The following is a 57,671-nucleotide window of genomic DNA, read 5'->3' on the forward strand; positions in this document are numbered from 1 at the left end:
AACGCGGCGGAACCCGACGAGCAGCCGCACCAGGACCTCCTCGACCTGGGCGCTGACCTTCTTCGGTTCCGGCGAGCTGGCGATCTCGATCGCGGCGCTCGACAACGCGCCGAACAGCAGCCGCGCGGTGACGTCCACCGGGACGTCGTCGACCTCGCCGACCTCGATGAGCGACTGGATCCCGGTGCGGACCAGGCCGAAGCTGCACCGCTCCTCCGCCTCGCGCCAGCGTTCCCAGCCCATCACCACCGGCGCCTCGTGGATCGCGATGCGCTGGTACGCCGGGTCGAGGCAGCTCTGCAGGAAGCCGCGCAACCCGGAGAGCGCCCGCTCCCACGGCGAGGCCGGGCCGTTCATGATCTTTTCGAGCCGGTCGAAGACCTGGCTTTCGACCGTGTCGAAGGCAGCCTCGAACAGCGCCTGCTTCCCACTGAAATGGTGGTACAGCGCGCCTTTCGTCACCCTGGCCCGTTTGGCGATCTCGTCGAGAGACGTGCCGGCGTACCCGCGTTTGGTGAACAGCTCAACGGCACTCTCGACGAGCGCCGACCGGGTGGACTCGGAATAGTCCAGCCGCCTTGACCTCATTGTCGCCACCTTCACAACTTTACGCCGCCGGTCCCGCTCCATACCCATGGTATGTTGACTGCTGTCAGGTCCGTACCGGGAGTATGCCGCAAACCTGCGGTATGAACCGGGTCACGGAGGGGAGCCCACATCATGAGCTGGAACGACTTCTACCAGCGGCGCGACATCCTCGAAGCCGCACTGCGCCAGGCGGGTCACCACCCGTCCGACGCGATCTCACTCGAAGAAATCCCTGGCGCCACCAAGTACTTCGCGACCGAGGACGAGCTTCTGGTCGCCCTTCGGTACAAGTGGAACCAGGTGTTCGCCGGTCACCTCCGCGCCGAGATGACCGATCCGGACTACGCCGACCAGGACCTCGCGCTCGACAGGGTCGAAGCCGTCACCCGCGCCTGGAACAGCGCCATCACCGAACACGAGACCCTCCGCGCCGTTCTCGACGCGGCCCTCGAGCGGTGCCCCGCGCTGATCCCTGGCCACGAAGCCGAGCTGCGCACTCTCGCGCTGACGGCAGGGCTGGCCGACGGCAACGAACCGACCGAGGAGATCACCAAGGTCGGCGGCGCGTTCGCCACCCTGCTCCGGCACGGGCGGCACGCGAAGCCCGCCCGCCGCCGCAGCCCCATGGGTCACCTGCTCCGGTTGCTCGCGCCGAGCGCCTGACCTGGCGTAGCGGCACGGCCGACGATGTAGTTAGGTGACCCGCATGGCTGCTCACACGCGCTGGACCGAGGCCGACATCCCGGATCAGACCGGCCGGACGGTGTTCGTCACCGGCGCGAACTCGGGGCTCGGGTTGCGGATGTCCGAGGTGCTCGCGGGCAAGGGGGCCCGCGTGCTGCTCGGCTGCCGGTCGCCGGAGCGTGGCGCCAAGGCACTGGAGAAGGTGCGCGCGGCCGCGACCGGGGAAGCACCCGAGCTCGTCCGGCTGGACCTCGCCGACCTCGACTCGGTCCGCGAAGCCGCGAAGAAGGTCCAGGAGCTGACGGGCGGCAAGCTCGACATCCTGGTCAACAACGCGGGTGTGATGGCGACCCCGCGCGGCCACACCAAGGACGGTTTCGAAACCCAGTTCGGCACGAACCACCTCGGGCACGCGGTGCTGACCTGGCTGCTGATGCCGTCACTGCGCAACGGCTCGGGAGCGCGCGTCGTCACCTTGTCGAGCATCGCGGCGACGGGCGCGCGCATCGACGTCGCCGACCCGAACTTCGAACGCCGGATGTACAACCCCGGCTCGGCCTACGGCCAGTCGAAACTCGCCAATCAGGTGTTCGCGCTCGAACTCGACCGCAGGCTGCGCGCCGCGGGCGAGGACGTCGTCAGCGTGGCGGCGCACCCCGGCTACACCTGGACCGGGCTCGGCTCGGGGATGGCCCGCTCCTACCGCAACCGGGTGGTGCGCGCGCTCGTCGCCGGGGGCAACCGGATCGGCGAGATCTTCATCGCGCAGAACGCCCGCCAGGGCACGCTCCCGCAGCTGTTCGCGGCGACCTCCCCCGAGGCCGAAGGCGGCGATTACATCGGCCCTCGCGGGCTCGGCGGACTTCGCGGCGCCCCGGTCAAGGTGCGCCCGCTGGCCGCCGCGAGGAGCGAATCGCTCGGTGCCGCGTTGTGGGACCTGACCACCAAGTTGACGGGCGTCACCCCCGACCCCGCGTGAGCGGCGAGCACTGCTCCGGCGGGCGTAGGGTGACGGTGTGAGTGCTGCCCCAGATGGCCGCAAGCTGTTGCGGCTCGAGGTCCGGAATTCCCAGACTCCCATCGAAAAGAAGCCGTCGTGGATCAAGACGCGCGCCCGGATGGGTCCGGAGTTCACCGAACTCAAAGGCCTGGTGCGCCGCGAAGGCCTCCACACCGTGTGTGAAGAAGCCGGCTGTCCCAACATCTACGAATGCTGGGAAGACCGTGAAGCGACCTTCCTGATCGGTGGCGACCAGTGCACCCGGCGCTGTGACTTCTGCCAGATCGACACCGGCAAGCCCGCCGAGCTGGACCGCACCGAGCCCCGCAAGGTCGCCGAAAGCGTCCAGGCGATGGGCCTGCGCTACTCGACGGTCACCGGCGTCGCGCGCGACGACCTGGAAGACGGCGGCGCGTGGTTGTACGCCGAAACCGTCCGTCAGATCCACGCGCTGAATCCGGGCACCGGTGTCGAGCTGCTGATCCCGGACTTCAACGCGGATCCCGACCAGCTGGCCGAGGTCTTCGGCTCCCGCCCCGAGGTGCTCGCGCACAACGTCGAGACCGTCCCGCGGATCTTCAAGCGGATCCGGCCGGGTTTCCGGTACGCGCGGTCGCTGGAAGTCATCACGAAGGCCCGCGAGGCCGGTCTGGTGACCAAGTCGAACCTCATCCTGGGCATGGGCGAGACCCCCGAAGAGGTCGCGCCCGCGATGAAGGACCTGGTCGACGCGGGCTGCGAGATCCTCACCATCACCCAGTACCTGCGCCCTTCGCCCAGGCACCACCCCGTGGACCGCTGGGTCAAGCCCGAAGAGTTCGTCGAGCACTCGAACGCCGCCGAGGCCATGGGCTTCGCCGGCGTGATGGCGGGGCCGCTCGTACGTTCCTCGTACCGCGCCGGTCGCCTTTTCGCCCAGACGAAGGCCCACCGCGGCGAACCGCTGTCGGAGAACCTGGCCCACCTGGCCGCCGAAGGTCCCGCCGCGCAGGAAGCCAGCTCGCTGCTGGCACGGTGACTCCGGTCACCCTCTTCGCGACATCGCCACCCACCAGGTCACGAATCAGTAAAGTGACCTGGTGGCGTTGGTAACTGATCTTCTGAACTGGCTGCAGGGACTCCCCGAACCGGGACTGGTCGCGGCGACCGGCGGACTCGTGTTCGCCGAATGCACCATCGGGCTCGGCTTCATCGCCCCCGGTGAATCGGGGCTGCTGGTCGCGGCCACGACGGCGACGTCGGTCTCGCGGTTCCTGACCCTGTGGGCGGTCGTGACGGTCTGCGCCGCACTCGGCGACTCGCTCGGCTACGCGATCGGCAAACGCTTCGGCCCGCGTCTGCGCGAGACGAAGCTGATCCGCAAGTACGGCCTCGACGCCTGGGACAAGGCGACCGGAGTGCTCGAACGGCGAGGCGCGTGGGCGGTGTTCTTCGCTCGGTTCCTCCCGGTGATCCGCACGCTGACCCCGGCCGCGTCCGGGACCTCGGGCCTGCCCTTCCGGAAGTTCCTGCCCGCCGCCGCGGCGGGCGCGGCCTGCTGGTCGGCCATCCACATCGGTATCGGTGCCGCGCTCGGCGAGGCGGCCAAGAAGGTCGAAGGCGCGCTCAACACCGGCGGCCTGGTCATCGTCGGCGTGCTCGTCGGTGTCGCCGTGTTCTTCCTGCTGCGCTACAAGAAGAAGAAAGCGCTCGCGGTCACAGCCGAAGAAGCCGCCCCGGCGAAGATCGGCGCGGACGACTAGATTCCGGGCATGGCCGCCCTGAACCTGCCCCAGCCGATCGGTTTCGTCCTCGGTGGCGGCGGCAGTCTCGGGGCGATGCAGGTCGGGATGCTGCGGGCCCTCACGGAAGCGGGCGTCGCGCCCGATCTCGTCGTCGGCACCTCGGTGGGCTCGCTGAACGCCGCCGTCCTCGCCCTCGGGGCGAAGCGGGCGAGCGGCTCGACCGGATCTGGTCACGGATGACACGGCACGAGGCCTTCCCCGGCGGCGTGCTCAGCCAGGTGCGGACCCTGCGGCACAGCAAGACCAACCTGTTCCCCAACACCGGGCTCGCCGCGATCGTCGACGAGCACATCGGCGAGGGCGTCCGGTTCGAAGATCTCGCGCTGCCGCTGGGGGTCGTCGCGACGGACGTCGACACCGCGGAGCCACTGCTGATCCGTTCCGGGCCCGTGCTGGCGCCGCTGCTGGCCAGTTGCGCGATCCCGGGGATCTATCCGCCGGTGCCCTTCGGGGAGCGCATGCTCTATGACGGCGGCCTGGTCGCCAACGTGCCGATGCGGCAGGCGCTCGCCATGGGCGCGAAGTCGCTCGTCGTCCTCGACTGCGCCTTCCCCGGCAAGATGCCCGGCACTCCGCAGACCTTCGCCGAGGTGATGATGTACACCGCGATGGTCAGCATGCGGAACCAGGCGGTCCTGGAAGCGCCGATCGCCGCGGCCGAAGTGCCCGTGGTCTACGTGCCCGGGCCGAAGCCGGTGCGGGTCAGCCCGCTGGACTTCAGCCACACCGCGGCACTGACCGCCGAGGCCTACGAAGCCGCGAAGACCTATTTGGGCGAATTGAGTGTCGATGGCCCCGGTCTTTATGGTGCCCCCGGTCTCGTCGTGGCCTGACAGGCAACCATCCGGCAGCGATCACGTCTTCTTCGTCGCGTAGTTTTGAAAGAGAACTTTCCGCTGATGGCGCGACATAAAAAGAGAACCATATGTTTCCCAAGAAGACATTACTTTCGACGGCCGGAATACTCGCCGCGATACTGCTGATCTCGGCCTGCTCGTCCCCCGGCGGCTCCGGTGATTCCCATTCCGCCGGCCCGAGCGCGGGATCGGACGAAAGCCCGGTTTCGGTGACCATCGACCCGGCGGGCGGGACGAACGTCAATCCGGCGACCCCGGTGGTGGTCAAGGCGGAGCACGGCAAGCTGATCGACGTCACCGTCAGCAACGCCGACAAGGGCAACCAGGTCAAGGGCGAACTGGCCAGCGACGGGCTCAGCTGGAAGACCACCGAACCGCTCGGCTACGGCAGCACCTACAAGATCGTGGCGCACGCCCAGGGCACCGACGGAAAGCCTGTCGAGCAACAGAGCAGGGTCTCCACGCTGAGCCCGAAGCAGCAGGCGAACCCGAACCTGATCCCGGCGCCCTCGGCGGTCGCTTCCGGCGGTGTCGGCGTCGGGCAGCCGATCGTGTTCACCTTCGGTCAGCCGGTGAAGAACAAGGCCGAGGTGGAGAAGAAGCTGTCCGTGGAGTCCACGCCGAAGCAGGAAGGCTCCTGGTACTGGATCGACGACAAGAACGTCCATTACCGCCCCAAGGTCTATTGGCAGCCGGGGACGACGCTCAAGGTGTCGGCGATGATCTACGGCGTCGATTTCGGCAATGGCGTGTACGGCGCGACCGATCGCACCGAAACGTACAAAGTGCACGATTCCTGGGTCGCGAAGGCCGACGGCAACACCGAGCAGATGCAGATCTTCCACAACGGCCAGCTCGCGAAATCGATGCCCATTTCCATGGGCAAGGACGCCACGCCCACCCATTTGGGCGCACACGTCATTTCGGACAAACACGAGAATTACACGATGGACTCGTGCACGTACGGCGTCTGCCAAGGCCAGCCGGGGTACTACAAGTCGAACGAGAAATGGTCGCTGCGCATCTCCAACGACGGCGAGTTCGTCCACGAGAACCCGAACAGCGTCGGCGCGCAGGGCAGCTCGAACGTGTCGCACGGCTGCATCAACCTCAACGCCGCCAACGCGCAGTGGTTCTACCAGAACATGGGGCTCGGCGACGTCGTCGAGGTGACCAACTCCGGTGGCCCGCAGCTGCCGGTGTGGGACCTGTACGGCGACTGGTCGAAGTCGTGGGCGGACTGGCAGGCGGGCAGCGCGCTCAAGTAGAGGGATGATGGGCCGGTGACCAGCACCCTGAGCACCGCCCGCTCACTCGTGGCCGGCGCCGGCCGGATCGTCGCACTGACCGGCGCCGGGATCTCCACCGACTCCGGGATCCCCGACTTCCGCGGCCCACAGGGGCTGTGGACCCGCGACCCTGGGGCGGAGAAGATGTCGAACCTCAAGGCGTATCAGGGCAGCCGCGAGGTCCGGGAACGGACTTGGCAGGCGCGGCTGGTGCATCCCGGCTGGGACGCCGTACCGAACGCGGCGCACTACGCGCTCGAGCGCCTGTCGCCGGCGTGGATCGTCACCCAGAACATCGACCGGCTGCACCAGAAGGCGGGCTCTCCGCCCGAGCGGGTGCTGGAACTGCACGGGACGATGTTCGAGTCCGTCTGCCTGTCCTGTGACGACCACCGGGACATGCGCTCGACGCTGGACCGCGTCCGGGCGGGCGAGGCCGATCCGCCCTGCCTGGTATGCGGCGGCATCCTGAAGTCCGCCACCGTGTCGTTCGGCCAGCACTTGGACCAGAACCTGCTCCGGACCGCCCGCGCCGCCGTCTCCGACAGCGATCTCCTGCTGGTGGCCGGGTCCTCCCTGAGCGTGCAGCCGGCCGCCTCACTGGTGAGTGTCGCTTCCCGCGCCGGCGCCGCCGTGGTCATCTGCAACGGCTCCGAGACGCCTTACGACTCCATGGCCACCGCCGTCGTCCGCGGCCCGCTCGCCGACACCCTCCCCGCGCTCGCCCTCTCCCGCATTTAGTCCTCTGACTGCGGCCGGCCCTCCCGGTCCTTCGCGTGCCCGCGCCCCTCGCTCCCGCGCCCCTCGCTCCCGCGCCCAGCGCTCCCGTGCCCGGCCCCGTCGCTCCACGTGCCCAAGGCCGTATCTCGCGTGCCTGAACCCGTCACTCGTGTGCTTGAGCCCGTATCTCGCGTGCTCGGAGACGTATCTCGTGTGATCAGGTGGACGGTAGGTGTGTGTGGCGGGACGTCGCGTGTGATCAGACGGACGACACGCTGGCCTCTGGTCGTGTCGTCCGTCTGGTCACGGGTGTCGTCCCTGTAATCACGCGAGTGACGGCTTCAAGCACGCGTATGACGGGTTCAAGCACGTGTGTGACGTGCCCAGGCACGGGTGTGACGGGTTTCGGGCATGAAAAAAGAGGGCTCGGGCCCTGGGAGAACTCGTGGTTCTCAACCGGGGCCCGAGCCCTCTTTTTCTAATGTTAGTCCGGCGGTGTCCTACTCTCCCACAACCCTTCGGTTGCAGTACCATCGGCGCTGTCAGGCTTAGCTTCCGGGTTCGGAATGGGACCGGGCGTTTCCCTGACGCTATAACCACCGAAACACTATGAAACAACACTCCCCACCGATCTTGCTGGTGGTTGTGTGGTGTTTCAGAGCTGTAGAGTGGATGCGTAACATCTTTGTGGGCAAGTCCTCGGCCTATTAGTACCAGTCAACTCGACAACACATTACTGTGCTTCCATTTCTGGCCTATCAACCCAATGGTCTGTTGGGGGCCTTAACCCACAAAGGGGTGGGATACCTCATCTTGGAACAGGCTTCCCGCTTAGATGCCTTCAGCGGTTATCCCTTCCGAACGTGGCCAACCAGCCATGCCACTGGCGTGACAACTGGCATACCAGAGGTTCGTCCGTCCCGGTCCTCTCGTACTAGGGACAGCCTTCCTCAAGTATCCTACGCGCGCGGCGGATAGGGACCGAACTGTCTCACGACGTTCTAAACCCAGCTCGCGTGCCGCTTTAATGGGCGAACAGCCCAACCCTTGGGACCTACTCCGGCCCCAGGATGCGACGAGCCGACATCGAGGTGCCAAACCATGCCGTCGATATGGACTCTTGGGCAAGATCAGCCTGTTATCCCCGGGGTACCTTTTATCCGTTGAGCGACACCCCTTCCACCAGGTGGTGCCGGATCACTAGTCCCGACTTTCGTCCCTGCTCGACATGTCTGTCTCACAGTCAAGCTCCCTTGTGCACTTGCACTCAACACCTGATTGCCAACCAGGCTGAGGGAACCTTTGGGCGCCTCCGTTACTCTTTAGGAGGCAACCGCCCCAGTTAAACTACCCATCAGGCACTGTCCCTGAACCAGATCATGGTCCGAGGTTCAGATTCCCAATCCGACCAGAGTGGTATTTCAACAACGACTCCACCAACACTAGCGTGCCAGCTTCACAGTCTCCCACCTATCCTACACAAGCCGAACCGAAAACCAATACCAAACTATAGTAAAGGTCCCGGGGTCTTTCCGTCCTGCCGCGCGTAACGAGCATCTTTACTCGTAGTGCAATTTCGCCGGGCCTGTGGTTGAGACAGCCGGAAAGTCGTTACGCCATTCGTGCAGGTCGGAACTTACCCGACAAGGAATTTCGCTACCTTAGGATGGTTATAGTTACCACCGCCGTTTACTGGCGCTTAAATTCTCAGCTTCACCCCGAAGGGTTAACCGGTCCTCTTAACGTTCCAGCACCGGGCAGGCGTCAGTCCATATACATCGTCTTGCGACTTCGCATGGACCTGTGTTTTTAGTAAACAGTCGCTTTCCGCTGGTCTCTGCGGCCACCCACCCCTAGTCCGCAAGGGACTTCAGAGTGTTTGGCCCCCCTTCTCCCGAAGTTACGGGGGCATTTTGCCGAGTTCCTTAACCACAGTTCACCCGATCGCCTTAGTATTCTCTACCTGACCACCTGTGTTGGTTTGGGGTACGGGCCGTGCACGCACTCGCTAGAGGCTTTTCTCGGCAGCATAGGATCACTCTACTTCACCTCAATCGGCTACGCATCACGTCTCAACCTATATGAATGGCGGATTTGCCTACCATTCGGTCTACACGCTTACACCAGTACTACCACTCACTGGCGGAGCTACCTTCCTGCGTCACCCCATCACTCGACTACTACGGAATCAGATCCCACGCTCCACACAGAAACCTCCATCCGAAGACTTCGGTAACTGGCTTTGGGTGGTTAGTATCAACCGCCTCATCCTGGGCGCACGTGCTCGGGTACGGGAATATCAACCCGTTATCCATCGACTACGCCTGTCGGCCTCGCCTTAGGTCCCGACTTACCCTGGGCGGATTAGCCTGGCCCAGGAACCCTTGGTCATCCGGCGGCAGAGTTTCTCACTCTGCATTCGCTACTCATGCCTGCATTCTCACTCCCACACCCTCCACGACTGGCTTCCGCCGCCGCTTCCCTGGATGCAGGACGCTCCCCTACCCATCAACACGACTAGACGTCCCCTCAAGGAGAACGCCGATCTATATGTGTCAATGACACAGCTTCGGCGGTGTGCTTAAGCCCCGCTACATTGTCGGCGCAGGACCACTTGACCAGTGAGCTATTACGCACTCTTTCAAGGGTGGCTGCTTCTAAGCCAACCTCCTGGTTGTCTGGGCAATCCCACATCCTTTCCCACTGAGCACACACTTAGGGGCCTTAGCTGGTGTTCTGGGCTGTTTCCCTCTCGACGACGAAGCTTATCCCCCGCCGTCTCACTGCCACACTCTCACACCACGGTATTCGGAGTTTGGTTGATTTCGGTAACCCGGTAAGGCCCCTAGACCATCCAGTAGCTCTACCCCCGTGGAGAAACATGTGACGCTGCACCTAAATGCATTTCGGGGAGAACCAGCTATCACGGAGTTTGATTGGCCTTTCACCCCTACCCACAGCTCATCCCCTCAGTTTTCAACCTAAGTGGGTTCGGCCCTCCACGTCGTCTTACCGACGCTTCAGCCTGGCCATGGGTAGATCACTCCGCTTCGGGTCTAGACCACGCGACTCAATCGCCCTATTCAGACTCGCTTTCGCTACGGCTACCCCACACGGGTTAACCTCGCCACGCAGCACTAACTCGCAGGCTCATTCTTCAAAAGGCACGCCATCACCTCAACATCACAAGGATGTGCTCGGGCTCTGACGGCTTGTAGGCACACGGTTTCAGGTACTCTTTCACTCCCCTCCCGGGGTACTTTTCATCTTTCCCTCACGGTACTAGTCCGCTATCGGTCTTCAGGAAGTATTTAGGCTTACCGGGTGGTCCCGGCAGATTCACAGCAAATTCCACGAGCTCGCTGCTACTCGGGAACACCACCAAGGTCTCAGAAACTGGTTTTCGCGTACGGGACTCTCACCCACTCCGGTCGCCCATCCCAAGGCGTTCCACTAACCAGCACATCAACCCGAAGAAATGTCAGTCTCTTCAAGGCGGGTCCCACAACACCACACACACAACGCCTGACAGCTTGACATGTGCATGGTTTAGCCTCTTCCGCTTTCGCTCGCCACTACTCACGGAATCACGGTTGTTTTCTCTTCCTACGGGTACTGAGATGTTTCACTTCCCCGCGTTCCCTCCACACACCCTATATATTCAGATGCGGGTAACACCACATAACTGGTGCTGGGTTTCCCCATTCGGAAATCCTCGGATCACAGCTCGGTTGACAGCTCCCCGAGGCATATCGCAGCCTCCCACGTCCTTCATCGGCTCCTGAAGCCAAGACATCCACCATGTGCCCTTAACAACTTGACCACAAAGATGCTCGCATCCACTCTACAGTTCTCAAACACCACACCAGAAACAAACAACCTGGAGCTCGTGTAAGCCCCTTGGCGTGTTGCCTCAGGACCCAACAGCATGCCAGCGAACAATCCCTCCGACTTCCCAGGAGCACCCGTTCCACGCTTCCCGAAGGAAGCAGTACTAGAGCGTCCCGGCAAAAACCGGCGACACCATAACCAGTAGTTCCACAATTCCTTGAGCAAGCCCGGCAACACCACATTCGGATGTTGAGCCGTGCCCACTCCACCAACCGTTGGTCCGGGTATCCCGGCGGGGTGGATGTGTTGCTCCTTAGAAAGGAGGTGATCCAGCCGCACCTTCCGGTACGGCTACCTTGTTACGACTTCGTCCCAATCGCCAGTCCCACCTTCGACCACTCCCCCCCTTACGGGTTGGGCCATGGGCTTCGGGTGTTACCGACTTTCATGACGTGACGGGCGGTGTGTACAAGGCCCGGGAACGTATTCACCGCAGCGTTGCTGATCTGCGATTACTAGCGACTCCGACTTCACGCAGTCGAGTTGCAGACTGCGATCCGAACTGAGACCGGCTTTAAGGGATTCGCTCCACCTCGCGGTATCGCAGCCCTCTGTACCAGCCATTGTAGCATGTGTGAAGCCCTGGACATAAGGGGCATGATGACTTGACGTCATCCCCACCTTCCTCCGAGTTGACCCCGGCAGTCTCCCACGAGTCCCCGCCATAACGCGCTGGCAACGTAGGATAAGGGTTGCGCTCGTTGCGGGACTTAACCCAACATCTCACGACACGAGCTGACGACAGCCATGCACCACCTGTACACCAACCACAAGGGAAGCCCTATCTCTAGGGATGTCTGGCGCATGTCAAGCCCAGGTAAGGTTCTTCGCGTTGCATCGAATTAATCCACATGCTCCGCCGCTTGTGCGGGCCCCCGTCAATTCCTTTGAGTTTTAGCCTTGCGGCCGTACTCCCCAGGCGGGGCGCTTAATGCGTTAGCTACGGCACGGACAACGTGGATGTCGCCCACACCTAGCGCCCAACGTTTACAGCGTGGACTACCAGGGTATCTAATCCTGTTCGCTCCCCACGCTTTCGCTCCTCAGCGTCAGTATCGGCCCAGAGACCCGCCTTCGCCACCGGTGTTCCTCCTGATATCTGCGCATTTCACCGCTACACCAGGAATTCCAGTCTCCCCTACCGAACTCAAGTCTGCCCGTATCGCCCGCACGCTCCACGTTAAGCGTGGAGTTTTCACGAACGACGCGACAAACCGCCTACGAGCTCTTTACGCCCAATAATTCCGGACAACGCTCGCACCCTACGTATTACCGCGGCTGCTGGCACGTAGTTAGCCGGTGCTTCTTATCCAGGTACCGTCACTTGCGCTTCGTCCCTGGCGAAAGAGGTTTACAACCCGAAGGCCGTCATCCCTCACGCGGCGTCGCTGCATCAGGCTTGCGCCCATTGTGCAATATTCCCCACTGCTGCCTCCCGTAGGAGTCTGGGCCGTGTCTCAGTCCCAGTGTGGCCGGTCACCCTCTCAGGCCGGCTACCCGTCGTCGCCTTGGTAGGCCATTACCCCACCAACAAGCTGATAGGCCGCGGGCTCATCCCGTACCGCCGGAGCTTTCCACCACCAACCATGCGATCAGTAGTCATATCCAGTATTAGACCCAGTTTCCCAGGCTTATCCCAAAGTACAGGGCAGATTGCCCACGTGTTACTCACCCGTTCGCCACTAATCCACCCCGAAAGGCTTCATCGTTCGACTTGCATGTGTTAAGCACGCCGCCAGCGTTCGTCCTGAGCCAGGATCAAACTCTCCAACAATGTCAAATTTGATCGAGGCAATTTAATGCTCTCAAAGGAACCTCACACGAGGTTCAAATACATAAGCTCTACTGGCTTAGTTCACTAGCACACTGTTGAGTTCTCAAGCAACACACCCCAGATCGCACCGTGGCTACACGGCCTTATCCGAAGCAGTCATTTCTTGGCTTTGTCCGGAGCACACCCTAGCACCTGCTCGAAACTGCCGTTTCAGCTGGGGTAGAGTTACCTCTCCGGTTCGGGACCACCCACTCTACCACCATCCGGTGGGAGCTTGGTTCGTGTTCCCGGCGGCCGCTCGGTTTCCCTGGCGACGAAGAGAACATTACACGGCCCGAAACCGGCGTTTACAGGGGGGTCCCTTTTTTCGCGCCGACGCTCTGACCTGCGTCGATCTAGCTCTCCCCCGGTACCGGCTCGCCGTGGGTCGCGACGACCGTCAGCACGACGAGGGCGGCGGCGAGCCCCGCGGTGATGTGGATGGGCGCCGGCGTGAACGACGCGGCGAGCACGAGCACCGCGGTCACCGGGAAGCCGATCGCGATCGGACGGCATTCGTTGGTGGGGCCGATGTGCATGAGCCAGACGCTCAGCAGGTAGATCGCGACGGGCACGGTCGTCGCCATGGCGGCCGGCAGGGAGGCGACGTGCCCGGTGTGGGTGTCGTAGTCGACCGCGACTTCGAGGCCGGCGCCGAGCGCGGCCGCCGAGGCGAAGATCAGATAGTGCCCATAGCCCCAGCTCGCGACGGTGAACAGGCTCTTCGCCTTCTCCAGCCGGGCGTGGCCTGGCTGGTCGAAGTAGAGCCACCACAACGAAAAGACCAGCACGAGCCCGGCGGCGGCGAGCGAGATCAGGCTGCCGGTGTGCTTGCCCTCGTCCAGCCCCTTCTTGACCGCGGTGGTCGCACCGAGGATGGATTCACCCAGCACGATGATCGTGAACAGGCCGTAGCGCTCGGCGATGTGGTGCGGATGCCAGCCCGTCCAGCGTTTGCGTTCGGCGATCACCGGGACCGCGAGCTCCGCCACCAGGAGCACGAAGAACGACGGCAGCCCCAGCGACTCCGGCAGACCGAGCCGTACGACCCACAGGATCTGGACGATCGTGATGCCGACGGCGTAACGCAGCGCGGCCGGACGGCAGTCCGGATCGGTCCGCGCGGCGCGCAGCCACTGCACGACCATCGCGAGCCGCATCAGGACATAGCCGATCACCACGATCTCGAAGTCGCCTTCGAAGGCGGACGAGACCCCCGCGGCGACGGTCAGCCCTCCCGCGATCTGCACCAGCGTCACCAGCCGGTACGGGACGTCGTCGGTGTCGAACGACGACGCGAACCAGCTGAAGTTCAGCCAGCCCCACCAGATCGCGAAGAACACCATCCCGAAGCTGAGCACCCCGTGCCCGATGTGGTTCTCGGCGATCGCGTGGTGCAGACCGGCGGCCGCCTGCGCGACAGCGACCACGAAACACAGGTCGAACAACAGCTCCAGCGGGGTCGCGACCCGGTGCCCTTCACCGGAGTCGCGCATCGTCATCGGCCGGTACCAGACCCGCAGCCGATTCCGCCGAACAGAACTCTCCGCCATCGGTGCTCCTCGCAATCTCGATCTGCGGAGATCTTCGCAGCCGGAAGCGGATGACACACTTGGGGAAACGCGCGGCGGGTGGGTCCGGGCCGGGTGCACCTCCCCAGGCGACCCGGCACGGACCCACCCGCGCGAATGCCTCACCGCGACCCGGCTCGCCAATGGTGTTGAGCCGGCCGCCGCCGAACGGTCCCCCGCGGACGCCGACGGCTGTCCACCGGCTCGTGACCGTAGGTGTCCATTCCTGAGAACTCCGGACTCACCACGATCGCTCCGGCCGATCGATCCATCCCCGATCGATCGACAGAAATACCACTGTCGGTAGCCGAGTCACAGCGGTGAAGGCTCCGTTAGGTGTACCCGGTTGCTCTGAGTAGCACCAGAGGATGACTACCTCCGTCACTCGGATGGAGCATTCGATCTTGCCGAACGTAGTCGTCGGAAGGTGCGAAAGACTCAGCCGCGTTGACTGTCGGCGGCAGCCCGCTCGGCTTCCTCCCGCTCAGTGAGCGAGCGCCGCTTCCGGCGCGCACGAAGTTCGATCACCGCGAGTAAGAGCGCCGTACTCGTCAACGCGGCGGCGCACAGCATCGCCGCGGTCAGCGCCGACGGATAGCCGCCGTTCGCGCCGAGTACGGCGTGGAATACCGAGGCCAGCACGACGGTGCCGATCGCGGTGCCGATCCGTTGCCCGGTCTGCAACGCTCCCCCGGCCACTCCGGCCATCGAGGTCGGGACGCATTCCAGGGTGAGCGTGGTGTTCGGCGAGATGACCATGCCACCGCCGACACCGGCGACGAGCAACGGCAACGCGAACCACCAGCCCGCCGCGGCACCGGGATCCTGACCGGCGAGGACGGCGACCGTGACCATCCCGGCGATCACCATGACCAGCCCGGCGACGGTCAGCTTGCGGCCCCACTTCGACACCAACCGCCCCGCGATCGCCGCCGAGACCGCCGAGCCGAGGGCGAAAGACGTGACGGCCAGTCCGGATTGCAGTGGCGTGTAGCCGAGCCCTTGCTGGAAGAAGATGGCGAAGACCAGCCACATCCCGGTGAAACCGCTGAAGTAGAGCGCGCCGACGGCCGCACCCGTCGCGTAGCCCGGGGTCCCAGTGAACAGGCGGGTGTCCAGCAGCGGCGGACGACCGCGCCGCACCATCGAACGTTCCCAGCGCACGAACGCGAAGCCGAATACCACCGCGACGACGAACAGCCACCACAGGCTGCCCAGCCCGCCCTGTTCGGATTCGATCAACGGCAGCAGGACGCCGAGGACGGCGACACCCAGCAGCATGATGCCGACGAAGTCGATCTCGCCCCGCAGGCTTCTCGCCGGGGCCTCGGCCTTCGGGAGCCATCTCAAGGCCAGCGCGAACGCCAGGATCCCGATCGGCACGTTCACGTAGAAGACCCAGCGCCAGCCTTCCGGATCACCGAAGACGGCGAGGATCACGCCACCCAGCACCGGCCCGACCGCGGTCGAGATCCCGACGGTGGCGCCGAACATGCCGAACGCGCGACCACGTTCCGCGCCGCGGAACAGGTCCTGGATCATCCCGCTGTTCTGCGGCGTCATCATGCCCGAGGCGAAACCCTGCAGGAGCCGCGCGACGATCAGCGTCGTCTCGTTCGGCGCCGCGCCGGCGAACGCGCTGGTCAGCACGAACGCGGCGAGCGCGAACAGGAACATGCGGCGGCGGCCGAGCGCGTCGCCGAGCCTGCCGCCGGACACCAGCACCAGCCCGAAGGCCAGCGCGTAGCCCGACACGACCCACTGGATCCCCCGCTCGACGCGCCGAGATCCCGCTGGATCGACGGCAGCGCCGTGTTGACGATGCTGACGTCGAGCAGGCCCATGAACCCGGCGGCGAGGGAGACGGCGAGCGCCTTCCAGCGCCGGGGATCGGGTTCGTAGGTGTTCATCAGGTGCTGGCGGCGATCCCGGGGATGCCCTTGAGCTCACCGATCAGCATCGACGTCACCTTGACCGGATAGTCGTAGAGCGCGAAGACCGTCTGGTTCTTGCCGACCAGCTTGAGGTGCACCGGGGTCTCACCCTTGTGCGCCAACAAGGTCTGCTTCAGCTCGCTGACCACCGACTGGTCGATCTTCTCCGCCGCGGCCAGCAGGACCAGCGGCAGATCGTCTTCGCCGTTGCCGACCTCGGACAGGTCGAGCGGGACGAGACCGCCGCCGAAGATGGACATCTTGTCCTCGCGCCAGTTCACCCGGCCCTTGACCAGGACCGCGTTGTCCTCGATGAGGTCGGCGGAGAACATCGCGTAGGACTTGGGGAAGTACAGGACCTCCAGCGAGGCGTCCATGTCCTCGATGGTGCAGATCGCCCAGGGCTCGCCCTTCTTGTTGACCCGGCGTTCCAGCGAGGTGATCAGCCCGGAGACGACCAGCTCGCCTTCCTTCGGCGGGTCGGCGAGGATCGCGGCGATCGGCCTCGGCGCGTGTTTGCGCAGGATGCGTTCGGCTCCGTCCAGCGGATGCGCCGAGACGTACAGGCCGAGCATCTCCCGTTCGTAGGCCAGGAGCTGCTTGCGCGGGTACTCCTCTTCGCCGAACTTCAGATGCGCGAGCGGTGAAGAAGAAGCCGCGGCTTCCGCGTCGTCGTCCCCGCCGAACCCGAAGAGGTCGAACTGGCCCATCGCCTCCTGGCGCTTGAGCGGGACCACGGCTTCGACCGCGTCCTCGTGCACCTGGATCATCGAAAGCCGAGTGTTGCCGAGCGAGTCGAAGCCGCCCGCCTTGATCAGCGACTCGATGACCCGCTTGTTGCAGGCCACCAGCTCCGACTTGTCGAGGAAATCGGTGAAGGAGGAGTACTTCCCCTTCTCCTCGCGGGTCTTGATGATCGACTCGACGACGTTCGCGCCGACGTTGCGGACGGCGCCCATGCCGAAGCGGATGTCCTCCCCGACGGCCGCGAACCTCAGCGCCGACTCGTTGACGTCCGGCGGGAGCACCTTGATCCCGAGGCGGCGGCACTCCGAGAGGTAGACCGCGGACTTGTCCTTGTTGTCACCCACCGAGGTGAGCAGCGCGGCCATGTACTCCGGCGTGAAGTTCGCCTTGAGGTACGCGGTCCAGTAGGAGATCAGGCCGTACGCGGCCGCGTGGCTCTTGTTGAACGCGTAGCCGGCGAACGGGAGGATCGTGTCCCAGAGCGCCTTGATCGCCTCGGAGGAGAAACCGCCGGGAACCAGCTCGCTCGACTTCATGCCCTCTTCGAAGCCGACGAACTCCTTCTCGAGGACCTCCGCCTTCTTCTTACCCATGGCTCGGCGGAGCACGTCCGCGCGGCCCATGGAGTAGCCGGCCACCTTCTGGCCGATGTGCATGATCTGCTCCTGATAGACGATCAGGCCGTAGGTGTCGGCCAGGATCTCCTTCAGGGGCTCTTCGAGCTCGGGGTGGATCGGTTTGACCTTCTGCCGCGCGTTCTTGCGGTCGGCGTAGTCGTTGTGCGCGTTCATGCCCATCGGGCCGGGGCGGTACAGCGCGCCCACCGCCACGATGTCGTCGAACACCGTCGGCTGCATCCGGCGGAGCAGGTCACGCATCGGCCCGCCGTCCAGCTGGAACACGCCGAGCGTGTCACCGCGGGAGAGCAGTTTGTACGTCTCCGGGTCTTCGACGCCGAGGGTGTCGAGGTCGATGTCGATCCCGCGGTTGGCCTTGATGTTGTCGATCGCGTCACCGATGACGGTGAGGTTCCGCAGGCCGAGGAAGTCCATCTTCAGCAGGCCGATGGCCTCGCACGACGGGTAGTCCCAGCCGGTGATGATCGAACCGTCGTCACGCTGCCACAGCGGGATGGCGTCGGTCAGCGGGTCGCAGGACATGATGACCGCGCAGGCGTGGACACCGGCGTTGCGGATCAGGCCTTCGAGGCCGCGGGCGGTCTCGAAGATCGTCTTGCACTCTTCGTCGGTCTCGACGAGGGCGCGGACCTCGGCCGCTTCGCCGTAGCGCTCGTGCTTCGAGTCGACGATGCCCGAGAGCGGGATGTCCTTCGCCATGATCGGCGGCGGGAGCGCCTTCGAGATCCGGTCCGCGATCGCGTACCCCGGCTGGCCGAAGTGGACGCGGGCGGAGTCCTTGATGGCCGCCTTGGTCTTAATGGTGCCGAAGGTGATGACCTGCGCGACCTTGTCGACGCCGTACTTCTCGGTGGCGTAGCGGATCATCTCGCCGCGACGGCGGTCGTCGAAGTCGATGTCGATATCGGGCATCGAGACGCGCTCGGGGTTCAGGAACCGCTCGAACAGCAGCTTCTGCGGGATCGGGTCCAGGTTGGTGATACCGAGGACGTACGCGACCAGCGAGCCGGCGGCGGAACCACGGCCGGGGCCGACGCGGATGCCGACCTTGCGGGCGTAGTTGATGAGGTCGGCGACGATGAGGAAGTAGGCGGGGAAGCCCTTCCCGATGATGACGTCGAGCTCGATCTCGATGCGCTCGTTGTAGTACGGGTCCGGCACGCCGTCCGGGTACCGCCACTTGAGGCCGCGGGCGACCTCTTCCCGCAGCCAGGTGCCCTGGTCGTAGCCCTCGGGGACCTCGAAGAACGGCAGCCGGTCCTTGTGCGTGTACACGTCCTTGTAGGACTCGACGCGCTCGGCGATCAGCAGCGTCGAGTCGGCGGCGCCGGGGACCTCCTTGTCCCAGTACTCGCGCATGTCGGCGGCGGACTTCAGGTAGTAGCCGTCACCGTCGAACTTGAAGCGGTTCGGGTCGTTCAGGGTCTTGCCCGCCTGCACGCACAGGAGCGCGGAGTGGGTGTCGGCCTGGTCCTTGGTGACGTAGTGCGAGTCGTTGGTGGCCAGCGGCCGGAGGTCGAGCAGCTTGCCGATCTCGAGCAGGCCTTCACGGACCGACCGCTCGATCGGCAGCCCGTGGTCCATCAGCTCGAGGAAGAAGTTGTCGGCGCCGAAGATGTCCTTGTAGTCCGACGCCGCCTGGATCGCCTCGGTGCGCTGCCCCAGCCGCAGGCGCGTCTGCACCTCGCCCGAGGGGCAGCCGGTGGTCGCGATGATGCCGTGGTGGTTCTCCGCGATCAGCTCGCGGTCCATCCGGGGCTTGCGGTAGTAGCCCTGCATGCTCGCGAGCGACGAGAGCTTGAACAGGTTCCGCAGGCCGGTGGAGTTCTCGGCGAGCATCGTCATGTGGGTGTACGCACCACCACCGGAGACGTCACCGCCCTCACCGAACTCGTCGGCGCCGCGCTGGTTCGACTGCCCCCAGAAGACCGGCTTCTTGTGGAAGCGGCTCTCCGGCGCGATGTAGGCCTCGATGCCGATGATCGGTTTGAGGTCGTGTTTGACCGCCTGCTGGTAGAACTCGTCCGCGCCGTACATGTTGCCGTGGTCGGTCATGCCGACCGCGGGCATGCCCAGGCGCGCCGCCTCCTTGAACAAGGGGGCGATCTTCGCCGCACCGTCGAGCATCGAGTACTCGGTGTGCACATGCAGGTGGACGAAGGAATCGTTCGACACCAGCGAAAACCTCCCCTAGGCAGACGGATCCCTGGCTGCTTGACGCGGGCCGGTCCTCCCACCTTATGCGCCGGGGTTCGACGGCGCCCGGGCGGGATGGCACCCCGGCGAGGGCCAGTCTCCCCCTCCGACCGGCCACCGCCAAGCACCGACGCGGCGCGGTTCGCGGCGACCTCGGTTCCCCCGAACGGGGCGCGGGATCAACTCAGCCTGGCCAGCCGCTCGTTGACCACCTCCCTGTCGAACCACTCCGGATCGAACCCGAAGCCGCCGAGCTCTTCGAGCAGTTCCTCGTTCTCTTCGTCGTCCGGATCACGCCGTGCCTCCAGCAACATCTCGTAACTCCGCTCGTCTTCGCATTCCGGCGGAGGCGCGGCGCGTTCGCCGTCGAGGCAGCTCGGTGCTTCGGGGAGGCCGGTCAACCGCTCGACGCGGATCCAGTGCCGCCAGCTCTCCGCTTCGTAGACGAGCCGGTGCCCTGGCGAGCCGACGACCTGGCCGAGCGTCACTTCGTCGTCGAAGCGATCGCCTTCACAGCTCTGCGCGTCGACGCTGAAGCCTCCGTACGCGGTCTCGAACCGGTGATACTCCCGTTCGTCACGGTCGAACGCGGTCGCGAGGATCCGGTGCAGCCCGGCGAGGGTGACGTCGGAGCGGACTTCGAGCCTTCGCCAGATCGCGTCGTCCGGCTCGGCCAGGGCGACCGCCAGCCTGAGTCCGGTGACCGGCGCGGGCGGGGGCAGGACGAGCGGCAGCGAATCGGCCGACGGTGTGCGCGGCAGCGGATCGTAGCCGGGAAGACCGAGCCACCGGCGCAGCTGGGCCGCACGCTCGGGCAGATCGGGCCTCGGATCTCTCCCCACCTTCAAGAGGTCGGGGATCCTCTCCCGAATCCAGGCGACGGTGTCCGCTTTGACGTTCAGCGCCGATTCGACCTGGCTTCGGAACTCCTCGGGGGTCAGCGCTGCCTCGACCACTTCGAAGCCGTTGCGGAGCACCGCCAGGGCGTCCTCGGGACGGGGTGGAGCTCGATCACGTCGACCTCGCGACCGTTCACCACCACTTCGACGCCCACCGAGCGTTTGCCGGCGGTCAGCCTGGCGGCCAGGACCACCAAGTCCTGATCCGCCTGGCCTTGGACGACGCAGCCGGACAGCTCGACCGGCCCGTGGAGCAGCTTCGGCCAGCGCTCCACCCTGGACACGTCCAGGGGCGCGCGCGTCGGATGGGAGCGCTGGTGCTTCGGTCGTTTGGCGGGCTTGCGGCCGCGGCTGACGGGGGACACGGGATCAGTATCGCCAGCGGCACCGACAGTTTCGGCGTCGTGAGCTGCGCTGATCGGAAAATGCTTGCCGACCTGGGCGTGGATGTGCAGACTGACCAGCCGCCAAGATCAACCGAACGCCCGGAGAGTTGATGATCGACCTGCAGGCCATGAACGAGCGCGTGATCGCGGAGTTCCGCGCGAACGGCCGCCACGGCGACGGTCTCCCGACCTTGCTGCTCACCACCACCGGTGCCCGCACCGGGCGACGGCACGTGACGCCGATGCTGTTCTTGGCCGACGACGACCGCTACATCGTCTTCGCCGCCAACGGGGGCGCGCCCGGGCATCCGGACTGGTATCGCAACCTGGTCGCGGAGCCGTCCGTCGACGTCGAAGCGGACGGAGAGGCCTTCACCGCTCACGCGATCGAGGTCACCGGAGCAGCGAGGGACCGCCTGTTCGCGAAGCAAGCGAAGGCGTTCCCGCGGCTGGCCGAGCACCAGTCGAAGACCACGCGGCCGTTCCCGGTCATCGCGCTCAGCCGCGTATGACGTTCAGTGGGTCGTGAATGACGATTCGAGCTTGGATTCCGCCGCGGTCCGTGAAGGCCTCCTTGAGGGACTCTGGGTCCCTCAAGGAGGCCTTCACGGACTCGGTGATCGCCACGGTACCGAGTGGGGCACCCCCGCACCGAAGACGTTGTGACGCTGGCCACCTCCGCATGGGATTCCGGTGCCAACACGAAACTCCGCGTCCGCGGAAGTGCCCAGGACGGGTTCCGATTCCCCGGCGGTTACCCCATCAACGCGGGCCCCGCAGAATGAATCCGAGCCGCCCGCCGACCGCTTGACAAAGCGTTGGGCCGACCGCACGATCTCGTCTCATGAACCTGTCTGACAGCCAGACAGCCGGACACGGTGGTCCACGACGCGTCAGCGCGATGGAGGCCGTTCTGGCCCATCTCCGCGGCGCCATCGAGCGCGGCGAGTACCCCGTCGGCGAGAAACTGCCGTCGGAATCCGCGCTCGGCAAGGAGTTCGAAGTCAGCCGCTCGGTCGTCCGCGAAGCCCTGCGGGGGCTGCAGGCGCTCGGCCTCACCGTGTCCAAAACGGGCAAAGGGACCTTCGTGACCGCCACCGGGCCGGTCGAGAACCCCACCTTCGGGACCTACTCGGCCCGCGACCTGTTCGAGGTCCGGCGGCACGTGGAGATCCCCGTCGCCGGTTACGCGGCCTTGCGCCGCAGCACCGACGACCTGGACCTGCTGGGTCATCTCGTCGAGCGCATGGATCTCGAAACCGACAACACCGCGTGGGTGGCGCTGGACTCGCTGTTCCACATCACCATCGCGCAGGCCTCGGGCAATCCGGTGTTCGGCAAGGTCATCGAAGAGATCCGCGACGCGCTGGCCCGCCAGTCGTCCTTTCTCAACCAATTGGGGGATCGTCGGACCCGCTCGAACATCGAGCACCGTGAGATCGTCACCGCCATCGCCTCCGGTTCCGAAGCGGACGCCATCGCGGCGATGACCTCCCATCTCGAGCACGTCGAGGACGCGCTGACCACCATCGTGCGGCCGAGCCCCACGACGCACCAGAACAAGGACGACTGACACCGTGACCGAACAGACCCTCAGCGCGGACGGCAAAGCCGCGCCGGTGCCGGCCGACGCCGGTGACGCCGGCTACGACAAGGCGCTGAAACCCCGCCACGTCAACATGATCGCGATCGGCGGCGCCATCGGCACCGGCCTGTTCCTCGGCGCGGGCGGACGGCTCGCGCAGGCGGGCCCGGCACTCGCGATCGTGTACGCGGTCTGCGGCCTTTTCGCGTTCTTCGTGGTGCGCTCGCTCGGCGAACTCATCCTGTACCGCCCCTCCTCCGGCGCCTTCGTCTCCTACGCCCGGGAATTCATGGGCGAGAAAGGCGCTTTCGTCGCGGGCTGGATGCACTTCCTGAACTGGTCGACGACCGGTATCGCCGATATCACCGCGATCGCCCTGTACGCGCATTTCTGGTCGTTCTTCACGCCGATCCCGCAATGGGTGCTGGCACTGATCGCGCTCGCGGTGGTGCTGGCGCTGAACATGGTTTCGGTGAAACTGTTCGGCGAGATGGAGTTCTGGTTCGCCATCATCAAGGTCGCCGCGCTGGTGACGTTCATGGGGATCGGGATCTTCCTGCTGGTCACGCAGCAGCCGATCGACGGCACCACGCCTGGTTTCTCGCTGATCTCCGACCACGGCGGGATCTTCCCGGCCGGGGTGCTGCCGATGGTGCTGATCGTCCAGGGTGTCGTGTTCGCCTACGCCTCGGTCGAGCTGGTCGGCGTCGCCGCCGGCGAGACGGAGAACCCGCGCAAGATCATGCCGAAGGCGATCAACTCGATCATGTGGCGGATCGGGATCTTCTACGTCGGCTCGGTGATCCTGCTGGCGATGCTGATGCCGTGGGACGCCTACTCGAAGCAGGAAAGCCCGTTCGTCACCGTGCTCTCGCACATCGGTGTGCCGCAGGCGGGCAACGTGATGAACCTGGTGGTGCTGACCGCGGCGCTGTCCAGCCTGAACTCGGGCCTCTATTCCACCGGCCGCATCCTCCGGTCGATGTCGCTGGCGGGCTCCGCGCCGAAGTTCACCGGCGTGATGAACAAGAACCACGTGCCCTACGGCGGGATCCTGCTCACCTCGGCGGTGTGCGTGGTCGGCGTCGGCCTGAACGCCGTCGTGCCGAGCCAGGCCTTCGAGATCGTGCTGAACTTCGCCGCCATCGGCATCCTCGGCACCTGGGCGATCATCGTGCTTTCGCATCTGCTGTTCGTGCGCAAGGCCAAGCTCGGCGAGGTCGAGCGTCCGTCGTACCGGCTGCCCTTCTCCCCCTACACCGAGATCGCGACGCTGATCTTCCTCGCCGCGGTCGTGGTGCTGATGGGCTTCGACGAGGTCGGCCGGATCACCCTGTACTGCCTGCCGGTCATCGGGCTCGCGCTGGTGGCGGGCTGGTTCGGGGTCCGCAAGCGGATCAACATGGACGTCTTCGAAAAGACGAAGCTGTGACCCCCGAGATCCGCGTGCCCGCGCACGAACCGCTGGTGCACCTCCTCCGCGACGGCATGGTCGAGGGGGTGCACCACGGTTCGGCCGTGGTGCTCGCGCCCGACGGCCGTGTGCTGTTCTCCGCGGGCGACATCGAGGCGGCGTTCTATCCGCGTTCGGCGGCGAAACCGTTGCAGGCCACGGCGATGGCTCGGCTCGGCGTCGAGCTGAGCCCCGCCGGGTTCGCCGTCGGCGCGGCCAGCCACTCCGGCGAAGAGATCCATCTCGCGGAGGTGCTCAGGACCCTCGGCGGCGCCGGGCTCACCGCGGAAGACCTTCGGACACCGGAAGACCTGCCGTTCGACCCGGTCGAGCGCGACGCTTGGGTCGCTTCGGGACGGACGGCTTCGCGGGTGGCCCACAACTGTTCCGGCAAGCACGCGGCGATGCTCGCGACCTGCCGCCTGCACGGTTGGTCCACAAAGGACTATCTGGATCCCGGCCATCCGCTGCAGCGCGCGATCGCGGAGTGCGTCGAGGACCTGACCGGACAGCGGATCCCGAAGGTGGCCGTCGACGGTTGTGGCGCTCCCCTGTTCGCGGTTTCGCTGCGCGGGCTCGCCCGCGCGGTCGGCAAGATCGCCGCGTCGGCGCCGGGAACGCCGGAAGGCCTTGTCGCCGAGGGGATCCGCAAGCATCCGGAACTGGTCGCCGGCACGCGTCGCGACGTCACCGCGCTCATGCGCGCGGTACCCGGCCTGATCGCCAAGGACGGTTTCGAAGCCGTCCAGGTCGCCGCGCTCCCGGACGGGACGGCGATCGCGATCAAGATCGCCGACGGCGGCGACCGCGCCCGCCGTCCGGTGCTCGCCGCCGCGCTCGCGTTGTGCGGCGTCGATCCGGACGTGCTGGAGCCCACCCCCGGCCTGCGTGTGACCGGCGCGCTGGCCGAACTCGATCTCGCCGCCTGAGGAGCCTTCGATGCACCGCGTGGAACACGATCTGCTGGGGGACAAGGAAGTCCCCGCCGACGCCTACTGGGGCGTGCACACCGCACGGGCCAGGGAGAACTTCCCCATCACCGGCACCGCGATCTCCGCGTACCCGCATCTGATCGAGGCGCTCGCCTCGGTCAAGGAGGCCGCCGCCCAGGCCAACGCCGACCTGGGGTTGCTGGAGCCGGACGTCGCCGGCGCGATCCGCCGGGCGTGCCGCGAGATCCGCGAAGGCGCGCTGCACGACCAGTTCGTCGTCGACGTCATCCAGGGCGGCGCGGGCACCTCGACGAATATGAACGCCAACGAGGTGATCGCGAACCGCGCGCTCGAACTGCTCGGGCACGAGAAGGGCGATTACGCCCGCGTGCACCCGAACGAGCACGTGAACCTCGGGCAGTCGACCAACGACGCGTACCCGACCGCGGTCAACGTCGCGACGATCATCGCCGTCCGCGAACTGGCCGAGGCGATGGTCGTGCTGGAGCGGGCTTTCGCGGCCAAGGCCGTCGAGTTCCACGATCTGCTGAAGATGGGCCGCACGCAGCTGCAGGACGCCGTCCCGATGACACTGGGGCAGGAATTCGGCACCTACGCGGTCATGCTCGGCGAAGACCGGCTGCGGCTCACCGAGGCGGTGACCCTGCTGCACGAGATCAACCTCGGCGCGACCGCGATCGGCACCGGGCTCAACGCCGCGCCCGGGTACGCCGAGGCCGCCGTCGCGCACCTGCGCGAGATCACCGGCCTTCCCGTCGTGTCCGCCGCGGACCTCATCGAGGCGACGCAGGACTGCGGCGCGTTCGTGCATCTTTCCGGGGTGCTCAAGCGGATCGCGGTGAAACTCTCGAAGAGCTGCAACGACCTGCGGCTGCTCTCCTCCGGGCCGCGGGCGGGGCTCAACGAGATCAACCTGCCGCCGGTGCAGGCGGGCTCGTCGATCATGCCCGGCAAGATCAACCCGGTCATCCCCGAGGTGGTCAACCAGGTCGCGTTCGAGGTCATCGGCAACGACGTCGCCGTCACGATGGCGGCCGAGGCCGGGCAGCTGCAGCTCAACGCGTTCGAGCCGCTGATCCTGCACTCGCTTTCGGAGAGCATCACGCATCTGCGGTCGGCCTGCCTGGTGCTGGCGGAGCGCTGCGTCTCCGGGATCACCGCGAACGCCGGCGTGATGCGGGGCTACGTCGAGAACTCCATCGGGCTGGTGACCGCGTTGAACCCGAGCATCGGGTACGCGGCGGCGACCGAGATCGCCAAGGAGGCGCTCGAAACCGGGCGTGGCGTGGCGGAACTCGTCGTCGAGAAGGGCCTTCTGCCCGCCGAGGAACTGGCGAAACTGCTGAAGCCGGAAACGCTCGCCCGGCTTACCTGAGACCAGCGGGGCGGTACCGGGCGGTCCGCCCCGCGCCAGTGTCACGAAAGTGGCTTTCAGGACATTCTTCGTCCTGAAAGCCACTTTCCTGACATGCGGGTACGGTCGTAAGCGGAAGGTGATCGTCCACCCGAAAGGCGGCCAGTGTGCTCGACCGACTCATCGACCGGTACCTCGGCCTCCCGCCCACCGAAGGCCCCGCCCCCTCGGTGACCAAGGCGATCCCCGTCCCGATGCCCGACGGCGTCCGGCTGCTGGCGGATCGCTACGCCGTTCCGGGCGGCGAGCCCCGGCCGGTCGTGCTGATCCGCACGCCGTACGGCCGCAAAGGCGTGATGGGCAAGGTCTTCGGCGAGACGTTCGCCCGCCACGGGCTGCAGGTGGTCCTCCAGAGCACACGCGGGACCTTCGGCTCCGGCGGCGAGTTCCGGCCGTTCCACCTGGAGAAGGAAGACGGCCTCGCCACCGTCGCCTGGCTGCGCGAACAGCCTTGGTGCGACGGCCGGGTCGCGATGGCGGGCGCGAGCTACCTCGGTCACACGCAATGGGCCGTCGCGCCGTACCTCGACGAGCCGCTCGAAGCGCTGTGCCTCGGCGTCACCGCGTCGGAATTCGTCTCGACCTTCTATCCCGGCGGGATCCTCGCGGTCGACAACATGGTGTCGTGGTCGGCGCTCATCGGGCGACAGGAAGGCCGGTTCGCCGGTCTGCCGAATCCCTGGCAGACGAAGAAGACCCGCCGGGCCATGGCGCATCTGCCGGTCTCCGGCGCGGACGTCGCGGCCATCGGCAAGCAGGTGCGGTTCCTGCAGGACGTCTCCCGGCACGCCGAACCCGGCGACGATTTCTGGGCGCCGTCGGACCACAGCGCCGAGGTCGCCGCGCTGACGACGCCGGTGAGCATGGTGACCGGCTGGTACGACCTGTTCATCTCCGCCCAGCTGCGCGATTTCAAGGAGCTCGCCGCGGCCGGACGCGCACCGAGGATCACCATCGGACCGTGGGCGCACGGCGAGCCCGCCAGCCTGAAAACCCTGATCACCGACCAGATCGGCTTCCTCTCCGCGCATCTCCTCGGCGATCGCGCGCCGCTGAGGCAGTCGCCCGTGCGCCTGTACCTCCAGGGTTCCGGACGCTGGCTGGACTTCGAAAGCTGGCCGCCGAAGTCCGACGCCACCCCGTACTTCCTGCGTCCCGGCGGGCTTTCCGTCGCCGAACCCGTCGAGGCGAAACCGGGCACGTTCACCTTCGATCCGGCCGATCCGACGCCGACCGTCGGCGGGCCGCTGCTGTCGGGTGTGCAGAAACAGCAGGACAACAAGGAGATCGAGGCGCGACGGGACGTGCTGCTCTTCACCGGTGACGTGCTGGAGCGCGATCTCGACGTCATCGGCGAGATCTCCGCGCTCGTGCACGTCCGGACCGACCTCGGGCACGGCGACGTCTTCGTCCGGCTGTGCGATGTGGACCGTCGCGGCGTCTCCCGCAACGTCACCGACGGCATCCTCCGCCTGCGTCCCGGCGGTCCTGGGTCCGATGTGGACGGTGTGGTCGCGGCGGAGATCCTGCTCGACCCGACGGCCTACCGGTTCCGGCGCGGACACCGGCTGCGGGTGCAGGTCGCGGGCGGAGCGTTCCCTCGCTTCGCCCGCAACCACGGCACCGACGAACCGGTGTTCAGCGCGGTGGACGGGAAACCCGCGCGGTTCGAGATCTTCCATGACCCCGCGCACCCGTCACGGATCACGCTGCCGGTGTTCACGGGGTAGGCAGGCGCACCTCATCCACCGGCGAGCTTCTTGATCTCGTAGTCGGGCACGTTCACGCCCACCGCGAGGCTCGGGCTCCAATCGATGCCGAGCTCTTCGGCGGCACGCTGCGCCTTGATCGCGCCCTTTCGACCTTCGTAAGTCGACCACGGGTTGAACTTCACGAAGGCCGGCTTCGGATCGGACGCCTTCCACACGGAGACGAGCACGGTGGTGAGCACCTCGCCCGTGACCACGTACCCGAGTGGCACTTCGGCTTCGACCATGATTCCCGTCGTCAACCCGTCCTGATTCTCGCCCACCTCGACCTGGAGGAACTCGGGACGCGCGGCCCGCACCGCGTCGGCGACAGGACCGACACCGGTCATGGCGGCCGTGGGGGCGGGAGCCTGTCTCTTCTCGGGAATGAACAGTGCGCATCCGCTCAGCAGCATCGCCAGGACGGAAAACACCGCGAGCCGTCGGATCACGGCACGACCCGCTGGTGCGTGGTCAGTCTGCCGTCGTCGTGGAGCACGTGGAACAGCAGCGACGGCGGCAGGTCGTAGTCGATCGGGCCGCCTTCGTTCCAGTGCCGGAGACCGTTCTCCTCCCACGGGAACAGGATGCTCGACCCGACCGAGGGCGCCGACCGCAGCGGCACCCCCGCGAACGTCGTCGACGCCGCGGTGTGGACGTGCCCGCAGAGCAGGGCGGCCACGCGCGGATGGCGCGCGAGCACTTCGGCCAGCTTGTCTTCGCCGTACTGGCGCATCGCGTCCACGAGCGGCAGGCCGAGCGGGACCGGCGGGTGGTGGAAGGCGATGAAGGCGGGACCGTCCCCGTCGGCGAGGACGCCGTCCAGCCACGCCATGGTCTCGTCGTCGAACTGCCCGTCCGGCTTGCCCGGGATACTCGAATCGGCCATGACGAACGTGACGTCGCCGACCGTGTGCGCTACGTTGACCGGCGATTCGTCCGGCGCCTGCCCGAGCAGCCCTTCACGGAAGGGGCCGCGCTTGTCGTGGTTGCCGGGGCAGGTAAACAGCGGCGTGTCGGTCTTGAAGAGCTCGGCCGCGCGCCGGTACTCCTCCACGGTGCCGTGGTCGGCGATGTCACCGGTCACGAGGATCGCGTCGACCGGTGTCGCCAAGCCCTCCAGGTACCGCATGACCCGCGCCGTGCGTTCGTCGGCGCGGTCCCCGCCGTCGAGATGGTTGTCGCTCAGATGTGCCGTCACGAACATCGTGTCACCCCATGTCTTCCAGATATGCCAACGTTTTCACCCAGTTGCGTCCGAGCAGCCCGACGGCGGCGTCGAGGTCCGCGGCGCGGATCGCCTCGGCGATCCGGTGGTGCTCATCGATACTCTCCCTCGACCGCTCGACGCCACCGAAATAGCGCGCGTCATAGCGTTTCAGCAGCGGCTTCGTCTGTTCCAGCAGGCGCAGCAGATGCGGATTCGTGCAGCGCGAGACGAGCAGCGCGTGCCAGCGATCATCCAAAGTGGACAGATCGCCCTGCCGCCCGAGCTCCTCGGCCATCTCGTCGGCGATCCGGTCCAGGCCGCCGGTGAGCCCGGCGAGGTCCTGCGGCGAACTCCAGCGCAACGCGAGCGATTCCAGCTCCGCGACGAGCGGGTACAGCTGCCGGGCCTCCTCCGGATCGAACGGGGGCACGAGGAAGCCCCGATTCGGCGCCGAGACGAGCAGACCGCGATCGGCCAGCCCGATCAGCGCCTCGCGCAACGGGGTGCGGCTGACGCCGAGCTCGCGGGCGAGGTGCACCTCGTTGATGCGGCTGTCCGCGGCGATCCGGCCGTCGAGCACGCGAGCGGTGATCTCCTCCGCGAGGTCGCGGCGGAGCAGGTTCCTCGTCATCGGTGCAGTATTGCATGCACTTCGGCCGTACTGTATTCAGTTAGGCATGACGGACTTCGATGTGCACCGCGCTCGCACCGAAACCCCGGGCTGCGCGGAGGTGGTCCACCTCAACAACGCCGGATCGTCGCTGCCACCCGCACGAGTGACCGACACCGTCGTCGATTACCTGCGCGAAGAGGCTCTGATCGGCGGATACGAGAAGGCCGCGGCGACCGTGGAGCGGATGGACGGCGTCTACGCCTCGGCCGCCCGCCTCATCGGCGCAGACCCCGCCGACATCGCCCTGACCGACAACGCGACCCGCTCCTGGCAGGCGATCTTCTACGCGCTGCCGTTCGCCGCCGGAGACCGGATCCTGACCGCGAAATCCGAGTACGCGAGCAATGTCATCTCGTTCCTGCAGATCGCGAAGCGCACCGGCGCCGTCGTCGAGGTGGTCGACAACGACGAGTCCGGGCAGCTGGACGTCGAGGACCTCAAACGCCGCGTCGACGGCGACGTCAAGCTGATCGCCGTCTCCCACGTGCCGACCCAGGGCGGGCTGGTGAACCCGGCCGAGGAGATCGGCGCGGTGGCCAGGGAGGCCGGGATCCCGTTCCTGCTGGACGCCTGCCAGAGCGCCGGCCAGATCGACCTCGACGTCGCCCGCCTGAACTGCGACGCGCTCAGCGTGACCGGCCGCAAGTACCTGCGCGGACCGCGAGGCACCGGATTCCTCTACGCGCACCCGCGCCTGCGCGAGCGCGTCGAGCCCGCGATGCTCGATCTCCATTCGGCGGTGTGGACGGCGCCCGAGAGCTACGAAGTCGATCCGACGGCGAAGATGTTCGAGGTCTGGGAACGCGATCACGCCGCCCTGCACGGTCTCGGCGCGGCGATCGACTACGCCCTCGAATGGGGCATGCCCGCCATCGAAGCCCGCGTCGCCACGCTCGCGGCGAAGCTGCGTGACGCGCTGCGCGAGATCCCCGGCGTCCGCGTCCACGACCAGGGCGTGCGCCAGTGCGGCATCGTCACGTTCAGCGTGGCGAAAACGCCGTCACAGGAAGTGAAACAGCGCCTGGCCGCGGCGAAGATCAACGTCAGTGTCACCGAGGCGACGTCCGCCCAGTTCGACTTCGCCGAGCGCGGGCTGCCGCCGATGGTGCGATCTTCGGTGCACTACTTCAACACCGAAGACGACATCGCTCTCCTCGTCGGCGAAGTCGGAAAACTGGCCTAACGGCGGGAAAGCAGCGAATCGGACGGCGGGGCGTACGGCAGCCCCGTCGTCTTCGCGCGTTTACCGATCACCAGCGCCTCCCCCAGCAGGCTGACGCCGATCGACAACGTCACCGGCCGCGCGTCGGGATGCGCCCCCGCCATGGTGGCCAGGAACCCGATCCCGAAGTTCACCAGCAGCGACAGCACCCACACGCCGAACGTCCAGCCGGTGTAGCGCAGCCACAGCACTCCGTCGCGCTCGAACAGTTTCGTGGTGGTGGCGCGCACCGCGCCGAGCCCGCATCCGACCGCGGACCCCAGCACGAGCCAGAGACCGTCGGTGATGGTGAAGGCTTCCAGCTTGACCAAGCCGTAGACGCCGATCGCGAGCAGGATCACCGGCGCCCCGAACACCTCCCGGGCCACCAGCGGCTCCCCGCGCAGCCGGCGCACGATGAGCACGATCACGGCGGCGACCACCAGCGCGATCAGCAACCAGGTCCGCATGAACTCCCCCTTTGTAGCATGACTGTGCCAAATAAAATAGCAAGGTCGTGCTATAAAGGCAACGTGCCCAAGATCGTCGACCCGGAAGCCCGCCGCCTGGAGATAGCCGAAGCCGTCTTCCGGGTGATCCAGCGGGACGGCCTCGCCCAGGCGTCACTCAGGAGCGTGGCCGAGGAGGCCGGTCTCGCGATCGGTTCGGTGCGGCACTACTTCGGCGGCCACGACGAGCTGATCGTGTTCGCCATGCGCGCGCTCGGCGACCGGCTGGAGGCGCGGTTGACCGAACACATCCCCGTGCTGCTCGACCCCGCGACGCCACGCTCACGGCGACAGGAAGCCACCGAGGCGTTCCTCGGCGAACTTCTTCCGCTCACCGAGCAGACCCGGGCCGAAGCCGACGTCTGGCTGGCGTTCTCGGCCGCCGCGAAGAACCGGCCCGATCTCGCCGAGGAGGCCACCCGCATGTACGACGGCGTCCGCTTCCTCGTCCGCCGGGTGCTCGAAGGCGCGAACGAAGCGGGCGGCCTGCCCGGCGACCTCGACCTGGCCGTCGAGACCGAGCGGCTCGCCGCCCTGCTGGACGGGCTCGCGTTGTCGGCGGGCCGAACCTCTCCGGAGCTGATGCGCACGGTGCTCCGGCGGCATCTGGAATCCCTGCGGCGCCCGGAATGAGCACCTTCTACGAAGTCGCCACCCAGGATCCCGGCCGCGTCGCGGTGATCGACGTGGACGGCCGGGAGACCACCTTCGGTGAGCTTTCGGCGCGCGCGAACCAGCTGACCCACGCCTTGCGGGCGCTCGGCCTCGGCGTAGGCGACGGCGTCGTCGCGATCATCCACAATGGACTCACCTATTACGAGCTCCTGCTGGCGACCCTGCAGGCGGGGATGTACTTCACGCCGGTCAACCACCGGTCCTCTCCCGCCGAGATCGCCTACATCGCGGCCGACAGCGGCGCCAAGGTCGCCGTCGCGGACGCGGACATCGCGGCCACGTGCACCGCGGAACTGGACGGCCTGCACCGGTTTTCGCGAGGCGAGACACCCGGCTGGGCCCAGTACGCGACATGGGGAACGGACCAGCCCACGACCACGCCGGCGCGGCGGACCGCCGGGCAGACGATGCTCTACACCTCCGGGACCACGGGGCGCCCCAAAGGTGTCCGGCGCGCCCTTTCCGGGCGGCCGCCCGCGCTGCACCCGATCCACGCGCACACCCTCGAACGCCTGGATGTCCGGCCGGGGCACGGCGTGCACCTCGTCGCCTGCCCGCTCTACCACGCGGCCCCCGGGATGTTCTCGACCGCGAGCCTGCATCTCGGGCACACGCTCGTGCTGATGGACCGGTTCGACGCCGCGGAAACGCTGCGGCTCACCGAAAAGCACCGCGTGACGAGCACCCATCTGGTGCCGACGATGTTCCACCGCATGCTGCGGCTGCCCGAGGAGGTGCGTACGCGCCACGACCTGTCGAGCCTGACCTCGGTGATCCACGGCGCCGCGCCGTGCCCTCGGGAGGTCAAGGAGCGGATGCTCGACTGGCTCGGGCCGGTGGTCCACGAGTACTACGGCGCGTCCGAGGGCCTGATCACGGCGGTGCACGCGCGCGAATGGCTCGCCGCACCGGGCACCGTCGGCAAGCCGTTGGACGGCGTGCGGGTCGAGGTCCTCGACGACGACGGGCGCGAACTTCCCGCGGGCGAGGCCGGGATGCTCTACTTCAGTTCCGCGCACACGAAATTCGACTATCACGGCGATCCGGGCAAGACGGCCGCCGCGCGCTCCGGGGAGTTCGTCACCGTCGGGGACGTCGGCTATCTCGACACCGCGGGGCGGGTGTTCCTGTGCGACCGGCGGACGGATCTCATCCTGTCCGGCGGCGTGAACATCTACCCGGCCGAGATCGAGGCGCGGCTGCTGAGCCATCCCGATGTCGCCGACGTCGCGGTGATCGGCGAGCCGGATCCCGAATGGGGCCAGCGGGTCGTCGCCGTCGTGCAGCCCGCCGAGGGCGTCGCCGGGGATTCCGCGCTGGCGGAACGGCTCGAAGCGCACTGCCGGGCCGAGCTCGCCGGGTTCAAGACGCCACGCCGGTTCGACTTCCGGGACCGGCTGCCGCGAACGGAGAGCGGCAAGATGCTGCGGCGGACACTTCGGGCGGAATGAACGACCCTTTCGGGCAGTGCCGATCGCGGTACCGTTCGCTCATGCGCCTGCGGTCCGTGACCACGCTGCTCGCCACCCTCGTTCTCGCGCTCGCCGTCCCCGCGACGGCCGAGGCGACCCCGGGATCCGGGGTGACCGGGACGATCTTCGAACAGAGGACGGTCGGGAACACCGACTACGTGCTCCGCGAGGTCGTCATCCAGCCCGGCGGCTACACCGGCTGGCACTACCACGACGGAAAGCTGTACGCGTACGTGAAAGCGGGCACGCTGACGCACAACTCGGCCGACTGCGGGCTCGACGGCCTGTACCGGAAGGGCGCCGTCTTCACCGAACCGAGCGACACCGTCCACATCGGACGGAACCTCGGGACGACACCGGTGGTCCTGGAGGTGCTCTACGTGCTGCCGCACGGGAGCCCGCTCTCGCAGGACGCGCCGAACCCGGGTTGCCCGTTCTAGGCGCCGAACCAGCCGGCGACGTCGAGCCGGAAGCCGTCCGCGGGCGCCATCGCGCGAAGGTCGGCTTCGAGCGCGCGGACCCTGTCGATGCCCAAGGTGTCGGCCCACTCCTCGCGCAACTCCTCGAAGATCGCCGCCGACCGGCCGAGTGAATCGAAGCCCCGGCCGGTGAGCCGCACGACCTTGCGCCGCGCGTCGGCCGGGTCGTCGACGCGCGCGACGTAGCCGAGCTGCTCCAGCTTGTCGACGGTCTTGCCCGCCGCCTGCTTGCTGACCCCGAGCCGTCGCCCGATCTCGCTCGCCGTCGCGCCTTCGCGGCCGATCGCCTGCATGGCGAACCCGTACACCGGGCGGACGTCGGGATGCCCCTGCTCGGCGAGTTCGGCGTGCAGCCGGTCGATGATCGAGCGAAAGCCCGCGAACAGCAGGAGCGGCAGCTCGAAGCCGGGGGTTTCGCGAACTCGCTTGCCAGATTCGACAACCTGGTTTACCTTTTCGTCAACCACGTTGACCATCTTAAGGGGAATCCTTGTTCACCGATCACACCGTCGAAACCGCGCCCGAGGCCTCGCGCCGCGCCATGGAAGCGACCATCCGGAAGTTCGGGCACCTCCCCACCGCCGTCGCCCGGCAGGCGTCGTCACCCGAACTGCTCGACGGTTTCCTGAAACTCAGCGCGAGCTTCGAGCGGACGACACTCGACCCCCTCGCACGGGAAACGGTCGTGATGACCGTGGCGACCCGCAACGGCTGCGAGGTGTGCGTCGAGATCCACACCGGCAAACTGAAGGGACATCACGCGGACGACGACGTCATCGCGGCGCTTCGCTCGCAACAGCCGGTTCCCGACGAGCGACTGGAAGCCATCCGGCAGTTCACGATGGCGGTGCTCGAAACCGCGGGCGCCGTCGACGACGACACCCTGCGGACCTTCTTCGGGCACGGATACACCGAACGGAACGCCCTCGAAGTCGTCATGGGCATCGGCGCCTACACGATGTCGACCCTGGCGAACAGGCTCATCCGGGCCTAGTCGCTCACCGTGATCGCCCCTCGCGGCCTGGATCACTCCAATGGCCGCCGATCTTGATGTATCTGGGCAGTCCCGGCCGTCTCCTGTCTTGTGCAGCCGAAAGTTCGCCACCCGCGGCGCGGCGCACCGGCGGTCTGGCCTGCCGAGGGGGCAGACCAGACCGCCGAAAACCGAAGACGTTCCACAGGTGTTGGGGGTGCGTGAAGGCCTCCTTCGCTCGGCTCAGCCGAGGGAAGGAGGCCTTCACGTGTGCGTTCAGTCGACTAAACGCGCCGGGTAGGTCGTCGGCGGCGGGATCGCGACGTGCCGTGAAGGCCCCCTTGAGGGACCCAGAGTCCCTCGAAGTTCCCCTCACCCGCCTGAGCCCTTCCGGCAGCGAACAGTGCCGGTACCTCATGCGCCGGGTCACGTGAGCGGGGATTCGGGTCAGGGTCCACAGCGTCTCGGGTACCTACCGGCTCTGGCCGGCTCAGGTCCGCGAGGGCCTCCCTGCCTTCAGGCTCACCACGTGCGCTCCGCCTGCGACAACCACCTTGCCAAGTACATGAAGGCCCCCTTCCTTGCGCCTAGGTACAGGAAGGGGGCCTTCATGTACCTAGGCCTCGCGCGCGGCGTCAGGCGTCGAGCGCCCAACGCACATACCGCATCGTCGGCACGAAGCCCGCCTTCTCGAAGACTCCGAACGCACCGGACGGATCCGCCGAGTCCACGTTCAAACTCGCGCGGTCGTAGCCCTGCTCGGCGACGGCCCGCAGCGCGTGCCCCATCAGCACGCTCGCGACGCCACGCCGCCGGTGCTCCCGAAGCGTGCCGATCACCATGAAGTGCGCGTCCCGGACGCCGGTGGCCTCCGTGTCGGCCTCCCACCACATGGTCACCAGCATTCCGATCGCGGAGCCCGCCTCATGAAGCAGGAAGCTGGCCTCCGGCCGGAAGGTCTGATTGGTGATCTTGTTCCGCCAGAGATCGGCGGGCATCGGCACCGCGCCCCAGCAGTCCCGGTAGGCCGCGTTCCGGACCGCCCGGAAGTCCTCGTCGTTCCGCTCCGACCACGGCTCGATCACGAACCCGTCGGGCAGCGCCGCTCCATCCGGCGCGGAGAGCGAGTGCTCCATCCGCTGGAAGTAGCGCACCGGCTCGAACCCCCGGGACCGGACGAGCTCGGCCAGCCCGGCGATACGCTCCGGCCGGTTGACGTCCACCACGAGCTTCGCGCCGGGGTGGTGCAGCGCGTGCACCACCTTCGCCGCCGCCACCCCGGCGTCGACCAGCACGCCGCCGATCCCCCGGCGGCGATACGCGGGATGGACTCCCCCGTCGAGGAAGACCCGATGGATCTCCTCCGCGGACGGCTTGTAGCGGATCTTCATGTAGCCGGCCATCACGTCGCCGTCGAAAGCGGCGAGGCTAGCCCGCTCCAGGTCCGCGTACGGGTCGATCAGCTCCTGGAGGGTGTCCTCCGCCGTGTAGTTCTCGCCGATCCCGTCGACGGTCTCCATCGCGTTGAGGAGGTCGGCCGACGCCTGGGCGTCCTGCGGGGTGAGGGGCCGCCACGTCAGGTCGTGCATGCGGCTGAACGTAGCCCGCGCGGGCGGGACTGTCGCCGGGTTTTCGGTGGGCGCAGTAGGGATCGAACCTACGACCGCTCGGGTGTAAACCGAGTGCTCTCCCGCTGAGCTATGCGCCCGGGAGGTGGCACCCGCGCACGGGTGCCACCGTGAAGACTCAGGCCAGCGAGGCCACGGCCTTCTTCCACGCCTGCTGGTCGCGCGCCTCGCCGGGCTGGTTGACCTCGGCGAACCGGACGACGCCGTCCTTGTCGATCAGGAAGGTGCCGCGGGTGGCCAGGCCGGCCGCCTCGTTGAAGACGCCGTAGGCCTTCGCGACCTCGCCGTGCGGCCAGAAGTCCGAGAGCAGCGGGAACTGGTAACCCTCCTGCTCGGCCCACGCCTTGAGCGAGAACGGGGTGTCCACCGACACGCCGATGACCTGGACGCCCTGGCCGTCGTAGTCCGCGAACTCGTCGCGGAGCTGGCACAGCTCACCGGTGCAGATGCCGCTGAACGCGAACGGGTAGAACACGAGCAGGACCGGCTTGTCACCCTTGAAGGACGACAGCGTCACGGACTGCTTGTTGTAGTCGTTGAGCGTGAAGTCCGGGGCTTGCGATCCGACCTCGACGGCCATACCGGCGGTTTCCTCTCAAGAGCGAACAGGGGCCTGCGACGACAACCCTATCGTGTCGATCGCGCGGCTCCCGAAGTCACCGCTTGGTCTTGGACGATTTCGGCGAAACCAGCCGGGTGCCCGCCCACTTGGGGCCGGCACTGATGTTGGCCGTCTGCGCCAGCCCGACCTGCGGCACCGCTTCGGCGATGTCACTCGGCTCGACATGCCCTGGCTGGCCCGTCTTCGGGTCAGCACCCAGATCACGCCGTTCTCGTTCAGGGGAGTCCGGACCTCGATCAGCGTGTCACCGAGATCACCGTCGTCTTCGCGCCACCACAGCAGCACCACGTCGATGACCTCGTCGGCGTCCTCGTCGAGGATGTCGCCGCCGATCTGTTCCTCGATCGCCGCACGAAGGTCGTCGTCGACGTCCTCGTCCCAGCCGATCTCCTGGACCACCATGTCCGGCTTGATCCCGAGCCTTTCGGCGACGCTGCTCTGATCAGCGTCTCCCGCGGCGACCACTGCTGTCACTCCTCCAACTACGACGGAGCGTGGTGTCGCGCCGGCCTGATCGACCGGGCGGGCACCACACTCGGGTACACGATGCCCGTTAGCGAACACTGGTGAAGCGTTCCGCGCAACCGTCCACACCGGATCTTGAACAACTCGTGTCGCGGCGTACGGACATTCAGCCCACTCTCACGGGGTCGAATCGGGCGTGCCTGGGCGGCTCCGAACGGCCTGCTTTAGGGTGGGAGAGAAAACGCGCGCGCGAGTACAGGCGCGTGCGAGGCGTGTCGCAATCGGGTCCGCGAACGTTACCGATCAGTAGCGGTGACGCGAACGGAACCGGAGGACGACGATGGAAGGCGAACACGCCCGCGTACGAGCACAACCAGCTACCACCTTTCGCAAGGAGACCCCTTGGCCCCGCAGAACGACGGCGCCTCCGGCAAGGAGACCCCGGCACGCGTCCGCGTCATCCGTGACGGATTGGCGGCGCACCTGCCCGACATCGACCCGGAGGAGACCGCCGAATGGCTGGACTCCTTCGACGAGGCGCTGGCCAGGGGTGGTCAGCAGCGCGCCCGGTACCTGATGCTGCGCATCCTCGAGCGGGCCAGGGAGCGCCACGTCGGCGTCCCGGCGCTGACGTCGACGGACTACGTCAACACCATCCCCACCGAGAACGAACCCTGGTTCCCCGGTGACGAGGAGATCGAGCGCCGGTATCGCGCCTACATCCGGTGGAACGCCGCGATCATGGTGCACCGCGCGCAGCGTCCCGGCGTCGGCGTCGGCGGGCACATCTCGACCTACGGCTCGTCCGCGGCGCTGTACGAAGTGGGCTTCAACCACTTCTTCCGCGGCAAGGACCACTCGGGCGGCGGCGACCAGATCTTCATCCAGGGCCACGCCTCCCCCGGCATCTACGCCCGCGCGTTCCTCGAGGGCAGGCTGACCGAGAACCAGCTGGACGGCTTCCGCCAGGAGTTCTCGCACGCCGGCGAGGGCGGCGGCCTGCCGTCGTACCCGCACCCGCGGCTGATGCCGGAGTTCTGGGAGAACCCGACCGTGTCCATGGGCCTCGGCCCGATGAACGCGATCTACCAGGCGCGCTTCAACCGCTACCTGCGCGATCGCGGCATCAAGGACACCAGCGACCAGCACGTCTGGGCGTTCCTCGGCGACGGCGAGATGGACGAGCCGGAATCGCGCGGCCTCATCCACGTGGCCGCGAGCGAAGGCCTCGACAACCTGACCTTCGTGATCAACTGCAACCTGCAGCGGCTCGACGGCCCGGTGCGCGGCAACGGCAAGATCATCCAGGAGCTGGAGTCGTACTTCCGCGGCGCCGGCTGGAACGTCATCAAGGTCATCTGGGGCCGCGAGTGGGACTCGCTGCTGCACGCGGACCGCGACGGCGCGCTGGTCAACCTGATGAACACCACGCCGGACGGCGATTTCCAGACCTACAAGGCCAACGACGGCGCCTTCGTCCGCGAGCACTTCTTCGGCCGCGACCCGCGGACCAAGGAACTGGTCAAGGACCTCACCGACGCCGACGTCTGGAACCTCAAGCGCGGCGGGCACGACTACCGCAAGGTCTACGCGGCCTACAAGTCGTCGCTGGAGCACCACGGCCAGCCGACGGTCATCCTGGCCCACACCATCAAGGGTTACGGCCTCGGACCGTCCTTCGAGGGCCGCAACGCCACGCACCAGATGAAGAAGCTCACCCTCGACGACCTCAAGCTGTTCCGGGACGCCCAGCGCATCCCGATCAGCGACGAGGAGCTCGAGCGCGACCCGAAGCTGCCGCCGTACTACCACCCCGGCAAGGAATCGCCGGAGATCGAGTACATGCTCGGCCGCCGCAAGGCGCTGGGCGGGTTCCTGCCGGAGCGCCGCCCGAAGGCCTCGAAGGCCCTCGTGCTGCCCGGCGACAAGGTCTACGAAGGCATCCGCAAGGGCTCGGGCAAGCAGGAGGTCGCCACCACGATGGCGTTCGTCCGGCTCGTCCGCGAGCTGGCGAAGGACTCCGAGATCGGCAAGCGGATCGTCCCGATCATCCCGGACGAGGCGCGCACCTTCGGCCTCGACTCGATGTTCCCGACGGCCAAGATCTACAACCCGCACGGCCAGACGTACACGTCGGTCGACGCGAGCCTGATGCTGGCCTACAAGGAGTCCGAAAAGGGCGTCATCCTGCACGAGGGCATCAACGAGGCCGGCTCGACCGCGTCGTTCACCGCCGTCGGCACCTCGTACGCCACGCACGGCGAGCCGATGATCCCGATCTACATCTTCTACTCGATGTTCGGGTTCCAGCGGACCGGTGACGGCCTCTACGCGGCGGCGGACCAGATGGCCCGCGGGTTCGTGCTCGGCGCCACCGCCGGCCGCACCACGCTGACCGGTGAAGGCCTGCAGCACGCCGACGGGCACTCGCTGCTGCTGGCGGCGACCAACCCGGCCGTCGTGGCCTACGACGCGGCGTGGTCGTTCGAGATCGCCCACATCGTGCGGGACGGCCTTCGCCGGATGTACGGCGAGACCGGGCCGGACGGCAACGGCGAGAACATCTTCTACTACATGACGATCTACAACGAGCCCTACCAGCAGCCCGCCGAGCCCGAGAACCTCGACGTCGACGGCCTGCTCAAGGGTCTCTACAAGTACGCGGACGCCCCGTCGGGCGACGGCCCGGAGGCGCAGATCCTGGTCTCCGGCGTCACCATGCCGGACGCGCTGCGTGCCCAGCGGATGCTGGCCGAGGAGTGGGGCGTACGCGCGGCCGTGTGGTCGGCGACGTCGTGGACCGAGCTGCGGCGCGAGGCCGTCGAGGCCGACCACGACAACCTGCTCCACCCGGGCGACACCCCGCGTGTGCCGTACGTCACGCAGAAGCTGTCCGGCGCGAACGGACCGGTCGTCGCGGTCTCGGACTGGATGCGGGCCGTGCCGGACCTCATCCGCCCGTGGGTGCCGAACGACATGCTGACGCTGGGCACCGACGGGTTCGGATTCTCCGACACCCGTCCCGCCGCCCGGCGGAAGTTCCTGGTCGACGCCCAGTCGATCGTGGTCGGCACGCTGAGCGCGCTCGCCAAGCGCGGCGAGATCGACCAGTCGAAGGCGGCGGAGGCGGCGCGCAAGTACCGTCTCGACGACGTCGCCGCCGCGGGTCCGCAGTTGTCGGACTCCGGTAGCGCCTGACGCTGAGATGAAGGGACCTTTCCTTGCAGATTTCGCGAGGAAAGGTCCCTTCATTGCATCCGGCGACGGACGAGCTAGGCTGAGACATCGGATGTTTGCGGAAAGGGTGAGCGAGAGTGACCAAGCGTCGACTGCCGAAGCCGAGTGAGCTGAAGCAGATCCTGCGGCCGAAGCCGATCGTGCTCAACCCGACCGACCGGCGGCTGGCTGGCGCGCACACGATCGCCGACCTGCGGATGCTCGCCCGCAAGCGCACGCCGCGGGCGGCGTTCGACTACACCGACGGCGCCGCCGAGCTGGAGGACAGCCTCCGCCGGGCCCGGCAGGCCTTCCGCAGCGTGGAATTCCACCCCAACGTCCTGCGCGGCGTGTCCGATGTGGACACCGGCAAGGAGATCCTCGGCAAGCGTTCGGAGCTGCCGTTCGCCTTCGCGCCGACCGGGTTCACCCGGATGATGAACCACGAGGGCGAGCCGGCGGTGGCCCGCGTCGCGCAGCGCAACGGCATCCCGATGGGGCTGTCGACGATGGCGACGACGTCCATCGAAGACCTCGCCGCGGCGGCCCCGGAGGCCCGCAAGTGGTTCCAGCTCTACGTCTGGCGCGACCACAAAGCGGGCGAAGATCTGATGAATCGCGCCTGGGCGGCCGGCTTCGACACGCTCATGCTGACGGTGGACACCCCGGTCGCGGGCGCGCGGCTGCGCGACGTCCGCAACGGGCTGACCATCCCGCCCGCGCTCACCCTCAAGACGTTCGTCGACGGCGCGATGCATCCGGCGTGGTGGTTCAACCTGCTGACCACCGAGCCGCTGACCTTCGCGTCGCTGAGCCAGTTCGACGGCACGGTCGCCGAACTGCTCAACCAGCTCTTCGACCCGACCCTGAACTTCGACGACCTCGACTGGGTCCGCCAGACCTGGCCGGGCAAGCTCGTGGTCAAGGGGATCCAGAACGTCGACGACGCGCGTGACGTGGTCAAGCACGGCGCCGACGCGGTGCTGCTGTCCAACCACGGCGGCCGCCAGCTCGACCGCGCGCCGACGCCGATCGAATTGCTCCCGGCGGTCCTCGACGAGATCCAGGGCGACGCCGAGGTGTGGATCGACACCGGCATCCTCTCCGGCGGCGACATCGTGGCCGCCATCGCGCGCGGCGCGGACGCCGTGCTCATCGGGCGCGCGTTCCTCTACGGCCTGATGGCCGGGGGCGAGCGCGGGGTTCAGCGGTGCGTGGACATCCTGCGCGCCGAGATGGTCCGGACGATGCAGCTGCTGGGCGTCCGCACCCTCGCCGACCTCAAGCCCTCCCACGCCACCATGCGCTGACCCCCACGCGTTTCGTCCTCTGAATGCGGTAGTCGGCGATACGAACTACCGCATTCAGAGGACGAAACGCGGGGTCAGCGGGCCGCGGCGGTGGCGCCGGCGGGAGTGGTGCGCACCTGCTTGGCGGTGCGGTTCCAGCTCCACCAGCCGTGCACGACCAGCCCGGCGAACACGATGTACACCGCCGCCGAGAAGTACAGGCCCGACGAGAGCTGCAGCGGTACGCCGATCGCGTCGACGACCAGCCACACCAGCCAGAACTCGACGAGACCCGCGCCCTGCGCGGCGAAGGCCACCAGCGTGCCGACGAAGATCGCGGCGTCCGGCCACGGCGCCCAAGAGGCGTCCAGCGCGTCGAGGACCAGCGCCATCGCGGTGGTGCCGATCGCGAACGCGCCGATCATCGCCAGGCGCTCACCGGGACGGCCCTTGCGGACGACGACGCCGTAGACCGGGTCGCTGCGGCGGGACCAGGCCCACCAGCCGTAGATCGAGATGGCGAGGATCGCGATCTGCCTGGTCGCGAGCCCGCCGAGATGCGCAGAGACGTAGACCGAGAACAGCAGCACGGTGGCGCCGACCTGGACCGGCCATGTCCACAACGTGCGGCGTTGCGCCAGGAAGACCACGGCGAGCGCGAAGATCTGCCCCGCCAGCTCGGCGAAGGAAATCCACTGTCCGAGCACCGTGACACCGTTGTGCAGCAGGAAGTCCACGTCCGCACCCCTCTCCGTCTACCGCTCCAACATGCTCCGATCCGGCCCCATTCCCTAGGGAGTGTGAGGTGCGGAACAGGCGGGCGGCTCGAGGGACGCTGAGGAGACGCGAAAGGGCCCTCCGCCGCGTGTTCCGCGGCGATGGGCCCTTCGACTCCACGCGGGCCCGGTGCCTTCCTCGATCACCGGGCCCGCGGGATGCTCACGAATCTACGCGACCGATGCCCACGGGCGAAGTCGGCGGCTCCGAACGGACCTCCTGCTTGCCGTCCCCGGCCTCCAGCTGGCCCTGCAGATTGGCCAGCCAGCCCTGCCAGCGCTCCTGCGCCGGCTTGATCAGGCCGCCGCCGAAGCCGACGACGATCACGCCGCCGATGGTGGCGAGCACGGTGATCAGGACCGGTCCGGTGATCGCGGTCGCGATGTTCACCTGGCCGAGCGCGGCGATGATGCCGAACGCCATGATCATCCAGTAGGCGATGGTGCCGAGCAGCCGTCCTGCCGGCCTGGTGGACAGGGCGCCGGTCACCAGGTCGCGGACGACCTTGGCCACGGCCGCCGCGACGATCACCAGCACCAGCGCCACCAGGATCCGCGGCAGGAACGCGATGATGTCGTTGAGCAGCGCGCTGACCGGATTGCTCTCACCGAATACGCCGAACGCGAGCTGCAGCGCGATCAGGAGAATGAAGTAGTACACGAGTTTGACGAGGATTCCGCCCGCGTCGACATTCGCCTGTTTGAGCGTTCCGGTGAGCCCCGTCTTCTCGATGAGCTTGCCGAAACCGATCTTCGACAGAACCAGTCCCAATGCCTTCGACACGGCTTTCGCGATCAACCAGCCGATCAGCAGGATGATCAGGAAACCGATCAATTTCGGCACGAAGGTGGCGACAAGGTTCCATGCTTGCCCCAGACCGTCTTTCAGCTGCTCGCCCACGGCGAACTCCCTCCTCTGCGCATCCGCGCCCAACACCGGTGCGGCTTGCGAGGGATCGTTGATCACCGGCACCGCACCGGCAACTCGGCGACCCACGATCGAGTGAGTGAGCTAGCGGGAAAAGATCGACAAGTCCCATACTTGTCCTACCGGTGGGGACCGGGGAGACGAGGCCGTCCGGCGCAGCGAAAAACGCGAGCGCCGGGCGGCCTCGAGTTTTATGCGGAAATCTTTCGCAATTCCGCCGCCGATTACCGTCCACTTCGGACCCGAGGGGCGAACGGCCGCAGGACGAGGGCCACCTTTGCCCGCCGGACTAGGATCGGCTGACCATGGCTGATGCGACTTCCGGACGGCGTGTGCCCAAGCACCACGGGCTGTCCGCCAAGACCCTCCGGCGGCTCGAGCACGCCTCCGGCCGGCTCGCGAGCGCGAGCGTGGCGGTGATGGAAGAGCGGCTGACCTGGTTCGCCCGCCTCCCCGCCGACCAGCGCGCGAGCGTCCTGCTGATCACCCAGGCGGGTGCCGCCGGTTTCGTCGACTGGCTCCGCGACGCCAAGGAGGCGCTCTCCCTCACCACCGAGGCGTTCCGCGAAGCACCCGCCGAACTCTCCCGCTGGGTGAGCCTGCGGCAGGCGGTCGGCATGGTGCGCCTGGCGATCGAGGTGTTCGAGGAACAGCTGCCGGAATTCGCCGCGAACGAGGCCGAACGCGCCGCGCTGATCGAAGGGATCCTGCGCTACGGCAGGGAGATCGCGTTCGCCGCGGCCAACTCCTACGCGGCCGCCGCCGAGGCGCGCGGCGCCTGGGACGCGCGGCTGGAGGCACTGGTCGTCGACGGCATCGTCCGCGGCGACGCCGAGGAAGCGGTGCTCTCCCGCGCGGCCGCGCTCGGCTGGGATCCGGCCGCGCCCGCCACCGCGCTGGTCGGCACCCCGACGTCGGACGACCCGCCCGCCGTGGTGTTCGAGGTGCGCAGCCGCGCCGCCAGGGTCGGACGCCCCGTGCTGCTTTCGGTGCAGGGATCCCGGCTGGTCGTGGTGGTCGCCGGCCCCACCGACGGCAGCGTCAAGGACCGCGAGATCCTCGCCAAGCTCTCGGTCGCCTTCGCCGAGGGCCCGGTCGTCGCCGGGCCGACGGTGCCCACCCTCGCCGAGGCGCACCACAGCGCGACCGAGGCGCTTTCCGGCCTGCGCGCCGTCGTCGGCTGGCCAGGCGCGCCACGGCCCGCGAGATCGATCGACCTGTTGCCGGAACGCGCGTTGTCCGGCGATCCCGAGGCCGAACGCCTGCTCGTCGAGCAGATCGCGCGACCGCTGGAGGAAGCGGGCCCGGCGCTGCTGCGGACGGTGGAGACCTACCTCGACAGCGGCGGCGTCCTGGAGACCTGCGCGCGGACGCTGTTCGTGCATCCGAACACCGTCCGGTACCGGCTGCGGAAGGCGGCCGAACTCACCGGGCGCCACGCCGCCGAATCGCGGGACGCCTGGGTGCTGAAGGTGGCGCTGACGGTCGGGCGGCTGGCCCGTGCCCGCGGCCTCTGGTGACCGAAGCGGCCGCTCGGGTCGGCGATCCGGCGCACCGAGGCGTGTCGCGGACCCGGCACACCGCCGTGCCGAAACGGGCAAATCGCTCAGGCGGACGCAGGCCTCCGGCGAACCGGTTGGTAACTCTGCGCAGTGACGGACTTCATAGGGAAAGCTGGTTGAACCCGACAAGGCTTTTGGGTTAAGCGCGGAGATCAGGAAGACGCTTTTGGAGGGTTCCGACAATTACGTCGGCCGGACTTGGTGAGCGTCGGCATCACGACCATGGTGGCCGAGAGTGTTCTCTAAGGGGGTGACAGTTGCAGTCCTCGCCCCCGGCCAGGGTTCCCAAGCCCCCGGCATGCTCTCCCCTTGGCTCGAGCTCGACGGCGCCCGCGCGCGCGTCGAAGCCTGGTCCGAGCGGGCCGGTCTCGACCTCGTCCGCCTCGGCACCGAAGCGGACGCCGAAGAGATCCAGGACACCGCGATCACGCAGCCGCTGATCGTGGCGCTGTCACTGCTGGCGTTCGAGCACCTTCAGCGTGAGGCCCCGGTCGCCGCGGACGCGCCGGTCGCGGGTCACTCCGTCGGCGAGCTGGCGGCCGCCGCCATCGCCGGGGTGCTGAGCCCCGAAGACGCCGTCGCGCTGGCCGCCGTCCGCGGCGCCGAGATGGCGAAGGCGTGCGCGCTGGAGCCCACGAGCATGGCCGCGGTCATGCTCGGCGAGCCGGAGCAGGTCGTCGCGTGGCTCGAGGGCCACGGCCTCGCCGCGGCGAACCGCAACGGCGCCGGCCAGATCGTCGCCTCCGGCGCCGCCGGCGCGATCGAGAAGATCGTGGCCGAGCCGCTGGAGGGCACCAAGGTCCGCGCGCTCAAGGTCGCGGGCGCGTTCCACACCTCCTACATGGCACCCGCGCGTGAAGCGCTGGCCGCCCACGCTGCGAAGATCACCCCGGCGGACCCGACGCGTCCGCTGCTGTCGAACGCCGACGGCCAGGTCGTCACCAGCGGGGCCGAGTACCTCGACCGGCTGGTCAAGCAGGTCACGAGCCCGGTGCGCTGGGATCTGACCATGGACGGTCTGGTCACCGCGGGTGTCACCTCGACGCTCGAACTTCCGCCGGCGGGCACGCTGACCGGGCTGGTCAAGCGGCAGCTCAAGGGAACCGTGACCACCACGATCGCTCTGAAGACGCCGGCCGAGCTGGCGAAGCTTCAGGGGCAGGAGGACGCTTCGTGACCGACCGATCCACTTTGCGGCAGGCGCCGGGCGCCGCCGGGACCCGCATCCTCGGCGTCGGGAGCTTCCAGCCCGAGAAGATCGTGACCAACGACGATCTCTCGAAGATCATGGACACCAACGACCAGTGGATCCGCGAGCGGGTCGGCATCGTCGAGCGCCGGTTCGCCGAGAAGGACGAGTCGCTGGTCGACATGGCGGTCAAGGCGGGCACCGCCGCGCTGGCCGACGCCGGTGTGGACCCGTCCGAAGTGGACACGGTCATCCTGCCGAACTGCACGATGCCCACCCAGATCCCGAACGCCGCCGCGCAGGTGGCCGACCGGATCGGCATCACGCATCCGGCCGCGTTCGATCTCAACGCCGCGTGCGCCGGATTCTGTTACGGCATCGGCGTCGCTTCGGACCTGATCCGGGCGGGCAGCGCGAAGAAGGCGCTCGTCATCGGCGCCGAGAAGCTCACCGACCACGTCGACCCGGTCGACCGCGCGAACGCGATCATCTTCGCCGACGGCGCCGGCGCGGCGGTGGTCGGCGCGGCCGACACCCCGCAGATCGGCCCGGTCGCCTGGGGCAGCGCCGGCGAGCACGTGGACCTGATCTACATGCGCGACGACAAGTGGATCTACCAGGAGGGCCAGTCGGTCTTCCGCTGGGCGACCACGCAGATCGCGCCGATCGCCATGCAGGCGCTGGAACTGGCCGGGCTCGAACCGTCCGATGTGGACGTTCTGATCCCGCACCAGGCCAACCTGCGCATCGTCGAGGCCATCGCCAAGAAGCTGCGTGCCAAGGGCGCCCGCGAGGACATGGTCGTCGCCGACGACATCAAGTACTCGGGCAACACCTCGTCCGCGTCGATTCCGCTGGCGCTGGACCACATGCGCAAGGCTGGCACCGTGAAACAGGGCGACGTCGTGCTCGCCGTGGGCTTCGGGGCCGGACTCTCCTACGCGGGCCAGGCCTTCGTCTGCCCGTGATGAATACTTCCCCTGCGGGCACCGTGTCCGCAGGGCAGCCGAAAGCATCACCGAGAAGGGAACAACCAGTGGCAGACAACGCAGAGATCCTCGCCGGCCTCGCCGAGATCGTCGAAGAGGTCGCCGGTGTGGCGCAGGACGACGTGACCGCCGAGAAGTCCTTCGTGGACGACCTCGACATCGACTCGCTGTCCATGGTGGAGATCGCTGTCCAGGCCGAGGACAAGTTCGGCGTCAAGATCCCGGACGACGAGCTGGCGAACCTGAAGACCGTTGGCGACGCGGTGAACTACGTGTCGGCCAACTCCAAGTAAGTCCGACTTCTTGATTGGCGCCGACCTTGGGGAGACTCCAATGAGCAACAACGACGTCGTGATCACCGGGATGGGCGCGACCACGCCGCTCGGCGGGGACGTCGCGTCCACGTGGGACGGCCTGCTCGCCGGGGCGAGCGGGATCCGCCGCATCGAAGCCGACTGGGTCGACGAACTCGAGCTGCCGGTGAAGATCGGCGCCATGCTCGCCGTCGACCCGTCCGAAGTCCTGCCGCGGGTTCAGGCCCGGCGGCTGGACCGCTGTGAGCAGGTGGCGCTCATCGCCGCCCGCCAGGCTTGGGCGGACGCGGGCTTCGAGCAGCCGACCGACGAGCATCAGGATGTGGAACCCGAGCGCCTCGGGGTGACCATCGGTACCGGTGTCGGCGGTCCGGTCACCCTGATCTCCCAGAACGACCTTCTGCACAAGCAGGGACTCCGCAAGGTCTCCCCACTGACCGTGCCGATGCTGATGCCGAACGGCCCCGCCGCTCACGTCGGGATCGACCTGAAGGCGCGTGCCGGTGTGCACTCGCCCGCGTCGGCCTGCGCGTCGGGCGCGGAAGGCATCGCCGCCGGCTACGAGATGATCCGCTCGGGCCGTGCCGACGTCGTGATCGCCGGTGGTGCCGAATCGTGCATCCACCCGATCACCCTCGCCGGTTTCGCCCAGGCGCGGACGGTGTCCACCCGCAACGACGACCCGGCGAAGGCGTCCAGGCCGTTCGACGTGAACCGTGACGGTTTCGTCCTCGGCGAGGGCTCCGGGGTCGTGATCCTGGAGCGGGCGGACCGGGCCAAGGCCCGCAACGCGCGGATCTACGCTCAGCTGAGCGGGTACGGGATCACCTCGGACGCCTACCACATCACGGGCAACCACCCCGAGGGCGTCGGCCAGATCGCCGCCATGCGGCAGGCGATGACGATGGCCGGGGTCTCCCCGGCCGACGTCGGCCACGTCAACGCGCACGCGACCTCGACGGTCGTCGGCGACGTCGGCGAGGCCGCGGCGATCCGCAACGCCATCGGCGAGCACGTCGTGGTGACGGCTCCCAAGGGCGCGCTCGGCCACCTGGTCGGCGGAGCGGGCGCGGTCGAGGGCATCGCCACGATCCTGGCGATCTACCACGGGCTCATCCCGGCGACGCTGAACCTCGAGAACCTGGACCCGAAGGTGCAGCTCGACGTCGTCTCCGGCGAGGCGCGCAAGGTGGAGCTGGGCGCGGCGATCAGCAACTCGTTCGGCTTCGGCGGGCACAACACGGCGCTGTTGTTCACCCCGGCGGCCTGATTTCAGTACGTGAAGGCCCCTTCACCGCGCTAGACGCGGTGAAGGGGGCCTTCACGTATTTCTAACGGTGGATCAGCCACAGCGTCATGGGGTGGTCCTGCTGGCAGTCGTAGATCTGCATCTGCGTGAGATCCGCGGTCTCCCCCTTGGCGTCCAGGCACCGCGTCGGGTTGCCGCCGCCGACCTTGGACCGGATGAAGTCCGGCACGGAGTTGGGGATCACCGCTGGTGGGACCCAGCGCTGTCCGCTGTTCGTATTGCAGGTCACCTGGATCACCGGCGCCCTGTTGGTGTTGCTGCCCAGGACATCCATGCAGTGGCCGCTGGCCTGGTTGATGAAGTAGAAAGTGTCGGAAGTGTTGGGAACGATCGCCCATTTCTGGACGGCGTTGTTGTTGCAGGGCATCTGCACCACAGGCACGGTGTTCCCGAGTGGGTTGCTCGGATGCGGCTGGATGCACTTGTTGCTGCCGTAGTTGCGCACGCGGTAGTAGCCGTCCGCGCCCGCGGGCGGGGCGGCCAGCGCCGTCACCGCGAGCGCGGCGCTCAGCAGTCCGATGATCTTGGCCTTCATGATTCCCCTCGTCTCCCGGTTGCCGCCTATCGCGGCCTGATGGGTCGAGACTGACCGGGTGTGCTGCGCCGCCACTGCGCCCGCGCTGCGGTGGAACGTTTTCGCCTCGGGCGACGACCTCTCCAGGGAGGGGGTCTCATGCTGGTGCGGATTCTCGGGCCGGTGGACGTCGTGGCCGACGGCGTGGTGCGACCGGTGCAGGGCTCGCTGCGCAAGGCGTTGCTCGCGGTGCTGGCCTTGCAAGCGGGCGAGATCGTCAGCGTCGACCGGCTCGTCGACGTGGTGTGGGGTGCTCGGCCGCCCACGGCGAACACGGTGCAGACCCACGTTTCGGCGTTGCGGCGCATGCTGGGCGACCGCGACGCGATCGTGGCTCGCTCCCCCGGCTATGTCCTGAACGCGGCGACGGATCTGGCCCGCGCACAGCGGCTGATCGAGCGGGCCGGACAGGCACCGGATCCCGCCGCGCGCCTGCGGGAGGCCTTGGCGTTGTGGCGGGACAAGCCGCTGGCCGATGTCACCGGTATGCCGTGGCTGGACGAACAGGCCGAGCGGCTCGCGTTGCTGCGGCTCGACGCCGTCGAAGCGCTCAACGAGGCTGGGCTGGCCCTGGGCGAGCACGCGCGGCTCGTGCCCGAACTGGAAGAGCTGTGCCGCCTGCATCCGTTCCGCGAGCACCTGCACCGGCAGCTGATGCTCGCGTTGTACGGCGTGGGACGGCAGGCGGACGCCCTCGACGTGTACGACCGGCTACGGCGGGCGCTGGACGAACAGCTGGGTGTCGAGCCGGGCCCGGCGATGCGCGAGTCGCACGCCGCGCTGCTCCGTCAGGACACCTCCCTCGAACGGCCCCCGGCAGTGCTCACCGCCGAGCCGAACAGGTTCTGCACGACCGGCTCCGGCGCGCGGATCGCCTACAACGCCACCGGAGCGGGGCCCCCGCTGGTGATCCCGCCCGCCTGGATCTCGGCGCTGGAGCTGGGCTGGGAGGACCCGGGACTACGCGCGTTCTGCGCACCCTTGGTGGCCGGGCACCGGGTGATCCGGTACGACATGCCGGGCACCGGGTTGTCCGGCCCCCTTGTCCGGCCGCGGTCGCTCGACGGTGAGGTCGAAGCGCTGCGCACGGTCGTCGACGCGGTCGGCGCGGAGCGGGTGGCGCTGCTCGGTGTGTCGATGGGCGCGCCGGTGGCGCTGGCGTTCGCGGCCCGCCATCCCCACCGGGTGGATCGCCTCGTGCTGTACGGCGGGTACGCCGACGGCGCCGCCATCGCGCCCGCGTCCGCCCGGCGGGCGTTCGTGGGCCTGGTCCGCGAGAACTGGGGCCTCGGCACCGAACTGCTCGCCGACGTCCTGATGCCCGACGGCGACGCGGCGGCCCGCGCGCGGTTCGTCCGCATGCAACGCGCGACGGCGTCCGCCGAGACGGCCGCGGGCTTGCTGACCACCTGCTACGGATTCCGCGTCACCGAACTGCTCGACCAGGTCGCCGTCCCGACCTTGGTGCTGCACCGGCGAGAAGACCGGGCCATCCCGTACGCCTCGGGCAAAGAACTCGCCACCCGCATCCGGGACGCCCGGTTCGTCGCGTTGGAGGGCCGCAGTCATTTCCCGTACGTCGGAGACGCGCCCGCGGTGGTGAACGCGATCGTGGACTTCCTCGCCTGTCACGCCTCCTGACGCTTGACCAGGTGCCGCCCTGCCCACCAGGCGATCTCCACCAGCACGATCCCCACTCCGGCGCAGGCGAAGGCCGACAGCGTGTACGCGCTCACCGTCGGGTCCAGCGCGAAGAACTTCTGCGTGAACGGGATCAGGAACAGCGCGAGGGTCAGCACGACCATCCCGCCGATCAGCAGGATCTTCCACCACCGGTACGGCCGCGCGACGATCCCGAGCACCCACAGCGCGATCGTGATCAGGGTGATCAGCGCCGTCGTCCCCGCCTGGATCTTGTCCAGTTCGGACTGTCCGGAACCCTTGTACACCAGCAGGTAGCTCACGAACGTCGCGGTGGCGATGACCAGCCCGGCCGGTACGGCCATCCGCATCACCCGGCCGACGAAACCGGTGCGGGCGCGTTCGTTGTTCGGCGCCAGCGAGAGCACGAAGGCGGGCAGGCCGATCGTGAACCAGGCGGTGATCGTGATGTGCCGCGGCAGGAACGGGAACGGCACCTGCGCGATGCCGACCATCAGCGCCAGCAGTACCGAGTAGACGGTCTTGGTGAGGAACAGGTTCGAGACGCGCTCGATGTTGCCGATCACCCGCCGCCCCTCGGCGACGACATGCGGCAGGGTGGCGAACTTGTCGTCCAGCAGCACGATCTGCGCCACCGCGCGGGTGGCCGGGCTGCCGGCGCCCATGGCGACGCCGATGTCCGCGTCCTTCAGCGCGAGGACGTCGTTCACACCGTCGCCGGTCATCGCGACGGTGTGCCCCTTCGACTGCAGCGCACCGACCATCGCGCGTTTCTGCAGCGGCGTCACGCGGCCGAAGACGGCGCGATCCTCCACGGTGTCGGCCAGCTTTTCGGCGTCGTCCGGCAGCTTCCGCGCGTCGATGGGTTTGTCCGCGCCCGGCAGGTCCAGGGTGCCCGCGACCGCGCCCACCGAAATGGCGTTGTCGCCGGAGATGACCTTGACCGCGACATCCTGGTGCGCGAAGAAGTCCAAAGTGTCCTTCGCGTCGGGACGGACCTTCTGCTCCAGCACCACGAGCGCGACCGGCTCGATGTCGCCGGGGCCCTCGGACGCGTCGACGGCCCGTTCGGCCCGGCCCAGCAGGAGGACACGCAGGCCGCGCGAGCCGATCTTCTCGGCCTCCGCCCGGTGCTCCCCCTCCGGCAGCAGGACGTCGGCCGCGCCGAGCACCCAGTCGCCGTCGCCGCCGAACGACGCGCCACTCCACTTGCGCGCCGAAGAGAACGGCATCGTCGTGGAGACACGCCAGCCTGGATCGGTCCGGTACGCCTCAGCGATCGCCTGCAGGCTCGCGTTCGGGCGGGGGTCGGCGGCGGCGAGCGCGGCCAGCACGTCGTCCACCGGATGCCCCGGCGTGATCTCCCGGACCTCGGAAAGCCGCATCGCGTTCTCGGTGAGCGTGCCGGTCTTGTCCGCGCACACCACATCGACGCGGGCGAGACCTTCGATGGCCGGGAGTTCCTGCACCAGGCACTGGCGCTTGCCCAGCCGGATGACGCCGACCGCCAGCGCGACGCTGGTCATCAGCACCAGGCCCTCGGGCACCATCGGCACGAGCGCCGCGACCATGCCGCGCAGCGCGTCCGGCCACGCCTGGTCGCCCGCGAGCTGGTTGTAGATGGTCAGCGCGCCCGCCGGGATGAGCAGGTACGTGATGAACTTGAGGATCTTGTCGATGCCTTGGCGCAGCTCCGACTTCACCAAGGTGAACTTGCTGGCCTCCGCGGCCAGTTTCGCGGCGTAGGACTCGTCGCCGATGATGTCCGCGCGGTAGGTGCCGCTGCCCGCGACGACGAAGCTGCCGGAGAGCACCTTGTCACCGGGCTGCTTGACCACCGGATCGGATTCACCGGTCAGCAGCGATTCGTCGACCTCGAGCGCGTCGGCGGTCAGCGCCGGGCCGTCGACGACGATCTTGTCGCCCGGCCCCAGCTCGACGAGGTCGCCGAGGACGACGTCCTCCGGGGCGATCTCGGTGCTTTGCCCGTCACGGCGCACGGTCGGCTTCGCCTGTCCGACGATGGCGAGCCGTTCCAGCGTGCGTTTCGCCCGGAGCTCCTGGATGATGCCGACCGCGCTGTTGACGATGATCAGCCCGCCGAACAGCCCGTCGATGAAATACCCCGTCGACAGGATGAGCACGAAGAGCACACCGTAGATCGCGTTGATCCTGGTGAAGACGTTCGCGCGGATGATCTCGCCGGTGGTCCGGCTGGTCTTCGTCGAGACCGCGTTGGTCTGGCCCGCGGCCACCCGCTGGGCGACCTCTTCGCTGGTGAGCCCCCTCGAGGCGTCGGTCAGCAGGGCCGGCTGGTCGATTGCCATGCCCGCGACTCTATTCGGCCCGGCCCGCTCCCGCGTCAGCCTCGGGGACCATGTCGCCCCTTACTTCAGCATCTTTCGTGTTCGGGGTTGGTGCCGCCGTCGGTCGTGTCGACGCGCCACGACCCGCTCTCCAGCCGCAGCGGCAGCACCAGCCGCCACCGGATGCATCCCTCGGGCAGGTACACCGGCGCGTCTTCGACGTCCTGCGTGCTGGTGAAGGCGACGAGCACCCGGAGCGAATTCGGCGCGCCCGGCTCGATGCGATAGACGAGAATGCTGCCGTCCCGAGTGGACTGGAAGTCCTTCTTCCACTCCGCCGAGGTCTTGGTCTTGGCGCGTTCACGGCTGACCACCGAAGTCCACTTCAGATAGTCACGCTCGTTGATGGAGTCGAAATACCCCTGCAGCACCTGGCGGACGCTCTGGTACTGCGGATGCGCGAAGACGTCGGGGGTCACCTCGACGACGGGCGAACCCGGCTGTTGCTCCGGGGCGACCGACGTCGGCGACTCGCTGACGACCGGCTGGGTGGGCTCGGCCTCCGGGCGCGTGTAGAGATCGCGTGCCAGCAGCCCGACGCCGACGGTCAAGGAGATCACGACCACGAGGACGGGGATCAGCCACCGCTGGCGAGAGAGGGGGCGAGGCTGGGCGGTCACCCTGAAAGGTTAGCCGCCCGCCTCTTCCGTCATCACCGGCGTCTACCCGACTTGGTGCAGCCAGGTGACCGGGGCACCGTCACCGGCGTGCCGGTACGGTTCGAGCGCTTCGTCCCAATTGGCGGCGAGGAGCTCGTCGAGCTTGTGCGCCAGCGATTCGCCGGAGCGGACCTTGCTCACCAGGGCGCGCAACTGGTCCTCGCCCACGACGATGTCGCCGTTGGCACTGGTCCTGCCGTGCCACAGGCCGAGGCCCGGAGCGAAACAGAACCTCTCCCCGTCGACCCCCGCACTGGGCTCTTCGGTGACTTCGAACCGGATCATCGGCCACGCCTTGAGCGCGGACGCCAGCTTTCCGCCGGTGCCCGAAGGCGCACGCCAACCACATTCGGCGCGGAGCTGTCCTGGACTGGCGGGCTGCGCCGTCCACTTCAACTCGACTCGGGCACCCAGGGTGCCCGAAATGGCCCACTCGACGTGCGGACACACCGCAGACGGCGACGAGTGGACGTACACCACGCCACGGGTGTTGCCACGGGTGCTCACTGCTGACCTCCGCTACTCGACGAGGGGCGTCTTCCCCTACGACCTCGCGAGCTGCGCTGGTCAGGTGGCTCGTGCCGCCTCCCGGTACGCGTGAGCACATTGTGCACCCCAACTGTGCTGTTTGGCCACATGAACACCATAAGTCGCACCTGATTGGGACGCGGAACTCCTGCGAAGGCCCCCTTCTTCCGGCTGAGCCGAAGAAAAGATCCCTTCACGCGGGTTAACCCGGGGACGGCATTTGTGCCCCCATGCCGTGAGGGCCTCCTTCCCTGCTTCGACGGTAGGGAAGGAGGCCCTCACGGACTTGGGACCGCTCAGCCCTGGGCGCCGAGCGATTTCGCCGCGGCGAAGGTGTCCACCAGGCCGGTGCCCTTGTCGAAGCTCGACGTGTACGGCCCGGCCGCCACGTACGGCGAGCCGTTGGCGAACTTGTACGCGGTGCCCTTGATCGCGGCCTCGATGTCACCGGGGCTCGCGTTCGGCGCGACCTGGAACAGCTGCGCGACGATCCCGGTGATCTGCGGCGCCGCCATCGAGGTCCCGCTGATCACGTTGTAGGTGCCGAGGTCGAGCAGCCCCGGGCCGTTCTCGGGCTGCAGGCCCTGCGTGCAGATCGGCTGCGTCGGACGGCAGGCCGAAAGGATGTTCTCCCCGGGCGCGGAAACGTCGGGCCAGCTCGACTGGCTGCTCTTGAGGCCGCGCGAGGAGAAGTCGGAGACCGTGCCGTCCCGGGTTTCGGTCCCCTGATCGTTGAACGACGCCACCGAAAGCACGCCCGGCGTCTGGTCCTGCCCCGGCGGGTTGGAGAGGTTCGCCGAACCGTCGCCGCCGTCGTTCCCGTTCGCCCACACCGTGACGACGCCTTCGGCGGCGAGCGCGCGCTGCAGCTTCACCGTCGCCGAGTTCGGGTCGAAGGCGCCACCGCCGCTGGGACCGTAGGAGTTGTTGGTCACCTTGATCGGCGGGCACACCGACGCCGGGACACCCGCGCCGCACGGCGCCTTGTGGTTCTCCAGCACCCAGTTCAGCGCCGCGTCCGTCCCCAGGACGAGCAGCGCGGCCCCTGTCGAGACCGAGACGATCTTCGAGCCCGGCGCCGAACCGCCGACCTTGGTGCCGTCGGTCAGCGTCAGCCGGTTGCCGGCGGCGATGCCGGTGACATGCGTGCCGTGACCGCCGAGGGAGAGGGTGTCGGTGTCGACGGAGGTCGGGACGTCGACGATGCAGTTCGTGGCGGTGCCGTTCAGACAGAGGCTCTTGAGGTTGCGCACGACCCGCGACTTGCCGTCGGCGCCCTTGAACGCCGGATGCGTCGGGTCGACCCCGGTGTCGATGATCGCGACGGAGACACCCCTGCCGTCCACGGGCGCGCCACCGGCGTCCTTGAGCTGTGCCTGCGTCTGCAGGCTCCGCGTCGCCGTGGTGCCGGCGCTGCCGTGTGCCTTGAGCTTCTCGTTGCCTTCGACGTAGGTGACCCCGGCGGCCTTGCGCACCGCGCGCACCTGGTCGGCGGTGCCCCGGACGGCGACGACGCCGATCTTCCCGAACGAGGTGATCTTCGTGAGCCCGGCGGTGCGGGCGGCGCGTTCGGCGGTGGCGACGTCGTCGGCGTGCACGAGCGCGGTCACCCCCGCGGTGCCGGTGACGGCTGAGAGCAGGCGGGCGAGTCCGGGGGCGACGGGTGCCGACGGTCCCGCGGCCTGCGCGGGGACCATCCCCGCGGCCGGGACGGCGAGCAGGGCGACGACGAGCGCGGCGCGTCGACGCCAGGGTCGAGATACGGCCATTGCGTTTCTCCTGGTGACAGGGGGCAAGGAACTGTCACCTACCAACGAGTACCACCCGGACGGGTGACGGTGCTCACGTGCATTACAACTTTTCGGAGCAACATCACGGCGCCTACCTGGGACGTGTCTCCCCATTAGTCCGTATGGAGGCGCTAGTTTGTGCAGCGAGACCGACGAGATGGGGAGGGGTTCGGTGCGACTCGTTCGCCTCGCTCAACAGCCGTCCCGGGTGGCCGAGGACGTCCGCGCCGCGCTGGCTTCACTCGGCCGGGGCAGCACTGTCGTCGGCGGGGTCGCGCTGATCGGCGCCAGCCCGGTCGAGGGACGGCCCGTCGAAGCCGTCGTGGTCATGCCGAAGGGTGTCCTCATCGTCATCGGGGTCGACCTGCCGGACCCGGCGCTGAAACTCGAAGCCCCGCTCGGCGGACCGTGGAAGGCCGATGGCTGGCCGCTGGTCCACGGCGACACCTCGATCAACCCGGCC

At 67.5% G+C, this 57,671-nt stretch carries 45 protein-coding genes, 1 tRNA gene, 3 rRNA genes and 3 pseudogenes (2 of these 52 only partly in view); 26 read left to right on the top strand and 26 right to left on the bottom strand.

What is annotated here, in order from left to right; translation table 11 throughout:
• A protein-coding gene (locus MJQ72_RS28100; protein WP_034324103.1) for a TetR/AcrR family transcriptional regulator crosses the window boundary here: on the bottom strand, nucleotides 1–588 show its 5' portion. Its footprint begins 30 nt before the window's first position; only the first 588 of its 618 coding nucleotides appear in the window; the start codon lies at nucleotides 586–588; its stop codon lies beyond the left edge, outside the window.
• 132 nt (nucleotides 589–720) lie between these two features.
• Here MJQ72_RS28100 and MJQ72_RS28105 point away from each other — a divergent pair, with 132 nt between their 5' ends.
• From MJQ72_RS28105 to MJQ72_RS28135, 7 genes and pseudogenes are all read left to right on the top strand, one after another.
• Nucleotides 721–1,251 (top strand): hypothetical protein, encoded by a 531-nt coding sequence (locus MJQ72_RS28105; protein ID WP_240594116.1) that lies wholly within the window; start codon nucleotides 721–723, stop codon nucleotides 1,249–1,251.
• Nucleotides 1,252–1,294: 43 nt separating this feature from the next.
• A complete protein-coding gene (locus MJQ72_RS28110; RefSeq protein WP_240594117.1) occupies nucleotides 1,295–2,251 on the top strand; it encodes an oxidoreductase in 957 nt (318 codons plus the stop codon).
• Between the two features lie 37 nt (nucleotides 2,252–2,288).
• Entirely contained in the window at nucleotides 2,289–3,290 is a 1,002-nt protein-coding gene (lipA, locus tag MJQ72_RS28115) for a lipoyl synthase (protein ID WP_043848287.1), read from the top strand.
• Between the two features lie 61 nt (nucleotides 3,291–3,351).
• Complete coding sequence (locus tag MJQ72_RS28120) at nucleotides 3,352–4,014, top strand: DedA family protein (RefSeq protein ID WP_240594118.1); 663 nt, start codon at nucleotides 3,352–3,354, stop codon at nucleotides 4,012–4,014.
• Nucleotides 4,015–4,023: 9 nt separating this feature from the next.
• A pseudogene (locus MJQ72_RS28125) lies at nucleotides 4,024–4,889 on the top strand (patatin-like phospholipase family protein).
• Nucleotides 4,890–4,981: 92 nt separating this feature from the next.
• Nucleotides 4,982–6,181 (top strand): Ig-like domain-containing protein, encoded by a 1,200-nt coding sequence (locus tag MJQ72_RS28130; RefSeq protein ID WP_240594119.1) that lies wholly within the window; start codon nucleotides 4,982–4,984, stop codon nucleotides 6,179–6,181.
• Between the two features lie 15 nt (nucleotides 6,182–6,196).
• Nucleotides 6,197–6,943, top strand: a complete 747-nt coding sequence (locus tag MJQ72_RS28135) for a Sir2 family NAD-dependent protein deacetylase (protein ID WP_240594120.1) — start codon at nucleotides 6,197–6,199, stop codon at nucleotides 6,941–6,943.
• A 466-nt stretch (nucleotides 6,944–7,409) separates the two neighbouring features.
• On the opposite strand, the gene rrf is transcribed toward MJQ72_RS28135, so the two are convergent.
• The 8 genes and pseudogenes from rrf to MJQ72_RS28175 all read right to left on the bottom strand — a co-directional run bounded on the left by rrf (nucleotide 7,410) and on the right by MJQ72_RS28175 (nucleotide 20,976).
• Nucleotides 7,410–7,526, bottom strand: a 5S ribosomal RNA gene (gene rrf / locus MJQ72_RS28140).
• A gap of 83 nt (nucleotides 7,527–7,609) precedes the next feature.
• A 23S ribosomal RNA gene (locus MJQ72_RS28145) occupies nucleotides 7,610–10,745 on the bottom strand.
• A gap of 325 nt (nucleotides 10,746–11,070) precedes the next feature.
• Nucleotides 11,071–12,587, bottom strand: a 16S ribosomal RNA gene (locus tag MJQ72_RS28150).
• The 16S, 23S and 5S rRNA genes sit together here, the layout of an rRNA operon.
• Before the next feature lie 395 nt (nucleotides 12,588–12,982).
• The gene (locus MJQ72_RS28155; RefSeq protein WP_240594121.1) at nucleotides 12,983–14,179 is read right to left on the bottom strand and encodes a low temperature requirement protein A; all 1,197 of its coding nucleotides are present in this window, start codon (nucleotides 14,177–14,179) and stop codon (nucleotides 12,983–12,985) included.
• A 456-nt stretch (nucleotides 14,180–14,635) separates the two neighbouring features.
• Nucleotides 14,636–16,107: pseudogene (locus MJQ72_RS28160) on the bottom strand (MFS transporter).
• Nucleotides 16,107–19,691 (bottom strand): DNA polymerase III subunit alpha, encoded by a 3,585-nt coding sequence (gene dnaE, locus MJQ72_RS28165; RefSeq protein ID WP_240594122.1) that lies wholly within the window; start codon nucleotides 19,689–19,691, stop codon nucleotides 16,107–16,109. Before dnaE ends, MJQ72_RS28160 begins: the two are co-directional and overlap by 1 nt.
• 200 nt (nucleotides 19,692–19,891) lie before the next feature.
• Nucleotides 19,892–20,689 (bottom strand): plasmid pRiA4b ORF-3 family protein, encoded by a 798-nt coding sequence (locus MJQ72_RS28170; RefSeq protein ID WP_240594123.1) that lies wholly within the window; start codon nucleotides 20,687–20,689, stop codon nucleotides 19,892–19,894.
• The gene (locus MJQ72_RS28175) at nucleotides 20,650–20,976 is read right to left on the bottom strand and encodes a hypothetical protein (RefSeq protein ID WP_240594124.1); all 327 of its coding nucleotides are present in this window, start codon (nucleotides 20,974–20,976) and stop codon (nucleotides 20,650–20,652) included. The genes MJQ72_RS28170 and MJQ72_RS28175 overlap by 40 nt, the downstream gene beginning before the upstream one ends.
• Before the next feature lie 131 nt (nucleotides 20,977–21,107).
• Here MJQ72_RS28175 and MJQ72_RS28180 point away from each other — a divergent pair, with 131 nt between their 5' ends.
• The 6 genes from MJQ72_RS28180 to MJQ72_RS28205 all read left to right on the top strand — a co-directional run bounded on the left by MJQ72_RS28180 (nucleotide 21,108) and on the right by MJQ72_RS28205 (nucleotide 28,132).
• Nucleotides 21,108–21,509 carry a nitroreductase/quinone reductase family protein gene (locus tag MJQ72_RS28180; RefSeq protein ID WP_240594125.1) on the top strand — a complete coding sequence of 134 codons (402 nt, stop codon included), beginning with the start codon at nucleotides 21,108–21,110 and terminating at the stop codon, nucleotides 21,507–21,509.
• Between the two features lie 389 nt (nucleotides 21,510–21,898).
• The gene (locus MJQ72_RS28185; RefSeq protein ID WP_240601437.1) at nucleotides 21,899–22,570 is read left to right on the top strand and encodes a FadR/GntR family transcriptional regulator; all 672 of its coding nucleotides are present in this window, start codon (nucleotides 21,899–21,901) and stop codon (nucleotides 22,568–22,570) included.
• Between the two features lie 4 nt (nucleotides 22,571–22,574).
• Entirely contained in the window at nucleotides 22,575–24,014 is a 1,440-nt protein-coding gene (locus MJQ72_RS28190) for an amino acid permease (RefSeq protein WP_240594126.1), read from the top strand.
• Nucleotides 24,011–24,964 (top strand): asparaginase, encoded by a 954-nt coding sequence (locus tag MJQ72_RS28195; RefSeq protein WP_240594127.1) that lies wholly within the window; start codon nucleotides 24,011–24,013, stop codon nucleotides 24,962–24,964. The genes MJQ72_RS28190 and MJQ72_RS28195 overlap by 4 nt, the downstream gene beginning before the upstream one ends.
• Nucleotides 24,965–24,974: 10 nt before the next feature.
• Nucleotides 24,975–26,363 (top strand): aspartate ammonia-lyase, encoded by a 1,389-nt coding sequence (gene aspA, locus MJQ72_RS28200; RefSeq protein WP_240594128.1) that lies wholly within the window; start codon nucleotides 24,975–24,977, stop codon nucleotides 26,361–26,363.
• Between the two features lie 146 nt (nucleotides 26,364–26,509).
• Nucleotides 26,510–28,132 (top strand): CocE/NonD family hydrolase, encoded by a 1,623-nt coding sequence (locus MJQ72_RS28205; protein WP_240594129.1) that lies wholly within the window; start codon nucleotides 26,510–26,512, stop codon nucleotides 28,130–28,132.
• Nucleotides 28,133–28,143: 11 nt separating this feature from the next.
• Here the strand turns inward: MJQ72_RS28205 and MJQ72_RS28210 are convergent, their stop codons facing one another.
• From MJQ72_RS28210 to MJQ72_RS28220, 3 genes are read right to left on the bottom strand one after another with little or no spacing between them, the layout of a single operon-like run.
• On the bottom strand, nucleotides 28,144–28,602 hold the full coding sequence (locus MJQ72_RS28210; protein WP_240594130.1) for a hypothetical protein: 459 nt from the start codon (nucleotides 28,600–28,602) through the stop codon (nucleotides 28,144–28,146).
• The gene (locus tag MJQ72_RS28215) at nucleotides 28,599–29,357 is read right to left on the bottom strand and encodes a metallophosphoesterase (RefSeq protein ID WP_240594131.1); all 759 of its coding nucleotides are present in this window, start codon (nucleotides 29,355–29,357) and stop codon (nucleotides 28,599–28,601) included. The genes MJQ72_RS28210 and MJQ72_RS28215 overlap by 4 nt, the downstream gene beginning before the upstream one ends.
• Nucleotides 29,358–29,361: 4 nt before the next feature.
• Nucleotides 29,362–29,991 (bottom strand): GntR family transcriptional regulator, encoded by a 630-nt coding sequence (locus MJQ72_RS28220; RefSeq protein WP_240594132.1) that lies wholly within the window; start codon nucleotides 29,989–29,991, stop codon nucleotides 29,362–29,364.
• Nucleotides 29,992–30,037: 46 nt separating this feature from the next.
• Between MJQ72_RS28220 and MJQ72_RS28225 the strand changes: the two genes are divergently transcribed.
• On the top strand, nucleotides 30,038–31,216 hold the full coding sequence (locus MJQ72_RS28225) for an aminotransferase class V-fold PLP-dependent enzyme (protein ID WP_240594133.1): 1,179 nt from the start codon (nucleotides 30,038–30,040) through the stop codon (nucleotides 31,214–31,216).
• Here the strand turns inward: MJQ72_RS28225 and MJQ72_RS28230 are convergent.
• Nucleotides 31,213–31,704, bottom strand: coding sequence for a DUF1453 domain-containing protein (locus MJQ72_RS28230; protein WP_240594134.1), 492 nt, complete (start codon nucleotides 31,702–31,704; stop codon nucleotides 31,213–31,215). The two genes, MJQ72_RS28225 and MJQ72_RS28230, sit on opposite strands and share 4 nt — an antisense overlap.
• Nucleotides 31,705–31,767: 63 nt before the next feature.
• On the opposite strand from MJQ72_RS28230, the gene MJQ72_RS28235 reads away from it, so the two are divergent.
• Genes MJQ72_RS28235 through MJQ72_RS28245 form a run of 3 tightly spaced genes read left to right on the top strand, consistent with a single transcriptional unit; the run spans nucleotide 31,768 to nucleotide 34,330 of the window.
• Nucleotides 31,768–32,376 carry a TetR/AcrR family transcriptional regulator gene (locus MJQ72_RS28235; protein ID WP_240594135.1) on the top strand — a complete coding sequence of 203 codons (609 nt, stop codon included), beginning with the start codon at nucleotides 31,768–31,770 and terminating at the stop codon, nucleotides 32,374–32,376.
• Entirely contained in the window at nucleotides 32,373–33,869 is a 1,497-nt protein-coding gene (locus tag MJQ72_RS28240; protein WP_240594136.1) for an AMP-binding protein, read from the top strand. The genes MJQ72_RS28235 and MJQ72_RS28240 overlap by 4 nt, the downstream gene beginning before the upstream one ends.
• Nucleotides 33,870–33,910: 41 nt before the next feature.
• Nucleotides 33,911–34,330 carry a cupin domain-containing protein gene (locus MJQ72_RS28245; protein ID WP_240594137.1) on the top strand — a complete coding sequence of 140 codons (420 nt, stop codon included), beginning with the start codon at nucleotides 33,911–33,913 and terminating at the stop codon, nucleotides 34,328–34,330.
• On the opposite strand, the gene MJQ72_RS28250 is transcribed toward MJQ72_RS28245, so the two are convergent.
• The gene (locus MJQ72_RS28250; RefSeq protein WP_240594138.1) at nucleotides 34,327–34,845 is read right to left on the bottom strand and encodes a MarR family winged helix-turn-helix transcriptional regulator; all 519 of its coding nucleotides are present in this window, start codon (nucleotides 34,843–34,845) and stop codon (nucleotides 34,327–34,329) included. The two genes, MJQ72_RS28245 and MJQ72_RS28250, sit on opposite strands and share 4 nt — an antisense overlap.
• 14 nt (nucleotides 34,846–34,859) lie before the next feature.
• Between MJQ72_RS28250 and MJQ72_RS28255 the strand changes: the two genes are divergently transcribed.
• Nucleotides 34,860–35,363 carry a carboxymuconolactone decarboxylase family protein gene (locus MJQ72_RS28255; protein ID WP_240594139.1) on the top strand — a complete coding sequence of 168 codons (504 nt, stop codon included), beginning with the start codon at nucleotides 34,860–34,862 and terminating at the stop codon, nucleotides 35,361–35,363.
• A 614-nt stretch (nucleotides 35,364–35,977) separates the two neighbouring features.
• Here MJQ72_RS28255 and MJQ72_RS28260 read toward each other — a convergent pair.
• From MJQ72_RS28260 to MJQ72_RS28275, 4 genes and pseudogenes are all read right to left on the bottom strand, one after another.
• A complete protein-coding gene (locus MJQ72_RS28260; protein ID WP_240594140.1) occupies nucleotides 35,978–36,931 on the bottom strand; it encodes a GNAT family N-acetyltransferase in 954 nt (317 codons plus the stop codon).
• A 47-nt stretch (nucleotides 36,932–36,978) separates the two neighbouring features.
• Nucleotides 36,979–37,050, bottom strand: a tRNA-Val gene (locus tag MJQ72_RS28265).
• A 38-nt stretch (nucleotides 37,051–37,088) separates the two neighbouring features.
• On the bottom strand, nucleotides 37,089–37,550 hold the full coding sequence (locus tag MJQ72_RS28270; protein WP_016336116.1) for a peroxiredoxin: 462 nt from the start codon (nucleotides 37,548–37,550) through the stop codon (nucleotides 37,089–37,091).
• A 76-nt stretch (nucleotides 37,551–37,626) separates the two neighbouring features.
• Nucleotides 37,627–37,994: pseudogene (locus MJQ72_RS28275) on the bottom strand (DUF3052 domain-containing protein).
• A gap of 465 nt (nucleotides 37,995–38,459) precedes the next feature.
• Between MJQ72_RS28275 and aceE the strand changes: the two are divergent.
• Nucleotides 38,460–41,255, top strand: coding sequence for a pyruvate dehydrogenase (acetyl-transferring), homodimeric type (gene aceE, locus MJQ72_RS28280; protein ID WP_240594141.1), 2,796 nt, complete (start codon nucleotides 38,460–38,462; stop codon nucleotides 41,253–41,255).
• 116 nt (nucleotides 41,256–41,371) lie between these two features.
• Nucleotides 41,372–42,583, top strand: coding sequence for an alpha-hydroxy acid oxidase (locus MJQ72_RS28285; protein WP_240594142.1), 1,212 nt, complete (start codon nucleotides 41,372–41,374; stop codon nucleotides 42,581–42,583).
• Between the two features lie 74 nt (nucleotides 42,584–42,657).
• On the opposite strand, the gene MJQ72_RS28290 is transcribed toward MJQ72_RS28285, so the two are convergent.
• Entirely contained in the window at nucleotides 42,658–43,299 is a 642-nt protein-coding gene (locus MJQ72_RS28290; protein ID WP_240594143.1) for a nicotinamide mononucleotide transporter family protein, read from the bottom strand.
• Nucleotides 43,300–43,501: 202 nt separating this feature from the next.
• The gene (locus MJQ72_RS28295; RefSeq protein ID WP_240594144.1) at nucleotides 43,502–44,239 is read right to left on the bottom strand and encodes a mechanosensitive ion channel family protein; all 738 of its coding nucleotides are present in this window, start codon (nucleotides 44,237–44,239) and stop codon (nucleotides 43,502–43,504) included.
• A gap of 332 nt (nucleotides 44,240–44,571) precedes the next feature.
• Between MJQ72_RS28295 and MJQ72_RS28300 the strand changes: the two genes are divergently transcribed.
• The 5 genes from MJQ72_RS28300 to MJQ72_RS28320 all read left to right on the top strand — a co-directional run bounded on the left by MJQ72_RS28300 (nucleotide 44,572) and on the right by MJQ72_RS28320 (nucleotide 49,590).
• A complete protein-coding gene (locus MJQ72_RS28300) occupies nucleotides 44,572–45,786 on the top strand; it encodes a CdaR family transcriptional regulator (protein WP_240594145.1) in 1,215 nt (404 codons plus the stop codon).
• Between the two features lie 292 nt (nucleotides 45,787–46,078).
• Nucleotides 46,079–47,005, top strand: a complete 927-nt coding sequence (locus tag MJQ72_RS28305; RefSeq protein ID WP_396426881.1) for an ACP S-malonyltransferase — start codon at nucleotides 46,079–46,081, stop codon at nucleotides 47,003–47,005.
• A complete protein-coding gene (locus MJQ72_RS28310; protein ID WP_240594146.1) occupies nucleotides 47,002–47,985 on the top strand; it encodes a beta-ketoacyl-ACP synthase III in 984 nt (327 codons plus the stop codon). Before MJQ72_RS28305 ends, MJQ72_RS28310 begins: the two co-directional genes overlap by 4 nt.
• Nucleotides 47,986–48,053: 68 nt before the next feature.
• Nucleotides 48,054–48,299 (top strand): acyl carrier protein, encoded by a 246-nt coding sequence (locus MJQ72_RS28315; protein WP_004559006.1) that lies wholly within the window; start codon nucleotides 48,054–48,056, stop codon nucleotides 48,297–48,299.
• A 40-nt stretch (nucleotides 48,300–48,339) separates the two neighbouring features.
• Nucleotides 48,340–49,590 (top strand): beta-ketoacyl synthase, encoded by a 1,251-nt coding sequence (locus MJQ72_RS28320; RefSeq protein ID WP_240594147.1) that lies wholly within the window; start codon nucleotides 48,340–48,342, stop codon nucleotides 49,588–49,590.
• 61 nt (nucleotides 49,591–49,651) lie between these two features.
• On the opposite strand, the gene MJQ72_RS28325 is transcribed toward MJQ72_RS28320, so the two are convergent.
• On the bottom strand, nucleotides 49,652–50,164 hold the full coding sequence (locus MJQ72_RS28325; RefSeq protein WP_240594148.1) for an RICIN domain-containing protein: 513 nt from the start codon (nucleotides 50,162–50,164) through the stop codon (nucleotides 49,652–49,654).
• 138 nt (nucleotides 50,165–50,302) lie between these two features.
• On the opposite strand from MJQ72_RS28325, the gene MJQ72_RS28330 reads away from it, so the two are divergent.
• Nucleotides 50,303–51,844, top strand: coding sequence for an alpha/beta fold hydrolase (locus MJQ72_RS28330; RefSeq protein ID WP_240594149.1), 1,542 nt, complete (start codon nucleotides 50,303–50,305; stop codon nucleotides 51,842–51,844).
• Here the strand turns inward: MJQ72_RS28330 and MJQ72_RS28335 are convergent.
• The 5 genes from MJQ72_RS28335 to MJQ72_RS28355 all read right to left on the bottom strand — a co-directional run.
• The gene (locus MJQ72_RS28335; RefSeq protein ID WP_240594150.1) at nucleotides 51,832–54,192 is read right to left on the bottom strand and encodes a cation-translocating P-type ATPase; all 2,361 of its coding nucleotides are present in this window, start codon (nucleotides 54,190–54,192) and stop codon (nucleotides 51,832–51,834) included. The genes MJQ72_RS28330 and MJQ72_RS28335 overlap by 13 nt on opposite strands.
• 65 nt (nucleotides 54,193–54,257) lie before the next feature.
• Nucleotides 54,258–54,851, bottom strand: coding sequence for a hypothetical protein (locus MJQ72_RS28340; protein WP_240594151.1), 594 nt, complete (start codon nucleotides 54,849–54,851; stop codon nucleotides 54,258–54,260).
• A 42-nt stretch (nucleotides 54,852–54,893) separates the two neighbouring features.
• Nucleotides 54,894–55,397, bottom strand: coding sequence for a DUF3145 domain-containing protein (locus tag MJQ72_RS28345; RefSeq protein WP_016336127.1), 504 nt, complete (start codon nucleotides 55,395–55,397; stop codon nucleotides 54,894–54,896).
• Nucleotides 55,398–55,714: 317 nt separating this feature from the next.
• Nucleotides 55,715–57,187 (bottom strand): S8 family serine peptidase, encoded by a 1,473-nt coding sequence (locus MJQ72_RS28350; RefSeq protein ID WP_240594152.1) that lies wholly within the window; start codon nucleotides 57,185–57,187, stop codon nucleotides 55,715–55,717.
• Nucleotides 57,188–57,400: 213 nt separating this feature from the next.
• Nucleotides 57,401–57,671: the 3' portion of a hypothetical protein gene (locus MJQ72_RS28355; RefSeq protein WP_240594153.1), read on the bottom strand. 83 nt of this gene lie beyond the right edge of the window; 271 of the gene's 354 nt are visible here — the last part of the coding sequence; its start codon lies off the right edge, out of view; its stop codon occupies nucleotides 57,401–57,403.

Origin of the sequence: Amycolatopsis sp. EV170708-02-1, assembly GCF_022479115.1 — a bacterium.
Classification (GTDB): domain Bacteria; phylum Actinomycetota; class Actinomycetes; order Mycobacteriales; family Pseudonocardiaceae; genus Amycolatopsis.

Excerpts from the sequence above, each read along its gene's own strand:
- MJQ72_RS28105 (WP_240594116.1), top strand. The coding sequence starts at position 721 with ATGAGCTGGAACGACTTCTACCAGCGGCGCGACATCCTCGAAGCCGCA.
- MJQ72_RS28110 (WP_240594117.1), top strand. The coding sequence starts at position 1,295 with ATGGCTGCTCACACGCGCTGGACCGAGGCCGACATCCCGGATCAGACC.
- MJQ72_RS28130 (WP_240594119.1), top strand. The coding sequence starts at position 4,982 with ATGTTTCCCAAGAAGACATTACTTTCGACGGCCGGAATACTCGCCGCG.
- MJQ72_RS28155 (WP_240594121.1), bottom strand. The coding sequence starts at position 14,179 with ATGGCGGAGAGTTCTGTTCGGCGGAATCGGCTGCGGGTCTGGTACCGG.
- MJQ72_RS28180 (WP_240594125.1), top strand. The coding sequence starts at position 21,108 with ATGATCGACCTGCAGGCCATGAACGAGCGCGTGATCGCGGAGTTCCGC.
- MJQ72_RS28185 (WP_240601437.1), top strand. The coding sequence starts at position 21,899 with ATGGAGGCCGTTCTGGCCCATCTCCGCGGCGCCATCGAGCGCGGCGAG.
- aspA (WP_240594128.1), top strand. The coding sequence starts at position 24,975 with ATGCACCGCGTGGAACACGATCTGCTGGGGGACAAGGAAGTCCCCGCC.
- MJQ72_RS28215 (WP_240594131.1), bottom strand. The coding sequence starts at position 29,357 with ATGTTCGTGACGGCACATCTGAGCGACAACCATCTCGACGGCGGGGAC.
- MJQ72_RS28220 (WP_240594132.1), bottom strand. The coding sequence starts at position 29,991 with ATGACGAGGAACCTGCTCCGCCGCGACCTCGCGGAGGAGATCACCGCT.
- MJQ72_RS28225 (WP_240594133.1), top strand. The coding sequence starts at position 30,038 with ATGACGGACTTCGATGTGCACCGCGCTCGCACCGAAACCCCGGGCTGC.
- MJQ72_RS28230 (WP_240594134.1), bottom strand. The coding sequence starts at position 31,704 with ATGCGGACCTGGTTGCTGATCGCGCTGGTGGTCGCCGCCGTGATCGTG.
- MJQ72_RS28240 (WP_240594136.1), top strand. The coding sequence starts at position 32,373 with ATGAGCACCTTCTACGAAGTCGCCACCCAGGATCCCGGCCGCGTCGCG.
- MJQ72_RS28245 (WP_240594137.1), top strand. The coding sequence starts at position 33,911 with ATGCGCCTGCGGTCCGTGACCACGCTGCTCGCCACCCTCGTTCTCGCG.
- MJQ72_RS28250 (WP_240594138.1), bottom strand. The coding sequence starts at position 34,845 with ATGGTCAACGTGGTTGACGAAAAGGTAAACCAGGTTGTCGAATCTGGC.
- MJQ72_RS28260 (WP_240594140.1), bottom strand. The coding sequence starts at position 36,931 with ATGCACGACCTGACGTGGCGGCCCCTCACCCCGCAGGACGCCCAGGCG.
- MJQ72_RS28270 (WP_016336116.1), bottom strand. The coding sequence starts at position 37,550 with ATGGCCGTCGAGGTCGGATCGCAAGCCCCGGACTTCACGCTCAACGAC.
- MJQ72_RS28300 (WP_240594145.1), top strand. The coding sequence starts at position 44,572 with ATGGCTGATGCGACTTCCGGACGGCGTGTGCCCAAGCACCACGGGCTG.
- MJQ72_RS28320 (WP_240594147.1), top strand. The coding sequence starts at position 48,340 with ATGAGCAACAACGACGTCGTGATCACCGGGATGGGCGCGACCACGCCG.
- MJQ72_RS28325 (WP_240594148.1), bottom strand. The coding sequence starts at position 50,164 with ATGAAGGCCAAGATCATCGGACTGCTGAGCGCCGCGCTCGCGGTGACG.
- MJQ72_RS28330 (WP_240594149.1), top strand. The coding sequence starts at position 50,303 with ATGCTGGTGCGGATTCTCGGGCCGGTGGACGTCGTGGCCGACGGCGTG.
- MJQ72_RS28335 (WP_240594150.1), bottom strand. The coding sequence starts at position 54,192 with ATGGCAATCGACCAGCCGGCCCTGCTGACCGACGCCTCGAGGGGGCTC.
- MJQ72_RS28350 (WP_240594152.1), bottom strand. The coding sequence starts at position 57,187 with ATGGCCGTATCTCGACCCTGGCGTCGACGCGCCGCGCTCGTCGTCGCC.